Source organism: Altererythrobacter xiamenensis (assembly GCF_900177715.1).
GTDB lineage: Bacteria > Pseudomonadota > Alphaproteobacteria > Sphingomonadales > Sphingomonadaceae > Erythrobacter > Erythrobacter xiamenensis.
Map to the genome: position 1 here is coordinate 730,415 of NZ_FXWG01000001.1, position 56,423 is coordinate 786,837.

A 56,423-nucleotide genomic window follows, 5' to 3' on the forward strand; every position below is an offset into this window, starting at 1 on the left:
GGCTTCCGCAACACCGCCAACGGCTTCACCGGCGTACGCGCGGACTGGTCGCGCAAGGACAGGGGCCAGGCCGCCACTCTCTTCTACACACTGCCGCAGCAGCGCCTCCCCTCAGATCGCTCCGGCCTGCTCAACAACGCGGTCGAATGGGACCGCGAAAGCCATGATTTGCGCTTCTGGGGCGGCATTGTCTCGAGCAAGCTTGCGGGGTCTGCAGTGACCATGGAGGTCTACACCTATCGGCTCGATGAGGAAGACAGCGCGCAGCGCGCGACGAATAACCGTCATCTCGTGACGCCGGGTTTCAGGCTCTTCTCCGCCAGCAAGAAGGGCAAGCTCGACTTCGAGGTCGAGGCCGCTTGGCAAACAGGGACTACGCGAACCTCGAAGGCGGCAAGCGCGCCGGAGGTCGATGTTTCCGCCCATACGATCGCCGCCGAAGTCGGATATACGTTCGACCATCCCGCCAACCCTCGCATCCCGCTCGTCGGCGATATCGCCAGCGGTGACGATCCGGAACACGCGAGCTACAACCGTTTCGACACTCTGTTCGGCATAAGGCGCGGCGAATGGGGGCCCTCATCGTCTCTGTACGGGCCGCTCAGCCGCAACAATATCCGCGATCTGGGGGCAAAATTCGAAATCAAGCCATCGAAGCGCTTCGATGCATTCGTTTCTGCCCGGGCTGCGTGGCTGGACGAAAAGACAGACAGCTTTGCCAAGACCGGTATCAGGGATGCGACCGGCCAGAGTGGTCGCTACGCTGGGGAGCAGGTCGAAGCCCGCATTCGCTACTGGCTCATGCCCGATTTCATGCAGATCGACATCGGTGGCGCATTGCTGGCCAAGGGCCGGTTTCTCCGCTCGGCCCCCAATGTCACCGACATCGGGGATACCCGCTATTTCTATGCCGATCTGTATTTCAACTTCTAGCAGAGAGCCGGGCATAGGTCCTTTGCGCCGATCTTGTGAGGTCCCGAATCAAAAGCCCATGCCAACCTTGCAAGGCGCGCATGGGCTCTGAAATCCGCCGTTAAGCGGAATTGGATTGTCTCGTTACGCCGTAGCGGGCGCGGTCGAGTTTGCGCCAGCCGTAGACGTCGCAGGCGCCGTCGAAGTTACTGGCGGTTGCTTCTCGGTCTTCGCCTTTGCGACCTTGGTGTCGCCACTGGCATCCTTCTTGTCGCTGTACTTCTTGTAAGCATATCCGCCGGCGGCAATCGCCAGCATTGCGGGAATACTCAGACGACGAAGAATGAACGGCGCAGCCGCGCCGATCGCGGCACCCATGGGTCCGCCGATATTCTTCGTGTTCTGTGCTGCTTTCGCGCCAAGGCTGGCGCCGATAATCTTGCCAATCATGCTAATCTCCTTTGCACAATCAACGGCTTGGAGGGCAGCTTGTTCCCCTGACGGCGCAAGTCAGCGTACCTGGCGAGCGGCCCGCCTCTGCTGGGCAAGATGGCCGACATCTTCTTCGGGCGCGATGCCATAAGTCCGCACATAATCGGAGGTGCGCTCCGCCACCTCGCCACTTGTCAGACCGAACTCGGCGAGGCTGTAGCGATGCGGATGCCGCTTCAGCGCCTTGGCCCGCTCAAGATAGCCCTCCATCGCCGGAACGGCCGGTTCCATGTCGAGCTCGAGGAAGCGATAGATTCGCTCCATCGTGCTGCGCCAGTCGCGATCCATGTCATCGTAATGCACATCGATCATCCGGTCGCGCGGGATGGCGTCGCGCGCGCTGCGCATCCGGGCGATCATGGTCTCCGTCTTGCGCAGCCACTCGCTCCCGACCCGGGCCGGGTCGACATTGTCGGAATAAAGGATCGTCTGGTTCCAGGCGAGCGAGGCGGCGCTGCCGACGATTGCCTGCGGGTCGCGATGCGTGAAGATCAGCCGCGCATCGGGGAAGACCTTCAGCAGCGCGGGCAGGTCCATCATGTGTTGCGGCGTCTTCAATATCCACGGCCGGATCGAGGAGACCTGCTGCGACCAGCCAACCAGCCGCAGGAGGTTGGCGAGGTGTTCATAAGCAGGTGTCGCATCCACCCCCTCGCACCATTTGCCGTAGCTCGGCACCTGCCACTGCGCCTCGAACTTCATGCCCCACATGCTGGCGACCAGCAGGCCGAGCTCTTCTTCCGGTTCGTAAGGCCCGGTCGGATGGATGGAGAGCGTGCGCGGATTGGCCAGTCGCGCCACTTTCATGATCCGCCGCGCGAGTACCGGACGGAAGTCTTCCTTCTCCCCTGCAAGCACTTCCTCATATCCGGGGCGCGGAACCGGACTGATCGTTTCGAAACTGCGCATGTGCGAGAAGCGCCGGTCGCTGGCGAGCAGCCGGTGAAGTCGCGTCGTTCCCGACCGCATCGGCCCCACGATCACCACCGGGTGCGCGATCGGCCGCTCGAGGATTTCCGGATGCTTCTTGAACCACATTTGCGTGAGCAAGCGGTCGCGCAGCACGTGGTGGAACTGCTTCACTGCCGAGAAATCGCCTGCTGCGTTCAGCTGCGCCTCGCTCTTTATCGAGTCCAGCAAGGCTTCCATCGGCCGCTCGAACCAGCGATCGCCGAAGTCGTCGAGCCCGGTTTCTTCGACCGCCGACTCCATCAGATGCTGCTTGGTCAGAATTGCCGGATCGACCATGCCGATCTTGCGCCCTGCGCGGATCGCGGTGTCGACAACATCGATGAACGGAGTCCGTTTCGGAGGCTTGATCGCATTGTTCGCCACTATGCCATTCGCCTCCAAGCCTTTCAGGTAGCGGACGAATCCGCCCGTGAAGGTGCCGCTCCCTAAAGATTGGAGCGAATGATGCAACAATGAGCCGGATCGGCTTTCGATCCCCACTGGCAATTGCCGGGGCGAAAAGGCATAGGCGCATCCCATGCACGACATTCGCACCATCAGGGAAAACCCCGAAGCTTTCGACGCGGCCCTCGCCCGCCGCGGACTGGCACCGCTCGCCGCCGAAGTCCTCGCCATCGACGAGGAACGCCGCGCTGTCACCACGCGCATGCAGGAAGCGCAGAGTCGCCGCAACGAGGCCTCCAAGGCGATCGGTCAGGCGATGGGCCAAGGCGACACCGAGAAAGCCGAGGCGCTGAAAGCCGAAGTAAGCGAATTGAAGCAGACGCTGCCCGCGCTCGAGGAGGAGGAACGTGAGCTCGGCGCGAAGCTGGAAAATGCGCTGGCGGTGATCCCCAACCTTCCGGCCGAGGATGTGCCGCAGGGGGAGGACGAAGCGGGCAATGTCGAACTATCGAGCTGGGGGGCCAAGCGCGAGTTCGATTTCGAGCCGAAAGAACACGCCGATATTGCGCCCGCGCTCGGCATGGAGTTCGAAACCGGAGCGAGGATTTCGGGTTCGCGCTTCACCTTCCTGCGCGGCGACATGGCGCGGCTGCATCGCGCACTCGGCCAGTTCATGCTCGACCGTCAGACGCGCGAATATGGCTACACCGAGTGCAATCCGCCCGTGCTGGTCAAGGACGAGGCGATGTATGGCACCGACAAGCTGCCCAAGTTCGCGGAGGACAGCTTCCGCACGACCGACGATCGCTGGCTGATCCCCACGTCCGAAGTCAGCCTGACCAGTTCGGTCATGGGCGAGATCCTCGATGACACCGCCCTCCCCATGCGCCTGACTGCCCTTACCCTGTGTTTCCGCAGCGAAGCAGGTGCGGCGGGCAAGGACACGCGCGGCTTCATCCGCCAGCACCAGTTCGAGAAGTGCGAGCTTGTCAGCATTACTCGCCCCGAGGAGAGCGAGGCCGAGCACGAGCGCATGACCGGGGCGGCCGAGGCGATCCTCCAGGCGCTCGACCTGCCCTATCGCAAGATGCTGCTGTGCACCGGCGACATGGGCTTCGGCGCGCGCAAGACCTACGATCTCGAAGTGTGGTTGCCCGGCCAGGGTGCCTATCGCGAGATCAGTTCCTGCTCGAACACCGGCGATTTCCAGGCGCGGCGCATGAACACGCGTTATCGTCCCGAGGGCGAGAAGAAGACGGCCTTCGTTCACACGCTCAACGGCTCGGGCCTCGCGGTGGGACGCACGCTCGTCGCGGTGATCGAGAATTACCAGCAGGCGGACGGGAGCGTAGCCGTTCCCGAGGTTCTGCAACCCTATATGGGCGGAGTGACCGTCCTGGAGCCTGCCAGCTGATGCGTATTCTGGTCACCAATGACGACGGCATTCACGCTCCGGGGCTCGAAGTGCTCGAAGCGATCGCGCATGAGTTCTCGGACGACGTGTGGACCTGCGCCCCTTCCGACAATCAGACCGGCGCCGGGCACTCGCTGACGCTGGCCATGCCTGTCCGCCTGCGCAAGCATTCGGAGCGGCGCTTCTCCGTCACCGGCACACCCACGGACGCGGTTTCGATGGGATTGAAGCAGGTGCTCGACGGCCCGCCCGATCTCATCCTGTCGGGCGTCAACGCAGGCGCGAACCTCGGCGACGACATCACCTATTCGGGCACCGTCTCGGCGGCCATGGAAGGTGCGCTCGCCGGGATTCCCTCGATCGCGCTGAGCCAGGTCATGACGCAGGAGCGCCCGCCCTCGGGCGACCGCTTCCACGCCGCGCGCAACTGGGGCGCGAAGGTTATCGCCCCCCTGATCGACACACAATTCGCGACCCGCACGCTGGTAAGCGTGAACTTTCCCGCGCTCGATGCGGAGGAGGTCAGGGGTATACGCGCCGTGCGGCAGGGCTTTCACGACTATGCCCGCGCCTCGGTGGTCGAGGCCCGCGATCCGCGCGGCCAGCGCTACTACTGGTTCGGACTAGACGCGATCGAGCACACGCTCGACCACGGCACCGACCTCGAAGCGATTGCGGAGAAGTATATTTCTGTAACGCCGCTGCAGCTCGAATTGACGCACCACGCATCGCTCGCCACGCTGGGTGAGAAGTTCGGGGGCTGAACGATAGGCTACAGACAAGAGGGTTGGGTCGATGAGAAATGTGTTCGTGCTAGCCCTCGCCTTTGCGCTGATCGCAGCGAGCGATCCGGCAACAAAAACAGAGCATGAGGTCAAGGCGGGCGAAACGCTGTCGGGCATCGCCGAGAGTACAGGCGTGCAGGCGAGCATCATCGCCGCCGCCAATGGATTGCGGGCGCCTTATTCGGTCAGGACCGGCCAGGTGCTCCAGATCCCGCGCCAGCGCACCCATGTGGTCGAGGCGGGAGACACGCTGTTCGGCATAGCGATGCGGTATGGCGTTCCGTCACAGAATGTCGCCATCGCCAATGGGCTGAAGGAACCTTACGTCGTCAAGACGGGGCAGAAGCTCATCATCCCTGCCGTGCTCAAGCCGGTGGCGGTGCAGAGCTCCGAGCCGACCGAACCCTATTTCACCTGGCCGCACGATGGCGACATCCTGCTCGGCTACGGCAAACGCGCCGATGGCGGCGGGCATGACGGCATCGATATCGCGGTGAAGCCGGGCGACATGATCCGCGCCTCTGCCAATGGCAGGGTCGTGCGGGTCGACAACGACCACCCGCGTTTCGGGCGCTTCGTCGTGATCGAGCATGGTCGGGGATGGCTCAGCGCCTATGGCCATCTCGGCCGCGCCACCGTCACCAGGGGCGAGATCGTGAAGTCCGGAGAGCGCATCGGAATCGGCGGCGTTTCGGGCCAGGCGACGCGGCCCGAACTGCATTTCGAAATCCTGCTGGACGACGAAGAGGTTGATCCCGCGAAGAAACTGCCCGACAGACGCGATAGATGAGCAGGCAAGTCGATCGCATAGCGCCGGGCAAGGCGCCGCAACATTATCGCGGGCCGCGCTTCAAGCCCTTGCGGCGCGCGGTCAAGATCCCCGTCTGGGGCGACCTCGGCATTCGCCTGGGCCTCGCGCTGTTCCTCATCGCCATCGTGGTGATGATCCACTGGTGGGATCGCGAGGGGCTGGTCGACAATCTCGATGGCGAGGTCAGCTTCCTCGACGTCATCTACTTCACGATGATCTCGATCACGACCACGGGATTTGGTGACATCGCCCCGATCAGCGATCGGGCAAGACTGGTCGAAGCCGTCATCGTGACTCCGATCCGTTTCGCAGTGTTCTTCATTTTCGTCGGCACCGCGTATAATTTCATAATCAAGCGTAGCTGGGAGAAGTGGCGCATGGCCCGCATCCAGGAAAACCTTTCCGGACATATCGTCGTCCTCGGCTACGGTGTGTCGGGGTCGGAGAGTGTGACCGAGCTGATCGAACGCGGCACCGATGCGCGGGAGATCGTGGTGGTCGATCCGAGCGAGGAACGACTGCTCGAAGCCGAGAAACTCGGCTGCAATGTCATCGCTGCCGATGCGACGCGCGACACGACGCTAGAGGCGGTTCGCATCAGCGAGGCGAAGAACGTGCTGGTTTCGGCTGGCCGTGACGATACCTCGATCCTGATCGTGCTGACCGTCCGTCATCTGGCACCGAGCGTACCGATCAGCGTCGTCGTGCGCGCAAACGACAACGAATTGCTGGCGCGGCAGGCAGGCGCCAACAATGTCATCAATCCGGTGCGCTTTACCGGCCTTCTGCTCGCCGGAAGCGCGCGCGGCGCGCATATCGCCGACTATCTCGCCGACCTCGCTTCGATCACCGGGCGGGTTCAGCTGGTCGAGCGGCAGGTCACCGAAGAAGAATGCGGCCGCTCGATCTATGACCTGGAGACCGGCGGCCGGGGCTTGCGCGTCTATCGCCGCGGGCAGGTCTACGGTTTCTGGGAAAGCGAATGCGAAAGCCTGCTTCCCGGCGATATCGTGGTCGAGATCGTCCCGACAGAAAATGGCTCGAGCAAGGGCGACGGGCACGATCATATCGACGTCTAGGATCGCCCTTAGCGGTCGGATCACGTCGGGGCTGGCGCGAGAGCCGCGCGCGGTGTAGAGCGCCGCGCAAATCATGAGCACGACGAAAACTCTCCCCGACCAGAAGAAGGTCGGCATGGTCAGCCTCGGCTGCCCCAAGGCGCTGGTGGATTCCGAGCGCATTCTCACGCGTCTGCGTGCCGATGGCTATGCGATGAGCCCCGATTACGCCGGTGCCGACGTGGTTCTGGTCAATACCTGCGGCTTTCTCGATTCCGCCAAGGAAGAAAGCCTTGCGGCAATCGGCGAAGCGATTTCCGAAAACGGCCGGGTAATCGTGACCGGGTGCATGGGCGAGGAAGCGGACGCGATCCGCGCCGCCCATCCGCAAGTGCTGGCCGTCACAGGCGCGCATCAGTATGAACAAGTGGTCGAGGCGGTGCACACCCACGCGCCGCCTTCGCAGGGGCCGTTCGTCGACCTGATCCCGCAGCCGTCAGACGCCGATATCAAGCTCACCCCGCGCCACTACAGCTACCTCAAGATTTCGGAGGGCTGCAATCACTCCTGCGCCTTCTGCATCATCCCGCAATTGCGCGGGAAGCTCGCCAGCCGGCGGGTCGATGCCGTGCTGCGCGAGGCGGAGAAACTGGTCGCAGCGGGCACGAAGGAACTGCTCGTCATCAGCCAGGACACCTCGGCCTATGGCGTCGATATCCGCCATGAAGAGCGCATGTGGAAGGACCATCCGGTCCGCGCGCACATGACCGATCTCGCGCGCGAACTGGGCCAGCTGAAGACGCCCGAAGGCGAGCAGCCCTGGACCCGGCTGCACTATGTCTATCCCTACCCCCATGTCGATGCGGTTATCCCGCTGATGGCGGAAGGGCTGCTGACGCCCTATCTCGATATCCCATTCCAGCACGCGGCACCGTCCGTACTCAAACGGATGAAGCGCCCGGCGAACGAGGCCAAGGTGCTCGAGCGCCTGAAGAAATGGCGCGAAATCTGCCCGGAGATCGCGATCCGCTCCAGCTTCGTGGTCGGCTTCCCCGGCGAGACCGAGGACGATTTCAAATATCTGCTCGAATGGCTGGAAGAAGCCCAGCTCGACCGCGTCGGTGCGTTCCGCTTCGAACCGGTCGAAGGTGCGCAGGCCAATTCGCTGCCCGATCCGGTACCCGAAGAGATCAAGGAAGAGCGCTACGCCCGCGTCATGGAAGTGACCGAGCGGATCAGCGCGGCCAAGCTGGCGAAGAAGGTCGGCACATCGATCCCCGTCATCATCGACGAGGTTGGCGAGCCCGACGAGGATGGCGACATCGGAGCCACCGGGCGTTCGCAGGCCGATGCGCCGGAGATCGACGGCGCGGTGTATCTGCGCAACGTGCCGGAAACCCTCGCTCCGGGCGATTTCGTGACAGTTGAAGTCGAAGATGCCGATGCGCACGATTTGTTCGGCGCAATCACGAGTTAACTTCTTTATTTCAACGACTTAACTCGGACAGACGGTGCGATTCTGTCGCCGGCCCGCGCCGTGCGTGTCGCCTGGCAGCGGGGCACATGGTATAGTCAGCCATGGCTGGCTTGCTTCACCCAGCGAACTTCGCCCTTTGGGGTCTTGCGCCGCTCCTCGGCGCCTGTTCGCCTGCAGATGATCACGCGGAAGATGCGCATGCATCCGCTGGAGCAAGCCCCTCCCCAATACCCCTAGAATCCCGGCAGGGAGTCCCGACCATGACTGACAAGATCGCTCCGCCTCTGCGCGAGGCATTCGAAACCCACCAATCCGCCCCCGATCACGTCGAGCGCGTCATTATCACCTTCGCAAAGGGGGCAGACCCGGCTGCGCTGCAAGCGGATGGCGTGTCGATCGTATCGCGGATGGAGAACCTGCCGATCGTTATCGCCACGATCGATGCCAGGGGGCTCGAGGCTCTTTCGAAGGGTGAAGGTATCGAACGGGTCGAACCGGACGGGACCATGCGCATTCCGGAAGACGAATAGCGCGGATCACTCCGCAATGTGTTTCCTGGCGAGCCGTTTGTAGGCCGAGCGATCTTCGCCATGAATCGCGTGCCATTCGGCGTGCTCCTCGAGCGCATTGCGCACTTCGCGCCGATGGCGTTCGGGAAAGATCGCGTCTGCCTTTGCGGCTTTCATCGGTAGCGGCAGGACCTGCGCAATCGTTTCGCCTGCCCCGACATGGACCGGGCTGTCGATTTGGGGGAGTTCGAATACGAGGTTGACCGCGCCAGCGTACCAGCCGGTTTCGACAAGACCCGATAAAAGCATAAGCCCATCTGTCCTTGCCCGATTTATCGGGGGGAGGAACAGCAGCCCGGCCCCGCTCTGCGTTCGCAGTATGTAGGGGAGGTGCAGCTTCACCATGTGCTGCTGATCCGGACCCTCGAAGAAGCTGAGGCCGGGGATGACGAGGCTGCCGGCATGGCGCGCAACGCTTTCGGGTATGTCGAACTGGTTCTTGCGGAAGTGTCTCCCCGGCTCGTCGCGAACGTAGAATACCCGCCTTGCGCAGCCCCCGGGAATAGGGGAGCGAAAGGACCGTGTGCCCTGCGGCACCTGGTCCTGCAGGCAATAGCCCCATTCGAAGGGGGAAGGTATCGCAAGGCCCGCGCCCGCCGCCGCGACGAAGGGACGGCATTGTTCACGCCGGCCATAACCCGGCGGCACGGTTTCGCGGGTGCGCGGGGACGCAGGGACAGGCCGCTGGATGGCATCGCACAAGGCGATCACGCTGATGCGGAAGGCATCGTTCTCCATCGACCTGCCCCCTCGTGCGACCCTAGAGCGTATGCTCGGGCGGCGTGCCTATCCAGAAAGAGGACGCATTTGCGTCAACCCGCCCCTTTCCGTATTTTTCGGGATCCTGGTCGCCCACCTTGTCGACAAAGGTGTTCAGCAACCACCGCACCTGCTTGTTGGTGCAGCTGCGGTGAGAGCCCCAGGCAAGAGCGGCCACGCCCGAAACATGCGGACATGCCATGGAGGTACCGCTCATAGTGCCATAGCCGCCTCCGCGGGTGGTCGAGAGAACCGAAACGCCGGGCGCGCAGACTTCGACTTCTGGTCCGCGGCTTGAGAAGCCGGCAATGATGTCTGCAGAATCCACGGCAGAAATCGCCATGACATGCGGGTATTTGGCCGGGAAGCCGACCGTGTTGTTGCCCGGCCCCGAATTGCCTGCGGCCGCCACGAGCAGCACGCCGTCGTCATAGGCCGCTTCGCACATGTCGCCGAGCGCCTGCGGAGCGCCGCCTCCGCCGAGGCTCATGCTGGCAACGCGTGCGCCCTTCTTCGACATGATCCAGTCCAGCGCGGCGATCAGCCAGCTCCATTGTCCGCTGCCGGTGCTCGACAGCACCTTGACCGGGTAGAGATAGGCATAGGGTGCCACGCCGACGACACCGATATTGTTGTGGACCGCAGCCACGGTGCCAGCGCAGTGGGTGCCGTGGCCGTGGAAGTCCTCGGTCGAACTTTCGGTCGGCACGAAGCTTTTTCCGGTCCTGAGATTGGCGACGAGATCGGGATGATCGGAATCGATCCCGGTGTCGCAGATGAAGACCTTGATCCCTTCGCCCTGGCTGCTCGGCCAGGCCGCGGGAGCCTTGACCTGGGTGATTCCGACCGGGGTCGTCTGCGCGAGTGCATCCGGCCCGTCGAGCGCGTGCATTTCTCCGTCCTCCTCGACCCGGACGACGTTCTTGTCCTTCTTGAGCTTGTCGATCTCGGCCTGGGTCAGATTGGCCATGAGGATCGGCGCTTCATAGCGGTTCACATCATAGCCGACCTTCATCAGGTCCTCTCCCGAGGCGACCGGTCGCGCCTGGCGCGAGACGGTTTCGGCGGTGACGAAATTGATATCGCCATCGTCGATCGCAGAAGCGAGAATTTCCTGCTTGTCCTTGGAAGTCGACCGTTTGTCCTTCGGTTTGAAGGTAATGATCACCGGTTTACGATTGGTATTGGATGCTTTTGCCATGATAATCTCCATATAGATGGCTAAAATCATGCGCGTTTCTGGACATCTAAGACATCCGCACGGTGGGAGAAACCCCACACCCGCCGCAAGTCATTTGTTAGTTTTGTTTTATAACAAGGCGAATTAATTATTACCTCGACTCGCGATTACTAATATATATCTCTTATTTTCTATCACGTCATCAATATTCAGAAAAGTGTCGTCTATATACAATTTATCGAACGCGTTCGAACTGGAAACCTTTTCCAGCCCCGTAACGACCTAGTGGTGGGCCGCCTGACGCCACGGAATCTTTTCTTGAAACAAGCCGGCACTTCGCCCGTTAATCCGGCAATGGCCATTTCCATCCAGACCAGCTTCGCTTTCGAGCTAGAGCGTCCGACCGATGTCCTGCTTCAGTTCGAAGCGGCGGACATTCCCGAGCAGCGCATCCTTTCTGCCGAAACTTGCATGACCGAGGCCGAGCATTGCGCCCACGTGCCCGCGCAGGACGATATCGGCGAGCGCATCTGGTTGCGCGCGGAGGGGCACTTCGAGGTCGACTATAACGCCTTGGTCGAGCCGCAGCGACTGCTGCCGGATATCGAAACGCTCAGGATGCTCGATCCGCACGATATGCCCGGTGAAGCCGTCGAATACCTCTTTGACAGCCGTTATTGCCCGGCGGACAAGTTCCAGCCTTTCGTGGAGGCCGAGTTCGGCAAGACCCAGGGCGGTGCGCGGATCGCTGCGATCCGCGAATGGATCGAACGCAATTTCAGCTATCAACCCGGCACATCGGACGCGCGCACCGGAGCGCTCGACAGCTTCGTCGAACGACGCGGAATCTGCCGCGATTACGCACATGTCATGGTGACGATGGCGCGCGCTTCGACCATTCCCGCGCGCTATGTCGCTTGCTATGCGCCGGGTGTCGATCCACCCGATTTTCATGCGGTGGCAGAGGTCTTCCTCGACGATCCAACGACCGACGGCGGCGGAGCCTGGCACCTCGTCGATGCAACCGGAATGGCCAATCCTGCGGAAACCGCGAAGATCGGAATTGGCCGCGATGCCGCAGATGTCAGCTTCCTGACCAGCTTCGGTCCGAACAATTTCCTGCGCTCCAGCGTGAAAGTGTCCATCGACAACACATGAATAGCTATGCGCCGCAGCAGGACTATGGATGCGGCTGGCTTGCGCTGATAGGCAGGAAATGCGCCACTTGCGCGGGCTTTGGCCTGCTTTCCGGCGCGAGGCCTGAGGGGAAAGGGTTCGACACGTAATGGACTTCACCGCTGACCGCTTGTTGCTGTTCGGCGCCACCGGCGACCTCTCGCAGCGCATGTTGCTTCCCTCGCTCTGCGCACTGGATGCCGACGAGCTGCTGCATGACGACCTCAAGATCATCGGCACCGCCCGATCGGAATTGAGCGATGCCGAGTTTCGCAATTTCGCGCGCGAGGCACTTGAGAAATATCTTCCCGCGAGCCGCCGCGGCGGAATGGCCGATTTTCTCAATCGCCTGTCCTATCAGCAACTCGATGCGACGACACTCGACGGTTATACCGAGCTTGCCGCCAAGGTCGGCGAACCGAAACAAGGTCTCGCGATCTTTCTTTCGACCGCGCCCAGCCTGTTCGGCCCAACGATCAAGGGGCTGCAGCACGCCGGCCTCGATGGCGAGCATGTCCGCATGTGCCTCGAAAAGCCGCTCGGGACCGATCTCGAAACGAGCTGCGAGATCAATGACGCGGTGGCGGCAGCCTTCCCCGAAGAACGGATTTTCCGGATCGACCACTATCTCGGCAAGGAGACGGTCCAGAACCTGCTGGCGCTGCGCTTTGCCAATCTGATGTTCGAGCCGATCTGGAACTCGGCGCATATCGATCACGTGCAGATCACCGTGGCCGAGACGGTCGGACTGGAAGGACGCGTCGCCTTTTACGACGATGCCGGTGCGCTGCGCGACATGGTGCAGAACCACATGCTGCAGCTGCTCGCGCTGGTGGCGATGGAGCCGCCCGTCAGCTTCGATTCCACCGCCGTTCGCGACGAGAAGGTGAAGGTGCTGCGCGCCTTGCGCAAGGTGGAGAAAGGCGAAACCGTCACCGGCCAGTATCGCGCCGGGGCGATCGGCGGCCAGGCGGTTCCGGGCTATGACGAGGAGCTGGGCAAGGACAGCGACACCGAGACCTTCGTCGCGATCAAGGGGCATGTCGACAACTGGCGCTGGAAGGGTGTGCCGTTTTACCTGCGCACCGGCAAGCGACTGCCCGAGCGCGTGACCGAGATCGTCGTCCAATTCCGCTGCGTGCCGCACTCGATCTTCGCCGGGAAGGGTGCGAGCATGCAGCCCAACCGGCTGGTGATCGGCATCCAGCCCGAAGAAAACATCACGCTTTCGCTGATGGCCAAGGTGCCCGGGCTCGACCGCGAGGGCATCCGCCTGCGTCAGGTTCCGCTCGATATCTCCATGCCAGACGCCTTTTCAGGCGCGGTGCGGCGTATTGCCTACGAGCGGCTGCTGCTCGACCTGATCGAGGGCGACCAGACGCTGTTCGTCCGCCGCGACGAGGTCGAGGCGCAATGGCACTGGATCGATGCGATCCGGGCCGAATGGAGTGACGAGGAACTGAAGCCCAAGACCTACACTGCCGGCAGCTGGGGGCCGAGTGCGGCCATCGCGCTGGCCGAACGTGACGGAGTTAGCTGGCACGATGAGTAAACTCAACGATACCATCCACCGCGTGACCGAGCGCGTGATCGAACGTTCGAAGCCGGGCCGTACAGCCTATCTCGAAATGATGGACCGCGAAGCCGATCGCATGCCGGAGCGGTCGGAGGTGTCCTGTTCGGTGCTCGCCCATGCCTATGCCGGGGCGACCGAAGATCAGGAAGCGCTCAAGGAAGGGCGCGGCCCGAACATCGGTATCGTCAGCGCCTATAACGACATGCTCTCCGCCCATCAGCCCTATGGCCGCTATCCCGAGCGGATGAAGATTTACGCCCGTGAGGTCGGCGCAACGGCGCAGGTCGCAGGCGCAACGCCGGCGATGTGTGACGGCGTGACGCAGGGCGAAGACGGCATGGAATTGTCGCTCTTCAGCCGCGACGTGATCGCGCTCTCGACCGCCGTCGCATTGAGCCACCAGATGTATGACGGTGTCGCCGCGCTCGGCATTTGCGACAAGATCGTGCCCGGCCTCGTCATCGGCGCGCTTCGCTTCGGCCACCTGCCTTGCGTGTTCGTGCCATCGGGACCGATGCCCTCGGGCATTGCCAACAAGGAAAAGCAGCGCGTCCGCCAGCTCTATGCCGAAGGAAAGGTTGGCCGCGACGAGCTGCTCGCCAGCGAGATGGGGAGCTATCACTCGCCCGGCACCTGCACTTTCTACGGCACGGCCAACTCCAACCAGATGATGATGGAGATGATGGGGCTGCACATTCCGGGCAGCGCCTTCGTCCAGCCGGGCACCAGGCTGCGCCAGGCGCTCGACAAGCGGGCAGTGCACCGGATCGCCGAGCTTTCAGGCACGCGCGAGAAGAACATGGCGCGCTGCATCGATGAAAAGGCGATCGTCAATGCCGCGGTCGGGCTGCTCGCCACCGGCGGATCGACCAATCACGCGATCCATATTCCGGCGATGGCGCGCGCGGCCGGAATCATCTTCGACTGGAATGATCTTTCGGAGCTTTCGCGCGCAGTACCGCTCATCGCGCGGGTCTACCCCAATGGCTCGGGCGATGTGAACCATTTCCACGATGCTGGCGGCATGGGTTACGTCATCGGCACGCTGCTCGACGAGGGACTTTGCCACCGCGACATCGTGACCGTGAGCGAGGGCGATCTGTCGGATTATGCGAAAGAGCCGGGGCTTGGCGAGGACGACGCGCTCGTCTGGCGCGAGACCGGCGAAAGCGGCGATATCGAAATGCTCCGCCCCGCCTCCGATCCGTTCCAGCCCGACGGCGGAATGCGGCTCGTCGAGGGCAATCTCGGGCGCGGCTGCTTCAAGAGTTCTGCGGTCGAAAAGGAACGCTGGACGATCGAGGCGCCGTGCCGCGTGTTCGAGGAACAGGCGGACGTGATGGCCGCGTTCAAGGCCGGCGAACTCGACCGGGACGTAGTGGTGGTCGTCCGCCATCAGGGGCCGCGCGCCAACGGCATGCCCGAACTCCACAGCCTCACCCCGCCGCTGGGAGTGCTGCAGGACCGCGGCTACCGCGTCGCACTGGTCACCGACGGGCGCATGTCGGGCGCATCGGGCAAGGTGCCGGCCGCGATCCACGTCACGCCCGAAGCATTGGGCGGCGGGCCGCTTTCCAGGCTACGCGACGGCGACACGGTCAAGGTCTGCGCCGCCACCGGAGAGCTCTCGACAACGGCCGATCTCGACGCGCGCGAGCCAGCGGCCAAGCCCGAGCCGAAGCTTGGCGTCGGGCGTGAACTCTTCGCCATGTTCCGCCACGGCGCGGATGGCGCAGAACAGGGAGGCAGCGCCATGCTCGCTGCGGCAGGACTGTGAACTATACCGCGAACCAGCTGGTCAGCGTCGATATCGGCGGCACCCACGCCCGCTTCGTGATCGCAACGATCGAAGACGATGGTTCGATCACTCTCGATGAGCCGATAACGCTCCACACCGAAGATCACGCGAGCTTCCAGACCGCATGGCAGGATTACCGCGAACAGAAGGGCGGCGCGCTGCCCGACGCCGTCAGCATGGCGATCGCCGGACCGGTCGGCGGCGACGTCATCCGCTTCACCAACAATCCCTGGATCATTCGCCCGGCGCTCGTCCAGGAAAAGCTCGGCGTCGAGCGCTATACCATCGTCAACGACTTCGAAGCGGTTGCCCATGCCGTGGCGCGCGCCAGCGAAGACCAGTTCATCCACCTTACGGGTCCGGACAAGCCGCTCGCGCCTACCGGCCGCCTGAGCGTGCTCGGCCCCGGCACCGGACTGGGTGTGGCGCACCTCTATCGCGAGCCCGACGGCACCTACCGCGTATCCGCCACCGAGGGTGGCCATATCGATTTTGCCCCGCTCGACCAGATCGACGACGCAATCCTTGCACGGCTGCGCAAGCGCCACACGCGGGTCTCGGTCGAGCGCGTCGTCGCTGGCCCTGCCATCTCCGACATCTATCAGACGCTCGCTGCGATGGAGGGAAAGCCGACCTCCGACGAAGACGACATTGCTATCTGGACGCGCGGGCAGGACGGCAGCGACAGCCTCGCCGCAGCCGCGGTTGACCGGTTCTGCATGTCATTGGGCAGCGTAGCGGGCGACATCGCGCTCGCGCAGGGCGGCTTCGGCGGCGTCGTGATTGCAGGCGGTCTTGGTTACCGCATCCGCGAAACACTTCTGAGTTCAGGCTTTGCCGAAAGGTTCAAGGCCAAGGGGCGTTTTCAGGAATTGATGGCCTCCATCCCCGTCAAACTCATCATCCATCCGCAGCCCGGCCTGTTCGGCGCCGCGGCCGCCTTCGCCTCCGAACACGGGAGCTGACATTTGAGCCAGATCGAAACCATCATGCGGACCGCGCCGGTCATTCCGGTGATCGTGATCGACGAGTTGGAACACGCCGTTCCTCTGGCCGAGGCACTAGTCGCAGGCGGCCTGCGCGTGCTCGAGGTCACCTTGCGCACTCCCGCTGCGTTTGAAGCGATCGCGGCGATGAAACAGGTGCCGGGCGCAATCGTCGGCGCGGGTACCGTCACCAATCCCGATGAGCTTTCGAAGGCAATCGATGCAGGCAGCGAGTTCATCGTTTCGCCGGGCCTGACCGAGCGGTTGGGCAAAGCGGCGGTCGATGCGGGCATTCCCTTCCTTCCCGGCATCGCCAATGCCGGCGACATCATGCGCGGGCTCGACCTCGGCCTCACGCATTTCAAGTTCTTTCCCGCCGCGACATCGGGCGGCCTCCCTGCCTTGAAGGCGCTCGCTGGCCCGTTCGGTCAGTGCAAGTTCTGCCCCACCGGCGGAATCAGCCTTGATAACGCTTCTGAATGGCTCGCCTTCGATCCGGTGCTCTGCGTCGGTGGAAGCTGGGTGGCTCCGCGCGGTGCGCCCGACAAGCCCGCCATCGAGAAGCTCGCGCGCGAAGCTATGGAGCTGGCGACATGAGAACCGTCGACGACCTGATCGAGCGCCTGCAAACGCACCACCTCCGCACGAAGGAAACCCCGCTTTTCAACCCGGTCTTCCAGCTCGGCCTCGACCTTTCGCGCTCCCTGGAAGCGGGCGATATCGATCTCGATGCGGTCGAAGCGCTCGTGTCGGAGCTCGAATGCGACAGCATGCAGAGCCGCGCTTCGCGACTGCGCCGACTGGTCGCGCCGGTCGATCTCGACGAGAACACGGCTGCGCTGCGCAATTCGCTGACCTCGCAGGATTTCGCCGCCTTCCGCAGCGAATGGGAGCGGCCACAGCTCCACGCGGTGTTCACGGCGCACCCGACCTTCCTGCTGACGCCCGACCAATCCGAAGCGGTGGCGGATGCGGCAAGCAGCGATGCCGAAATCGGCACGCAGGCCTGCGTCACGGGTGCCGAACGCCCCGCCATCACGCTGGAATACGAGCATGGCCGGGCGATGCGCGCCATCGGTCATGCGCAGGACGCGCGCGACGGGATCGTGGGTGAACTGCTGTCCCACGCGGCGGAAAACTGGCCCGATCAGTGGCATGCGCTCAATCCGCTCCCGTTTCGCTTCGCCAGCTGGGTCGGCTACGACATGGATGGCCGCACCGACATCAAGTGGTATGATTCGATCGGTTTTCGCCTGTCGGAAAAGGTCCAGCGCCTGTCGCGCTATATCGCGTCGCTCGAAGCAATCGACGCCGCACATCCCCTGCTCGACGCGCTGCGCCCCGCCCTCGCCTATGCCGAGGCCCGCGCAGCCGATTTCGGCGAAGACCTGACCGAACCGGAAGCTCTGAGCGCAGCCGCCAATCGCCTGACCGCAGACGATCCGCACAAGCTCCTGAGCCTCACTCCGCTTATCGACGCGCTCGAAGCAGAGGCACGCGATTGCGACGTAGCGCGCGCGCTACGCCTCAAGACGCTCGCCGCGGCGATGCGCGCCGACGGGCTCGGCATGGGCTGGATTCACTTCCGCGTGAACTCGAGCCAGCTCCACAACGCCATTCGTCGCCGGATCGACCCGGACAATACGCTCGATCTCGCCAGCAAGGGGGCGATGGCGACCCTTCGCGAGATCCTCGCCAGGGTGAAGCCGCTCCGCTCCAATTTCGCCGCGCTTGCCATCGAGAGTTCGACCGCGATCCGACAGTTCCTCGCGATGGCGCAAATCCTCGGCCATGTGGATGCCGACGCGCCGATCCGCATGCTGATTGCCGAATGCGAGCAGCCCTCGACAATCCTCGCCGCGCTCTATTTCTCCAAGCTGTTCGGGATCGAGGACAAGGTCGACGTCTCGCCCCTGTTCGAGACCGAGAGTGCATTGGAGCATGGCGGGCGCTTCCTCGACGCCTTGCTCGCAGAGGACAGCTACCGTGAGTACGCGCAGAGGCGCGGACGCGTCGCGATCCAGACCGGATTTTCGGATGCGGGCCGCTTCGTCGGGCAATTGCCCGCAAGCCTCGCGATCGAGCGCCTGCAGGGCCGGCTGAGCCAGGCGATGGAGAAGAACGGCCTGACCGGTGTTTCCGCGCTGATCTTCAACACCCACGGCGAAAGCATGGGCCGCGGCGCCCATCCCGACAGTTTCGAGGATCGCCTGAACTGGCCGCTCAGCCCCTGGGCGAAGCGCCGCTTCATCCGCGCCGGGATCACGCTGGAGCCGGAGGTCAGCTTTCAGGGCGGCGATGGCTACATGTTCTTCGCAACGCCGAAACTGGCGCGCGCGACATTGACCCGCATCGCCACGATCCGGCCCGCCGATACCGAGGCCGACGCGCCGACAGATCCCTTCTACCGGCGCACTGAGCTCAGCCTCGACTTCTACCGCGCCATCCGTTCGCACCAGCGCGCGCACCTGCTGTCGAAGACCTATTCGCGCGCGGTGACCGCCTTCGGGCTGGGGCTGCTCAATTCGACCGGCAGCCGCGTCTCGCGCCGCCAGAGCGACCTGTCCGCCGATCGCGAGATGAGCCTGCGCCAGATCCGCGCCATCCCGCACAATTCGATCCTGCAGCAACTCGGCTATCCGGTGAACGTGATCGCCGGGGTCGGCAGCGCGGCTGACGGGAATTACGAGGATATCGCAGGGCTGCTCGAGGAGAGCGAGCGCGGGCGGCAAATGATCCGCCTGGTGCGCAGCTCCAACGCACTCGCCAGCATCAAGACCGTGGCCGCCTATGGCGAGCTGTTCAACTCGGCCTATTGGGCAAGCCGTCCCTATCGCGGGACCGAGAGCCATCTGTCCGATGCCTGCGAAGTGCTGGCCGAGTACCTGACCAAGGACGACCGTACCGGCGTTTTCCGCCGCCTCGCCTCGCGTCTGAGGGTCGATGCGCTCAAGCTGCACCGCCTGCTCTCGCTGCTGCCTGACGAGCATCCGCTCGAGGATCGCGAGAACATCCGCCGCACCATCGGCGCCGCGCAGGCACTGCGCCTCGCCCTGCTGCAGCACATGTTCATCAAGGTGGTCTCGATCCCCGCTTTCAGCCGCGCGAACGACATCAGCCGCGAAGACGTGCTGGAGATGGTGTTTACCCTGCGGATCGATGAAGCGCTCGCGCAATTGCGCCGCGCCTTCCCCACCGATTACCCGCAGATCAGCGATTTCGCGGTCGATGCGCCGACCGATTACCCGGACGGCGAAGGCGAAGGCTACATGGCGATCCGGCGCGATTACATCGACCCGCTCGAGCGCGCCTATGGCCTGTGCCTGCGGCTCTCGACCGCCATCGCCAACGAGTTCGGCGCGCACGGCTGAGTTAGATCCGGCAGGGATCGCTGCGTTAACTTTTCGCGTTTTTCGCGTCTCGGCAAGGGACGCGGGTGTTAGTCCGCTGGCGACTCACGGCGATTTACGGCATAATACTGAGATTATGATGGAAATCTCCAAGCTTACTCGTTCTGTTTTTATCGCCCTCGCGGCGATGATCGCTTCGGTACCCGCCGCTTGCGCGCAGCCTGCGTCCGGCGATTCAAGCGAGGGCGAGGAAAACGCCATTGCGGTCGATGCCGCCGCTCTCCAACCCGGCGCGGAGGAAGTGACCGCGGGCACCGGCGCAGCAGCCGAAAAGGCTACCGGCGCGATCGACACGGCAGTGAATACCGTGTCCGAACCTGTAGTGCAGCAAGCAGCGCCCAGCCCTTCGACCAAGAAATCGAGCGACGACGATCTCGTCATCAAGCGGATCCTGCCGATCGAAGGCCCGATCAAGTACGGCGACTGGTTCTGGGATGAAGAAGGCGTGCCTCCTGGCAAGCTCGTCATCACGGTCGATCTCGATGCGCGCGTTCTTTCTGTATTCCGCGATGGTTATGAAATCGGGACGAGCGCGGTGCTGCTCGGTACGGACGAGCACCCGACCCCGCTGGGGACCTTCCCGATCCTGACCAAGGAGCGGCACAATGTATCGGAGAAATACGACAATGCTCCGATGCCCTGGACACTGCGCCTGACCTGGGACGGAATCGCGATCCACGGCGGTTCGGAGATCGTCAATGGCTATGCCAGCCACGGCTGCATCGCCGTGCCCGATCCGCTGGCGGCAAAGCTCTTCGAAGCTGCCAAGCGCGGCGACAAGGTCGTCATCACACGGGGCAAGATGATCGGCGTGGGCGATCCCATCGCCTGAACCGAAGCGCGGCGGCGACTAACGCCTCGGCGGTTCGCGGCGCAGGACCCAGCCTGCGTTTGAAGGCACCACGATCACACCAGCCAGATTGCGGGTTTCGCCCTGTTCGAGAGCGTCGAGCATTTCGGCCACTTGCGAGCCGCGCGGTGCCGCGCCGAATTGCTCCATCGCGCGGGCGAGAAGCCGCAGCCTGACCTCGCGCGGCAAATCCGCAGGCAGCGCGAGTGTGAGATCGCCATTCGATGGCCGGCTTCCATCGCTCCAGACCCGCTCCACCCATTGATCGAGCGCAGCATCGGCATCGGCCAGCCACGAGGCGCTCCGGGCGACAGCCTCGACATCCAGCCAATCGGCATCCGCAAGCGCCGCACGCATACGTGCCCGATCAAAGCGCATATCTTCGTTCGAGGGATCCTCGGCAGCGACAATCCCTGCATCCCGGACCAGTTTTTCCAATTCGTCTTTGCGCCAGCCGAGTAACGGGCGGACTAGCGACAGATCGCTGCTTGGCAAAGTGCCGCGTCCGCGAACTCCCGCGAGGCCTGACAATCCGCTGCCGCGATTGAGCCGCATCATCAGCGTTTCAGCCTGATCGTCGGCGTGATGCGCGGTCGCGAGCGCGGCGATACCTTCATCGCGCATCCATCTCGCCAGAGCCGCATAGCGTGCCGTGCGCGCCTCGTGCTGAACGTTACCCCGGGGAACCTCAATTGGCAGCACCGCATGCGGAACCCCGAGTTTCCGGCACAGATCGGCGACCATCGCCGCTTCTTCGGCGCTTTCGGACCTCAAGCCATGATCGACCGTCGCCGCAACGATCTGTCCGGGCATCGCTGCATGGGCCAGCAGGAGCAGTGCGAGGCTGTCGGGCCCGCCCGAAACCGCGATGCCAAGCCGCCCCTCACCGCTCCAAAGCGATGCGAGGTCGGCGCGGAAGCGCGCGATCAGCCCGGGTGGTAGCGGGTTATCAATTGCAGGTAACCTTGGCCCTGTTGCGGTCATACTGATCCTGCAGGCGGCCCGTTGCGAGCGCCGGATAGGTCTCGCTGAACTCGGCCAGTGCGATGCAGGCGCGATTGGTGTCTTCCATCGCGATCATCGCCTCGGCGAGATAGAGCAGGCTGTCTCCGGCGCGAGCGCCCGACTTGTCGGTCTGGTAGTTGCGCAAGAACCAGGGTGCGGCCTCGCGCGGCTTGTTGTCGTCGAGATAGGCCCGGCCGAGCAAATTGCGACCATAGGTGGTGCGCCAGTGGCCGGGATACCGCTCCACGAAGAGCGTCAACTGCTGCTGCGCCTCCGGATAGAAACCTGCGTCCCACAGGCGGAAGCCGTAGGAATATTCGTCATCGGCAGGATCGTCGGTCTGCGGCTTGGCAATCGCCTGCACCGCCGCAAGCCGCTCGGCCGATGGCCCGGCAGCTGCGCCGGTCGAGGTGCCGGACGAAGCAGACTGACCGCCCGACATGGCGCTCAGATTGGTTTCGGAAGCGCTCGGCTCCTCGCTTCCCTGCCCGGTCGCGGGGGGCGTTACCGTCGTAGTCGTGGTTGTCGGAGAAGTTCCACGGCCTTCCAGCAGTTCTATGCGCGATTCCAGCCCGGCGATTGCGTTGGTGTTTTCTTCGTTCGCCGCCGTCAGCCGCTGAAGCTGTGCCTCCATAGCATCGAGCCGGGCGAGGATATCGGTCACCGCGGTGGTCGATGGTGCATTGCTGGTGCTGCTCGTCTGTTCGCCAGCGCTGATCTGTGGCTCGAAAAACCGGCCGTCGCCGCCGGGAAACACCTTGCGCTGGAGAGCACGGATCTCTGCCTCGATCTTGCGCACGCGCGCCTCCGAAACGTCGTCCTGGGCAGCAGCCGGTACCGGCGATGCCAACAGAACACTCACGGCAAGGACGGGGGCGAAAAACCGGGTCACGCTATTCGACATTGGGCCAGTGGCTCCTCAACTGCTTACTTCGGCCCGCCGATAGCGTCACGAGCCTGAACCTCAGGCGAATCTGTGCCCAAAGCACCGATCCAAGTCGAGCCGCAGGACCGCCAAAACGGGGGAAACTCAGTTGTTCTGTACCGCCGTATCGTCACCGGTCTGATCGGCGCGCGCAAGAAGCGCTTCGGCCGAAATGGCGACGTCGCGCATCACGAAATCGTCCTCGGCCAGCTTGGGCACCGACTTTCCGTCGATCGTGATGGCAAAGGCATCGGGCCTGCCCGTCCATATCTGCGGCCCTTCCGCATCGGAGGGGATCTCGAATCGCTCGCCGCTAGCCATCTGTTTCTGCAGCAATTCGACACCATTGGCATCGTAGAACTTGACCCAAACGCCCTCTTCCAGCGCAGTGAAGACAACCGTGTCATCGCTGCCCGCGGCAACCGGGGCTTCGCGGTCAGCGCTCGGCTGTTCATTCGTAGCCAGCGCCGGTTCGGGATCGGGCTCGATCGGGCCGGGCCCCTCGCCGATACCGTAATAGGTCGAGTAGAATACCGCCGAGCCGACGAGGAGGATGATGGCTGCGAAACCGCCCGCCCATGCAAGCCCACTCGAAGGCACCTTGGCCGGATCGCCCGGCTCGAAACTCATGCCCCGCTCGGCGCGCGTATCGTCATGTTCGGACAATTCGCTGCGAACCTGGTCTGCGATGGCCTTCTCGTCGAGGCCCAGCATCTTGGCGTAGGTGCGGCTGAAACCGATCGCATAGGTGCGCGCTGGCAATTCGTTGAAAGCCCCGCGTTCGATTACTTCAAGATGTCGTGTGGGAATGCGTGTTTCGGCAGCGACCTGATCGAGATCAAGCCCCCTGTCTTCGCGCGCACGCCGCAGCTGCGCGCCAGCCCCCTCGAGAGGAAGCTCTTCTACCGCTTCCGCTTCGTGTTCAGTCATTATTACGTCCAAGCGACCAGTTTTGTAGTCTTTGACGCATGAAAGTCCTGCAATGAAGGGTTAGTCAAGGGAGACCAGCATAACGCGGGAGCCGGATTCGGCAAAGCGGCCCTCAAATACGGCGAATCATTCACAGCGCTCGGCTAGTCGGCTTCTATACCTCGCTCTGCCGCCCATTCGCGCAGCTCGGTCCGCATGTCCGCAGGCGGCGACACCAACCAGCGATTCATCGCATCGCCGATCTCGGCGAGATCCACCTGGCGGATCAGTTCCTTGATCGGGCCGACCGCTGCCGGCGTGATCGAGAGACGGCGGAAACCGAGACCGAGCAGCGCGAGCGCTTCCAGCCGGCGTCCACCCATTTCACCGCAGATGCCCAGATCGACTTCCTGACCGACCAGCGCATTGGACAAGCGGTTGAGGAAGCGAAGAATCGAGGGGCTCAGCCAGTCATAGCGTTCTGCCAGCTTGGGATTGGCGCGATCTGCGGCGAACAGGAACTGCGTGAGGTCATTCGTGCCTACCGAGAGGAAGTCCAGGCGGGGCGCGAGAATATCGATCACTTCGGCCAGCGAGGGCACTTCGAGCATCGCGCCGAAGCGGATGCTTTCCGGCAGGATTTTCTTGCGGACCTTCAGAAAGTCGAGCTGCTCGTCGAACACGGCCTTGGCCGCGTCGAACTCCCAAGGCTCCGAAATCATCGGGAACATCACATAGAGCGACCGACCGGCTGACGCTTCGAGCAAGGCGCGCGCCTGTGCCTTGAGCAAGCCTTCGCGTTCGAGCGCCATGCGCAGGGCTCGCCAGCCCATCGCCGGGTTCTCGTCCATGTTCGCTGCTTCGTCGCGCAGATAGGGCACAGCCTTGTCGCCGCCGATATCGACGGTGCGGAAGATCACCGGCTTGTCGCCTGCTGCATCCAGCACGTCGCGATAAAGCCGCGTCTGCCGCTCGCGCTGGGGCAGCGTTGCCGAAACGAGAAACTGGAACTCGGTGCGGAACAGACCGACCCCGTCCGCGCCCGTCATGGCGAGCGCGCTCATATCGTCACGCAGGCCGGCATTGATCATGACCTGGATGCGCGTGCCGCAGCGCGTGAAGGGTTCCACATCGCGCAGTTCGGCATAGGCAGCCTGTTTTTCGCGCGTCTTGGCGAAGCGCGTATCGAACGCTTCGGCAATCTGCTGCGAGGGCCTGAGCGTTGCCGTGCCATGATCGGCATCGAGCAGGATCTCGTCACCTTCGCGCACCATGCCGCGCAATCCGCGGGTCCGCCCGAGCACCGGCACGCCCATCGCGCGCGCCACGATCACGACATGCGCGGTAAGCGAGCCTTCTTCGAGGATCACGCCCTTCAGTTTGCGCCTGTCGTATTCGAGCAGTTCGGCAGGGCCGAGGTTCTTAGCAATCAGGATCGTGTCGCGCCGCAAGCCCTGCGTCGCTGCCGTGCCGAGCTGCCCCGACACGATGCGCAGCAGGCGATTGGCGAGATCTTCCAGATCGTGCATGCGATCGGCGAGCAGCGGATCGTCGATTTCGCGCATGCGCATGCGGGTGCGCTGCTGCACACGCTCGATCGCGGCTTCCGCCGTCAGGCCTGAATCGATCGCTTCGTTGATGCGCCGCGACCAACCCTCGTCATAGGCAAACATCTTGTAGGTCTGCAGCACCTCCTCGTGTTCGCCGCCGACCCCGAACTCGGCCTGGCTCGCCATGTTGTCGATCTGCTCGCGCATCTTGTCGAAAGCGCGATAGACCCGCTGGCGTTCGGCTTCGATATCATCGGCCATGACCTGGTCGATCTCGATCCGCGGCTGGTGGAAGACCGCGTGACCGGCGGCCAGCCCCTTCACCAGCGTCAATCCATTGACCGTCTGCGTGCCGTCGAGAGCCCCGCCGGAACCGCTCGCGTCGACCTCGTCGACCAGCCCGGCATTGGCGATCAGCTCGCTCAGCACCATCGCGGTGGTCTGCAGCGCCTCGATCTCGATATCCTCGTAGCGACGCGGATCGACGTGCTGGACGTTGAGCGCGCCCACTGCGCGTTCGCGATAGACGATCGGCACGCCGGCAAAGGAGTGGAACTTTTCCTCGCCCGTTTCGGGGCGGTACTGAAAGTCCGGGTGCGCCTTCGCTTCGGCGAGATTGAGCGTTTCGTTATTCTCGACCAGCGTGCCGGTCAGACCCTCGCCCAGCGCCATGCGGGTGACGTGGACAGCGCTCTGGTTGAGGCCGCGCGTCGCATAGAGTTCGAGCATCCCCTCGCGCAGGAGGTAGATCGAACACACTTCGCTATCGAGGCTTTCGCCGATGATTTCGACGACGCGGTCGAGCTTGCCCTGCGCATGCATGCGCGAGGCCATCACCTCGTGAAGGCGGGTCAGGATCTGGCGGGCGGCTGCAGCGGCGGTCATGTAAAACCGCCTATAACACAGAGCCGCAAATGCGAAACGACAAGCTGCGCCGCTTCGGGCTTTTTATCGCCTGGGGCTATATCGCGGCGTGCCGGCTCCTCCCGCGAAACGGGAGAGAGACCGGCTGCCTGCGCTGCCATTCAGGCCTGCTGGATTTCTTCCTTCAGCCTGAGCTTGCGTCGTTTGAGTTCCTGAATTGTCGCCGTGTCGGGCGCGGGTCGGTTCATTTCTTCGCGAAGCTGGGCTTCGATACCGGCATGTTTCGACTGTAGCGCGTGGACGTGGGACGATTCCATATAGGCTCTCCTGTTAGAGGTTTGACCCCCGATGGAGCGACTCGTCCTGCGCGGACGAACCGCGAATTGTCATCAAACCACAACATGCCTATCTTGCAAAGGTCTACTCGGTGAGAATCCGTAGCTAGGGCATTCTACGCGACGATCTGCAGGCAGTTGCAGTTGGTAAGGGGCATTTGCGGTGAACGAAATCGAACTGCGAAAGCGGCTTGAACTGCTGCGCACCGAACATGGCGACCTCGACGCAGCAATCTCCGCGCTGACCGAAGCCGGTTCGACCGACCAGTTGCAGATCGCTCGTCTCAAGAAGCGCAAGCTGCGATTGAAGGACCAGATATCCCTGATCGAGGACACTTTGCTGCCCGACATCATCGCCTGAAAAATCGAAGCGAAGGATTGGCGCAGAAGCGTTCCAGTCTGGGACACTCCTTGTTTTCACACGGGAAAAGATGGTTTCCAAGCTGGTGCGATGGCCCCATTGCACGTAGCCAATTTTACAAATGGCACGCCCAAGTTCACTCTCCCGCCCGATCATTGAATCGCTTTACAGCGAGGCACTCGTCCTTGCCGATGAAGTCCGCGCCGTGTTCGCCATAGGCATGGGGGAAATGACGCGCGACGCCGATGACATGCTACGCCTCGCGCTCTCGAGCGAAGGGCTGAAGGCAACCACGCGGATGATGCATGTGCTCGCCTGGTTGCTTAACCAGCGCGCCTATTTCGAAGGTGAAATGAGCGAAGGCCAGCTGCGCAAGCACAGCAAGCTGCCGCATGACCGGCCCTCGACGCCCGAGGATCTGGAATTGCTGGAAGAGCCGACCTGCGATCTGATCGAGGACACTATCCGGCTCCACCGGCGGATCGCCCGGCTCGACCGTGCATGGCGCGATGGCTTCGAAACGGCCCCTGGCGTTCGCCAGATGCACGAACGGATCGGCCAGGCGCTGATGGCGCAGGAAGTGCAAAAAGGCCGCCAGAACAGCCTTTAGCGCTGAGATTTCGGGTCAGGCTGCGGCCAATGCCTCGCGCCAGGCCTCCAGACGTGCCGTTCGCACATCATCGTCCATATCCGGTTCGAAGCGGCTGAGTTCGCCCCGCATTGCGCTTGCGGCGGAGGCGAGGTCGGGATGCAGGCCAACGCCCGCAGCGGCAAGCATCGCCGCCCCGAGCGCAGTCGTTTCCACGAAACCGGGCCGCTCCACCGTAAGATCGAGCATGTTCGCCAGATCCTGCGCCATCCAGTCGTTCGCGCTCATCCCGCCGTCGATCCGCAAGGTTTCCCAGCGGGCGCCGTCGGCGGCAAAGGCTTCGGCAAGGTCGTGGGTCTGGTGCGCCATCGCCTCAAGCGCCGCGCGCGCCAGTTCGGCCTTGCCGCTGGCGAAGCTCAACCCCGTGACCACGCCGCGCGCTTCGGCCCGCCAGTGCGGTGCGCCGAGACCGGTCAGTGCGGGGACGATCACGACGCCGCCGCTGTCCTCGATAGAGCGCGCCAGTTCCTCGGTTTGCGAAGCGACCTCGAGGATGCCGAGCGAATCCCTGAGCCACTGGACGAGACTGCCTGCGACGAAGACAGACCCCTCGATCGCATAGGTCCGCTCGCCGCCCAACTGGTAGAGCACCGTGCCGAGCAGGCGGTGTTCGGAGCGTGGTATCTCACGCCCCTTGTTGGTCAGGATGAAAGCGCCGGTGCCGTAGGTCGCCTTGGTCTGGCCGGGTTCGAGACAGGCCTGGCCGATGGTCGCCGACTGCTGATCGCCCGCCATGCCGGTAACCGGGATTGCGCGGCCGAACCATTCTGCGCTCGCCTTGCCCAGTTCGCCCGCATTGTCGACGACTTCGGGCAGCGTACCGTGGGGCACGTCGAACAGGTCGCATAGCCCCTCGTCGAAACCGGGACGCCCCAATTCCATCAGCAGCGTGCGGCTGGCATTGCTCGCATCGGAAAGGTGTTCGCCCCCGGTCAGCTTGTATACCAGCCAGCTCTCGATGGTTCCGAAAGCCAGCCTTCCCGCCTCGGCGGCGGAGCGCACGGCAGGTTCGTGGTCGAGCATCCAGCGCATCTTGGTGCCGGAGAAATAGGGATCGAGCAGCAGGCCGGTGCGGCGCTGAACCTCTCGCTCATGCCCGCCCGCACGCATCCTTTCGCAGGCATCCGCGGTGCGCCTGTCCTGCCACACGATCGCGCGAGCAAGCGGCTCCCCGCTCGCCTTGTCCCAGGCGACCACGGTCTCGCGCTGGTTGGTGATGCCGATTGCCGCAATCCGGTCTGCGCCGCCTGCTTTCTCTACCGCTTCGCGCGCACAGGCGAGCGTACGCTCCCAGATCTCGGCCGCGTCGTGTTCGACCCAGCCGGAGCGGGGGTAGTGCTGGGTCAACTCTTGCTGGGCGCTGCCATGAAACGTCCCGTCCGGACCGAACAGCATGGCGCGGGTCGAAGTCGTTCCCTCATCGAGAACCAGGATCAATTCGGACATTCGGTTTCCTCTCGCTAGGCTTCTGTCCTAATCGGTCGCGCAGCGACCGCAAGGGCGACCGCCCGCCCGCAGCGCCGCGAGCGTGCTCGCAAAGGCGCGAGGAAAGCCAAACGAGCAGAAGCGAGTGCCGGCGCTTGAGGCCAAACGAATTCCTCCCCATATGCAAATGATGGCGATCCCACCCAAACCTTGGCCGACCGGCATAGCCGAACAGTGCGAACCTCTGGTCCGGCGCGTTCTCGCGCCCAACCCCTCGCCCTATACCTACACCGGCACGCAGACCTACATCGTGGGAGCAGGCCCTGATGTCGCAGTGATCGACCCCGGCCCTGCGGAAGAGGCGCATATATCTGCGATCCTCGACGCGGTTGGCGATGCCACGATCACAGCGATCATGTGTACGCACACGCACCGCGACCATTCGCCGGCTGCCGCGCCGCTCGCCGAAAAGACCGGCGCGCCGGTGGTCGGCTGCGCCCCGCTGGTAATCGAGACCGACCTTCCCCGTTCGGACGAAGCCTTCGACCAGACCTACGATCCTGACCGGGTGATGGAGGACGGCGAACAGATGACCGGCACCGGCTGGACGCTCACCGCGATACACACGCCCGGCCACACCTCGAACCACATCTGCTTCGCGCTCGAGGAAAGCGGCGCACTGTTCACCGGCGACCATGTGATGGGCTGGTCGACCAGCGTCGTAATCCCGCCCGATGGCGACATGGGCGATTACATGAAGAGCCTCGAGCGGCTTCAGGCGCGTGACGACAGCATCTATTACTCCGCCCATGGCGAACCGATCACCAAGCCGAAGCAATTGGTGCGCGGGATGATCGGCCACCGCCGCCAGCGCGAGAACCAGATCCTGCGCCTGCTGGGCGAGCAGGCGCGCCCGACCCCCGATTTCATTCCCGAGATGTACAAGGGTCTCGACCCCAAGCTTCACAAGGCTGCGGAGATGAGCGTGACCGCGCATCTGATCGATCTGGAACGCCGCGGGCTGGTCGGCCGTTCGGACGATATATGGCAGACGATCTGAACTCGACACGAACTGAGAGCCAACCCGCGGTTTTGCGGGAAAAATCGCTCGCACGGGTTCAGGCGGTGCCGTGGCTGATCGTCATCCTTCTGCTGGCCGCAACGGCATGGCTCGGTTGGAAAGCTTTCTTCGAACAGGAACAGGGCGATCCGGTAGCAAGCGCGATGCTCGCCTTCGAAAAGCAGAACTCGCTCACCGTCTTCTCCTCCCGCTTCGAAGTCGTGGCCGAGAGCGAGGACACCCGCGGCATTCTCAACATCGATCTTTTGAAATCGCGCCAGGCGGCAATCATTCCGGCCATGGTCGAATACCGGCTCGACCTTTCGCAGATGGACCGTGACCGGTTCGACTGGGACGAAGAGAACGAAACCATGCGCGTCGTCCTGCCGCCGCTGAAAATCTCTCGTCCCAACCTCGACGAGGCGCGAGCGCGCGTGTTCACGGAAGGCAACTGGGTGACGCGCGATGCCTCCGCCGATCTGGCCCGCAACAATTCGCAGCAGGCCGAGCGGCGCGCGGCAGCCTTCGCGCGAAACCCGCAAGTCATGAGCCTCGCGCGGAATGCCGCGATCGAGGCTGTGCGCCAGAACCTCGCCACACCGCTCGCCGTCGCCGGATATGAGGACGCGACTGTCGAAGTGATGTTCGCAGGCGATTGACCTGCCGCCCGCTTCGGGCATAGTCCTGACAACACACACAAAATACACGCGGTCGCTCGCTCTTGGGGAGGAATACGAGTATGGCCACCATTGCCGATCCGCCGCGTGGCGCACAGGCGCACCGGGACACGCGCTTCTTCACGATCATGGCCGTTGTCATGTCCGCGATTATCGTCGCGGGCTTTTCGCTCAATCTGGCGATGGGCAGGTCGAGCTTCGACGTGCCGATATCCTACCACGTCCATGCCTTCATATTCATGGGCTGGATCGGGCTGTTCCTCGCCCAGCACATCACCGCTTCGGCGCAGAACTGGGCACTGCACCGGTCCCTTGGCAAGCTCGCCTATTTCTGGGTTCCGGCCATGGTCCTTGTCGGCACGCTCATCATGTTCGTGGTGGCGCGGCGAACCGGCGGTCCGTTCTTCTTCAACAAGAGCGAGTTTCTTTTCAGCAACCTCGCGGTCCTGTGGTGCTTCGGCGGGATCGCATGGTGGGCGCTCAAGCGGCAACGCTATACCGGCTGGCATCGCCGGTTGATGCTCTGTTCCATGGCGGTGCTGCTCGGCCCGGGCATCGGCCGCCTCTTACCAATGCCCTTGCTGATACCCTATGCCTGGACGATCACTCAATTCGTGACCTTCCTGTTCCCGGTTATCGGCATGATCGCCGACAAGCGGCGGCTGGGATATGTCCATCCTGCCTACAAATGGGGCCTTGGCATTTACGTGGCGGTCTTCGCGCTCTCGATGGCGCTGGCCTATTCGCCAATCGGTTACGCCATGACGGAGGCGTTGCTGGAAGGAAGTCCGGGAGCCGAAAGGCCGATGGAAGCTTTCCTTCCGCCCGGCTTCACCCTCTAGCTGCGCGACTTCCACGGAACGCTCTCGCTTCTCCGTCCGTTGGTCTATAGAAGGCGCCAAATCCACCGATTTGACCGCCAGAAGACGGGAATGAAGACATGAGTGTTGAGAGCAAGATCCCCCGCGGCGAAGACCTGCTCGCCGAGATCGACCGGCTGCGTAAGGAACGCAATGCGGTGATCCTGGCGCATTATTACCAGACGCCCGATATCCAGGACATCGCCGACTTCGTCGGGGATTCCCTCCAGCTGTCGCAGCAGGCCGCCGAAACCGATGCCGACGTCATCGCCTTTTGCGGCGTGAAGTTCATGGCCGACACGGCCAAGATCCTCAGCCCCGAAAAGATCGTCGTCCTGCCCGACATGGACGCGGGTTGTTCACTGGAGGACAGCTGTCCGCCCGAAAAGTTCAAGGCGTTTCGCGAGAAGCACCCCGATCACATCGCGCTTACCTACATCAACTGCTCGACCGAAGTGAAGGCGCTGTCCGACGTAATCGTGACGAGTTCCAGCGCGGAAACGATCCTGCAGCAGATCCCGAAGGATCAGAAGATCATCTTCGGTCCCGACCGTCACCTGGGCGGATATCTCAGCCGCAAGTTCAACCGCGAGATGCTCCTGTGGCCGGGCGTGTGCATCGTGCACGAGGCCTTCAGCGAAACCGAGCTGATGAAGCTCAAGCAGCAGCATCCCGATGCACCCGTCGCAGCGCACCCCGAATGCCCGCCAACGATCATCGACCACGCTGACTATGTCGGCTCGACCAGCGGCATCCTGCAATTTGCCGAAACCTTCGAAGGCGACACGCTGATCGTCGCGACAGAGCCGCACATCATCCACCAGATGGAAAAGGCGCTGCCGGAGAAAAACTTCATCGGTGCACCGGGCGCTGACGGCAACTGCAGCTGCAACATCTGCCCCTACATGGCGCTCAATACGATGGAGAAGCTCTACACCGCGCTGCGCGATCTGGAACCGCGTATCGAGATCGAGGAAGGACTGCGTCTCAAGGCCAAGCAGAGCCTCGACCGCATGCTCGAAATGGCGAGCGGCACCATCGGCAAGGGCGATCTCGGCAAGGTCTAGGGCACCGCGCGCCTCCATGGGCGTTAGTCCTGCATGACCGCGGAAATCCGTTTCTTCTGGGCGCGCCTCAACGCCAATTACTGGTTCTATCCGGCGCTGTTCTCTATCCTTGCTGCCCTGCTCGCGCTGGGGACGGTCTACCTCGACCGCCACGGCTTTGCGGAATCGCTGAACGATATCGAGTGGCTGGTGCCCGTGCGTCCGGGCGGCGCATCCGACATACTGACCGTCATGGCGGGCGCCATGATCGGCGTCGCTTCGACCGTGTTCTCGATCACGCTCGTCGCGGTGACCTACGCTAGCGGAAATTACGGCCCTCGCCTCCTGACCAATTTCCTCGAGGACAAGGGCAATCAGGTCAGTCTCGGGACCTTCATCGGCACCTTCGTCTACGCACTCATCGTATTGCGAGCCGTACGGGCCGAGGATGAAGCCCCCGCCACCATCGGCCAGGCGGGCGCCGATGCGCTGCCCGGCTTCGCGCCGCAACTCTCGCTGCTGGTCGCCTATTTCCTCATGGCTGCGTGCGTCGGGGTGCTGGTCTTCTTCCTCAATCACGTCCCCTCGTCGATCCGCATCAACAAGGTGCTCGAGAGGATCGGAAGGCGGCTGCTCGCCAGTATCCGCAAGACCTACCCGCTCGAAGACGAGTTTTCCGATGCACTCGATCAGCCCGGAGGGGAGCCGATCACTTCGCAGAAAACCGGCTACGTCCAGATGATCGATTTTCGGGATCTGGAAAATATTGCACGCGAGTGCGGTTGCACTTTCTCGCTCAAGGTTCGTACGGGCGACTTTGTCCACCGCGACCTGCCGCTGATGGAAATCGACGGCTGCAAGCCGGATGACATCGAGGAGCGGGTGCGCGAATGCTTCACGCTCGGCGCGACGCGCACGCCCGAGCAGGATCCGCAGTTCCTGATCGACGAACTGGTGGAGATCGGCCTGCGTGCACTCTCGCCCGGAATCAATGATCCTTTCACGGCGATCACCGCGCTCCATTGGCTCGGCGCGGCAACGTCAGAGATCGGCCGCCGCGACCTGCGCAAGGACATCTGTAGCAAGGACGCGGAGGACTGCCCGCTCATCCCGCTGCCCGATGATTTCGAACATTACGTGAAGCGGGGATTCGGCGCCATGCGCAGTGCAGTCTCGACCAGTCCGATCGCTTCTGAAGTCATGCTCGATACGCTGGCGAACGCTGCCAATCCGATCCGCGACGAGAGACGGCAAGCTCTCCTGAGAGAGGAGGGGCGACTGCTGGCGTTGCAAGGAGAGACCAATTTGCGCGGCCCGGATCTCGACCGGATGCAGAGCCACTACGCCGGGTTCGAGCGCAACTTCTGGAAGTAGGCGCCGATCGCTAGCTTGCTGCAGTCTGCCCGGCAGGAACACCCTTCGGACGAGTGGTCCGCGCGAAGACCAGCGCCCCGCCCAGCATCATCATGCCGACTACATCGAGCGGCAGCAGCACTTCCCCGAACACGGAATAGCCGATCATGGCCGCGAGTGCGGGCTGCGTCAGCAGCGCAAGACCAATGACCAGCGGCGGAAAGTGCTTCAACGAGAACACCATCAGTCCCTGCCCGATCAGCTGGCTGGAAATGAACAGGATCACCACCGGGGTCCAGTCGGTCGGCCAGACCTGCTCGCCCAGAAGCAGCGCGATCGCCAGGATAACCGGGCAGGCGAAGATGCTGACCCACACCAGCAGGCTCCACGCGCCGATCCCCTTGCGCGCGTCCTGCAAGGTGAGCAGATAGACCGCGTAGAACAGTCCGGCGGCGAGGCAGAACAAATCGCCCACCAGCGTCGTGACGGAAATCTCGAGGCTGCGCCCCAACAGAATGCTCGCGCCGCCCAGAGCCAGCGCGATTGCCAGCCATTCGAAGCCCCTGGGCAGGCTGCGCGTAATGATGAAGGTCCAGAACAGCAGCACGATCGAGCCTGCATTGCCGAACAGCGTCGCATTGCCCAGCCGCGTCTGCTCTATCCCGATATGCCAGCTCGACAGGTCGAGCGCGAAAGCCACGGCTCCCGTTGCTACGAGCGCCAGCGTCCGGCGCGGTATCCCGCCAATCGCCTGCCCCGAAACCCTTGCAAAGATCAGCAGGAAGGGCAGCGCGAGGAACAGCCGCCAGAAGGCCGCGCTCACCGGACCGGTGTCGGCCAGCCGCACGAACAAGGGACCGACCGCCAGCGCCATATTGCCCGCAAGCAGGGCGAGCAGCAGCAACCAGCGCCGCGGCTGGCCAAGAACAGCTTGTCTGCCCCCCTTATTTTCCATGCTTGCGCACTAGCCCTCGAAGCGCCAAGTGCGAAGCCGAAAAGAAACCAGAGGAAAGGATCAGACCCTTGCACGACACGCTCTTCCAGCCGCTGACGCTCGGCGCCATCGAGGCGAAGAACCGCATCTTCATGGCGCCGCTCACCCGTGGTCGCTCGACGCTTCCCGGTTCGATCCCCAACGAGATGATGGCGACCTATTACCGCCAGCGCGCAGGCGCCGGCCTCATCATCAGCGAAGCGACCGGGATCAGCGTCGAAGGGCTGGGCTGGCCCGCCGCGCCGGGTGCGTGGAGCGAGAAACATGCAGAGGGCTGGAAGCTCACGACCGAAGCCGTCCACGCAGAGGGCGGCAAGATCGTCATGCAGCTGTGGCACATGGGCCGGTTGGTGCACCCCGATTTTCTCGACGGAAAACCGGGCGTTTCGGCTTCGGCGACGACCGCGCCCGACCATGCCCACACGCCGACCGGCCGCAAGCCGCACGAACAGGCCCGCGCGCTCGAAAAGGACGAGATTGCACGTGTAGTCGAAGATTACGCCAATGCGGCACGCCACGCGAAGGCTGCGGGCTTCGACGGCGTTCAGCTTCACGGCGCGAATGGCTATCTGGTCGACCAGTTCCTGCGCGACAGCACCAATCTGCGCGAAGACGAGTACGGCGGCAGCCCGGAAAACCGCACCCGCTTCATGCGCGAAGTGCTCGAAGGTTTGATCGACGTCTGGGGCGCGGACCGGGTCGGCATTCGCCTGTCACCCAATGGCGAAACGCAGGGTTGCGATGACAGCGATCCGGCAGCGACCTTCGGTGCGGCAGCGCGCGTATGCGAAGAGCTCGGCATCGCCTTCGTCGAATTGCGCGAGCCGGGCCCTGAAGGCACTTTCGGCTCGACCGACGTGCCCAAGCAGAGCCCGCTGATCCGCACGCTCTATACCGGCCCGCTGGTCCTCAACAGCGACTACACCGCCGAAGAAGCCGTGGCAGATGTCGATGCCGGCAAGTGCGATGCAGTGAGCTTCGGGCGGCCCTATATCTCGAACCCCGACCTTGCCGAGCGCATTCGCCAGGGCGCGCACTGGAACCCGAACAAGGACGTGCCGAAAAGCTGGTACCTGCCGGGTCCGGAAGGCTACATCGACTATCCGACGCTCGAGGAAGAGCGCGAAAGCGAGAACGCGGCCTAGTCTTCGGCCGCTGCGGGCTCGCTCTCACCTTCTGCCTCGCTGGCATTCTCTGAAACCGCTTCGCTTGCTTCGGCAGGCGGAGCGGTTTCGCTTTCGGCACTCTCGCTCGATGATGCGCCATCGGCGCTGCCTGTTTCCTCGCGCAGGGGCGGCGATTGCGACTGCAGCCGATCAAGCGGCAGCATTTCGTCGCTGATCGTGCCGCCCAGCACTTCGCCTTCCGCCGCGGTGCCATCGTCGACCTCGCCAGTAGGCGCCGCATCGTCGCCGCATGCCGCGAGCAGCAGGATCGGTAGAAGTACAAGCACGCTGTTACGTTTCATCGGGTGTTTCCGCTATATTTGGCGAGGCTTTCGAGAAAGGCTTGCGATTGCGCGATCAGCGCCTCGTCCCACTGTTGCGCCGAAATGTCGAGGCCCAGCCGCGCGAGGCTGGTGACACCGAATTCCTCGATGCCGCAGGGGACAATCCCCGTAAAATGCGTGAGGTCCGGGTCGAGATTGACCGCAAATCCGTGCATCGTCACCCAGCGCCGCACGCGTACGCCAATCGCGCCGATCTTGGCCTCGCGCCCGTCGACGTCCTTCGTCCAGATGCCGACGCGGCCATCGACCGCCCAGCTTTCGACCCCGAAACTGCCGAGGGTGTCGATCACCCACTGCTCCAGCCCATGAACGAAGCGGCGCACATCGCGCCCGCGCTTCGTCAGGTCGAGCATGACGTAGCCCACCCGCTGACCGGGGCCGTGGTAGGTATAGCGCCCCCCGCGCCCGGTCTTGACCACTTCGAAGCGCGGATCGAGCAGCTCTTCGACAACGGCACTGGTCCCGGCGGTATAGACCGGCGGATGTTCGAGCATCCAGAAAAGCTCACTCGCCTGCCCCACGGCAATGGCGGCATTGCGCCGCTCCATTGCATCCAGCGCCGCACGATAAGGCACACGCTCGTAATCGCGCTGCCATTCGACCGCGCCGGAATCGGCGGAAGGCTGGGTATCAAGCATCATGGGCAATTGCGTGGAGCCTTGAATAGCGCTTATCAAGAGGAAAGCCGCACTGACGCGGGCTAAATAGGGAGGAATGGCATGAAGTTCGACATGGGACGCGCGTGGTCCGATGCGGTTGCGATGCTGACGGCCAACAAGGACCTCGTGCTCATCATGGGCGCCGTATTCCTGTTTCTTCCCTCGCTGATGCTGGCCGTGATCGCGCCGGGAACCGAGCTCGAACAGGCGGCGCAAAATCCCGATGCGATGCAGGCTGCATTTGCCGCCTACATGGCAGAGAACTGGCCGGTCATGCTGGTTTATGGCCTTGCGAGCACTATCGGTACGCTGGCGATTCTCGCCCTGCTTGGCCGCTCGCAGCGCCCGACAGTGGGCGAGGCGATCGGGATTGGCGCAAAGGCCGTGCTGCCCTATCTCGCGGCGTCCCTGATCCTGGGCTTCCTTATCGGTATTGCGGCCGTGCTGGTGGGAGTGGCCGCCGCAACCGCAGGAGTAGCGGTCGGCGTGATCCTCGGTTTCGTGGTGGTCATCCTTGCGATCCTGCTGATGATTCGCATGGTCCTCATCGCGCCGGTCATGGCGATCGAGGACAAGCTCAATCCGATTGCCGCGATCAAGCGGTCGTGGTCGCTGGTGAAGGGCAACACGCGCTACGTCTTCGCTTTCATGGTGCTGCTGATCATCGCGCTGATCGTCGTCTCGATGGTGCTGGGCATCATCTTCAGCCTCATCAGTGCGATGGCCGGAAGCGGCGAGGTTGCGCTGTGGATCGACGGCATTCTTTCCAGCCTGATGGGCGCGGTGTTCTCGCTGCTCTTCCTGGCGATCTACGCAGCGATCCATCGCCAGCTGGCCGGCCCTTCGACCGAGACGATCAGCGAGACCTTCGACTGAAGCTCAGTCGGAGGGTGCCGACACCTTTTCGGCATCCTTCCAGCCCCAGAACAGCTTGCAGGGCAGGATGTTGAGCCATTCGAAACCGGCGTCGATCCGCTTGAAATGCGGCTCCATATAGTCGCGGCACGCGGCGGTGAACTGATACACCAGGAATGCTCCGCCGGGGCGCAGGACCTTGTGGGTCGCAGCCGCGATCGCTGGCGCTACACCTGCAGGCAGCGTCGAGAACGGCAATCCCGAAAGCACGTAGTCGGCATGCTCGAAGCCATGATCGGCGATGATCTTTTCGACGTCCGCTGCCGAGCCGTGCACTGCATGAAACCGCTTGTCGCGGATCGCGCCCTGCAGGTACTCGATGTAGAGCGGGTTGGTGTCGATCACGATCAGCGTCGCGTCGCCGCGCATCTTGTCGAGCACCGGCTGACAGAAGGTGCCGATGCCCGGGCCATATTCGACGAACAGCTGGCAATTGCCCCAGTCGACGGGCTCCAGCATCTTGCTGACCGTAAAGCGTGAGGACGGAATGATCGAGCCGACCATACGGGGATGCTCGGCAAATCCACGGAAGAAGACCGACCATTGCGCGAGATACTGGCCGACACGATCGCGAAGGCCTCCTCTTTTTTGTCCCGCCACCAGGCTTTCAGAATCCATTAAATCTTCCAATTGCCGCGCAGAGCCACTCCAGCCCGCGCAAGAAGGCTCGGCACCTCGCAGAAGCTCCAGGCGATTGCAAGCGGCGCCGCACTGGCCTAGCGGCTAAACGGTCATGGCAGAAGCCGATCCGCCCGAACTGGCCGCACACGCCGCACCGCCTCCGCGCGCGATTTCCCGCGGGCGCATGATACTGCTGTTTTCGGTCATGCTGGTGACCGCAGCGGGCAATACCGCAATGCAGTCGGTCATGCCGTCCATCGGTACGGCTCTGGGCGTCGCCGACGTCTGGATCAGCCTCGCCTATACCTGGTCGGCGCTGCTCTGGGTGGTCTGTGCCCCGTTCTGGGCGCGGCGCAGCGACCGTCGCGGGCGCAAGGCAATGATGGCGCTGGGCCTTGTCGGCTTCATCGTATCGATGGGATTGTGCGGACTTATCCTCTGGCTCGGGCTCGCTGCCCTGCTTCCGGCCGTTTGGACGCTCATCCTCTTTGCCATCGCGCGCAGCCTCTACGGCGGCTTCGGATCTGCCGCGCCGCCTGCGGTGCAGGCTTATGTCGCGGCCCGTACCCCGCGGTCCGAGCGGACCCAGGCTCTGTCGATGATCGCGTCGAGCTTCGGGCTAGGCACCGTGCTCGGCCCGGCGCTCGCCCCGCTGCTGATCTTCCCGGGACTGGGGCTCACCGGCCCATTCGCCGCCTTCGCGCTGGTGGGAGTGGTAGCGCTGGTGGCCTTGCGGCTACGGCTCCCCAACGACACGCCGCAATTCTCAGCCAAGGGGCGGACCTTCGATGCGCCTTTCAGCGCGGGCTCCAATAACAGCCATGACGAGAGTGGCGATGACGACGACAACGAGGGCGACGGCCCCGCACAGCGGCTTAGCTGGTGGGAGCCGCGCGTGCGGCCCTGGGTGATCGCCGGGCTGCTCGGTGGCCATGCGCAGGCAATGGTGCTCGGCATCGTCGGCTTCCTCGTGCTCGACCGGCTTGGCTTGCGCGGCGATCCGGCAATGGGAGCCGGACCTGTCGGCATCGTGCTGATGTGCGGCGCGATCGCCACCCTGCTTGCGCAATGGGGCGTTATTCCGCGGCTCGACCTCGGCCCGCGCGCGGCGACGCTCTCGGGCGTCACGCTGGCGGGTCTTGGCACCGTGGGCTTTGCGCTGGCGCAGGATCTGCACGCCATTGCGCTGGGCTATTCGGTCGCCAGCCTTGGCTTCGGGCTGTTCCGCCCCGGCTTCACCGCTGGCACCTCGCTCGCGGTATCACGCGCCGAGCAGGGAGAAGCCTCCGGCATTGTCGCGTCGATTTCAGGCGCAGCCTTCGTCGTGGCACCAGCCGTCGGCGTGCTGCTCTACAACCTCTCCGAGCCGGTCGCTTTCGGCATTATCATCGCGTTTTGCGCAATGGTCCTGGTGGTTGGCTGGAAGCAGCTAACCAGTGACGAAGTGCTGACGCACGACCGCGATCGCGCCTGACCCTCCGGCCACCGGTCAGAGGATTTCCTGCACCTTTTCCTGCGGGCGGCAAAGCCGCACACCCTTGTCGGTTTCCACGAGCGGCCGCTCGATCAGGATCGGCTCGGCGGCCATTGCGGAGAGTACGGTCGCATCGTCAGCCTCGGGCAATCCGCGTTCCGCCGCGTCGGTGCCGCGCATGCGCAGGCCCTCTTGCGGGGTGATGCCGGCGTCGCGGTAAAGCTGTTCGAGCTTGTCCGCCGTGGGCGGTTCTTTCAGGTATTCCACGACCGTCACATCCGCCCCGGCCTCTTCGAGCAGGGCCAGCGTTTTGCGCGAAGTGCCGCATTTGGGATTGTGCCAGATAGTCGCTTTCAACGGATGTCTCCTGATTTCGGATTGATCGAGTGAGTTGGCTGCGCGCCTAGCATTGAACAATTTTTCCGCCAACAGTGATCGAATGCTTGCAATTGCGAATTATTCTCAATAGCAGGTCGATTATCGAGAATCATTCGCAAGAAAGTGTTTTATGTCCCTTAGCTTCCGTCGCGCGGCCATTCTGTCTTCCGCCGCTGCACTTGTTGCCCCCCTCCCAGCCCTTGCTGCAGATGACGCCGCCGAGGACCGCGACTATCTGCCGCGCTCCATCATCGTCACCGGCGAACGCCAGGGCTATGGCGAAGAAGACGGTTCGACCGGGACCAAGACCCCCACCCCGCTGATCGACGTGCCGCAAACGATCACCTTCGTGACCGACGACCAGCTCGAAGACCAGTCGATCCGTCAGCTGGGCGAAGCGCTGCGATATGTACCGGGCATCAGCCTCGAGACGGGCGAAGGCCATCGCGACGAGATTTTCATTCGCGGGCAGGAAACCACAGCCGACTTCTACCTCGACGGCTTGCGTGATGACGCGCAGTATTATCGCTCGCTCTATAATGTCGAACGGATCGAGGTGCTCAAGGGTGCCAATGCGCTGATCTTCGGTCGTGGCGGCGGCGGCGGCGTGGTCAACCGCGTCTCCAAGCAGGCACGCCTCAACGGTTTCTCTGCCGAGTTTGACGCGTCGGTCGACAGCTTCGGCGCCTTCTCGGTTGCAGGTGACGTCAATGCGCGTGTCTCCGAGCCCGCAGCGCTGCGCATCAACGCGATCTACGAAGAGTTCAATAACAACCGCGACTTCTATGACGGTCGCTTCATCGGCTTCACGCCGACCGCCACGGTAGAACTGGGAGATGCGACGCGTCTCATCGCGTCTTATTCCTACAACGATGACGAGCGACTGGTCGATCGCGGCAACCCCGCCGATGGTTCTGGCCCCTTGCGCGGTTATCGCGATACGCTGTTTGGCGACCGCGATTTCAACGAGATGAGCGCCGAAGTACACATCGTCCGCGCGCGTCTCGAACATGATTTTTCCGACGCGCTGAGCGCCAATGCGACTGTTCAGTTCGCGGACTACGACAAGGCTTACGCCAACATCCTGCCGCGCGGTTTCGATGGCACTGACGTCGAATTCTCCGGCTACCGCGACACGCAGGATCGGAGCAACTGGATTGCCCAGGCCAATCTCGTCTGGCAGCTTGAAACAGGGGCCATCGACCACACGATTCTCGCCGGCTTCGAAGCGAGTTGGCAGGACACCCAGAACAGCCGTGCAGATGCCCGGTTCGATGACGGCGCGGGCGGATTCACCAGCCGCTTTACCGCGCCGCTTTCCGACATCTTCGCCTTTCCTTCGATTTCGCTCACCGCACCGATACGTGACCGCGACAGCTCGCTGGAGGTCCTTTCGGGCTACATTCAGGACCAGATCGCCTTGGGTGAGAGCGTCGAGATCATTGCGGGTCTGCGCTGGGACCGGTTCGACCTCGAGACTGTCGACCTGCTGACCGGCACACCGGGCGACCGTGTGGACGAGAAAGTGAGCCCTCGCCTCGGCCTCATTCTCAAGCCGACGAGCGAGCTCTCGCTTTACACGAGCTATGCCACCAGCTTCCTGCCTCAGGCGGGCGACCAGTTCCTGATCCTGTCACCCTCGACCGCCGACTTTGCACCCGAAAAGTTCACCAATTACGAAGTCGGTCTGAAATGGGCACCGACTGCGGACGTATTCCTGACCGCCGCACTCTTCCGACTCGACCGGACGAACACACGCGCCAGCGATCCGAACAACAGCGGGCTCACCGTCCTCACGGGCGAAAGCCGTACCGAAGGCTTCGAGTTCAACGTGGCCGGCGAAATCACTCCGCAATGGCGCGCCAATATTGGCTACACCTACCTCGACGGCGAGATCCGCACGGACAGCACTTTCGCATCCGCCGGTACCCGCCTCCAGCAATTGCCCGAGCACCAGATCACGGCCTGGACGCGCTACGACTTTACCGAGAGGTTCGGGCTAGGCCTCGGAGTGATCTATCAGGACGAGCAGTTCACCAGCTTCAGCAATGCAGTGACTCTCCCGGATTACGTCCGCGTCGATGCCGCCGCCTATTTCGACGTCAGCGACCGCCTGTCGCTGCAGGTCAACGTCGAGAACATGTTCGACGAAGCCTACTTCCCGAGCGCGCATGGCGACAACAACATCCAGCCGGGTGAGCCGTTCAGCGCCCGCGTCGGTGTGCGCCTGTCTTTCTAGCAACGCGCAGACAATGCGCGGCGCCTAGTCCGCTCCATCCGTTTCCGGCGCTTCTCGCCGGAGCGGACGGAGTGCCGGCACAGTGCGCGATGCATCCTCGGCGCTGATGCCCGGTGGAGGCGCTGCGCTTATCGTCTCCGCCCCGCGGGACACGCGGGCCGCACGCTGGATCGCGCGGACCAGCCGCGGATAGACCCCGCAGCGACACAAATTGGGGATCGCCGCCTTGATCTCGGCCTCGCTCGGCGCCGAGTTTGCCTGCAACAGAGCGCTCGCCGCCATGACCAGGCCGGGCGTGCAGAAGCCGCACTGGATCGCCTGCTCCGCCACCAGCGCCTGCTGAACGGGATGCGAGCGATCGCGTGACAGCCCTTCGATGGTCGTGATGAACCGCCCTTCGGATTCGGCGAGGGTTATGAGGCAGGAGCGGAGCGCCGCGCCGTCGACCATGACCATACACGCCCCGCAATCGCCATTGCCGCAGCCATATTTCGTGCCGGTGAGGTTGGCCGCGTCGCGGAGCGCCCAGAGCAAGGGCGTATCATCGTCCATGTCGAACTCGACCGGCTTCTCGTTGACCGTCATGCGCGGCATGCTGTTGAGTTGTCCTTCTGACCCTTGACCAGTTCTCGCTATCGCATGGGGCGATGAACCTGCACAAGCGCGCCAGCGCGCTATTTCGCATCCTTTTTCTTTGCCCCGCCCGCACCGCGGAGCTAAGCGCCAGATCCGATGAGCGAGAATGCCAAACTGACGCGCGGGTCCATCCCGGGGCATCTCGTCTCGCAGACGCTACCGATGATCCTCGGCGTAGCCGCGATCATGTCGATCGGACTGGTCGATGCCTACTTCATCGGGCAACTCGGCAGCGAGCAGCTCGCCGCGATCTCCTTCATCTTTCCCGTCACCATTGCCATGGGCAGCGTCGGCGTCGGCGTGATGGTCGGGATCAATTCGGTCGTGGCGCGCGCCTTGGGCGAAGAGGACGTGGAAAAGGCGCAGCGACGCGGGATGCTGGGCCTGCTGTTCGCTATTGCGAGCGGCATCATCGTGGGGCTCGCGCTTTTCTTCGCGCTCGATCCACTGTTTTCCCTGCTGCAGGCACCAGACCACCTGCTCCCCTTCATCCGGACCTACATGCAGCCCTTCGCGCTGGGCTTCCCGCTCCAGATGACGATCATGGGGATCAATGGCGTGCTGCGCGGACAGGGCGAGGCGAAGCGCACGTCGCTCGTCTCGATCACCTATGCCGCAGCGAACTGGGTGCTCGATCCGATCCTGATTACAGGAGCCTTCGGCATCGGGGGGCTGGGCATCGTCGGCGCAGCCTATGCGACGCTCGCCGGTTGGGCCTGCGGTATCGTTCTGGGCTTCTTCCTGATGCGCCGCGCACCGCTGAGGATAGAACCGTCCTCGCTGCGCAATTGCTCGATTGGCGAACCGCTCGTCGCCATGCTCAAGGTCGCCGGACCCGCCGCCTTTTCCAATTCGATCAATCCGATCGGCCTGTCCGTCCTCACCGCGCTGATAGCCAGCCAGGGAGAAGCAGCGGTCGCAGGTTTCGGTGCAGCAGGCCGGGTCCAGAGCTTTGCCGTGGTTCCGCTGCTCGGCCTGTCGGGATCTATCGGCGCGATCATCGGGCAGAACTGGGGGGCGAAGCAGTATGATCGCGCGCGCCACGCTATTCTGCTGGCGGGTGCCTTCTGCATCGGCTGGGGCCTGTTCATTGCCGCCCTCCTCGCCTTCAACGGTGACTGGTTCGCCGATTTCTTCACCGAGGATCCGCAGGTCATCGAAGAGTTCAGCAGCTATCTCTCGATCGCGGCCTGGGGTTACGCCGGCTTCGGCCTCCTGATCGTGTCGAACGGCGCGCTCAATGCTGTCGACAAGGCGAACCTTGCCCTCCTGCAATCATTCGCGCGGGTCTTCCTCATCATGCTGCCCGTGGCGTGGGTCTTGCGCGGAAGGATCGGGTCTGCAGGCATCTACACCGGCGAACTTGCAGCAAATGTGATTGGCGGAGCGATCGCGGCGCTGATCGTCTGGCGCGTGCTCAAGCGAGGCTCACCCCGGACCTGAAGTATCGCTGACCATTCGTTAACCATCATGCGTCATAGGTGACCTTCGAAAATCTTCGGGGGCAAAGCATCCATGGACGACCTGCTGACGGAATTCGTCGCAGAAACGCGCGAAATGCTCGAGGCGAGCGAAGGCGAGATCATCGCCTGGGAGACCGATCCATCGGACCGGGCGCGGCTCGATGCAATCTTTCGGTTCGTACATACGGTGAAGGGAAACTGCGGTTTCTTCGACTTCCCGCACCTCGAAAAACTCAGCCACGCGGCAGAAGACGTGCTCGCCGAAGTCCGTGCCGGACGGCGCAAGCCTGACGCTGCGCTGGTCACGGCCGTCCTCGCCGTCATCGACCGCATCTCGGAAATGGTCGACGCCATCGAAAAGGGTGAGGAAATCGCCGAAGAGTCGCGTGACGTCTCACTCATTGCAGCGCTCGAGGCCGATGCCGGCTCCGACGACGGATTCGAGGAGGTGGCAGCCTCGCATTCCGAGGAAGCTGGACCTGCCCGCAAGACCGAGAACGGCAGTTCCACTCCGCGTACGATCCGCCTCCCTGTAGATCTTCTCGACCGGGTGATGAGCGGCGTGTCGGACATGGTTCTGGCGCGCAACGACCTCGGACATCGCCTGCGCGAAGCCGGCAACCAGCCGACGATCGACGGACCTTTCGAACGGCTCAACGCGATCCTCAACGATGTCCGCGACGCCGTCACACGCATGCGCATGCAGCGGATCGAGCACCTTTTCGGCGCGTTCCCGCGGCTCGTCCGAGATCTTTCGAACGAACTTGGCAAGCAGGTCATGATCGACCTGGAGGGCGGCGATGTGGAGCTCGATCGCGAGATGATCGAAATGATCCGCGACCCGCTCACGCACATTATCCGCAATGCGATCGATCATGGGATCGAACCGCCGAGCGAACGGCTCAAGGCGGGCAAGCGCGAGATCGGCATTCTCGGCATTTCGGCGCGTCAGGCCGGCAACAAGATTTCGATCTTCGTCACCGATGACGGTGGCGGGCTCAACGTCCAGAAGATCGGTGACAAGGCGGTCGCCAACGGCCTGATTACCGCCAGCCAGCGCGACAAGATGAGCCGCGAAGAGATCGTCCAGTTCGTCTTCGAACCCGGTCTTTCGACGGCTGACAAGGTCAGCGCGGTTTCCGGTCGGGGCGTCGGTCTCGACGTGGTGCGCGACAATCTCGAGAAGATCGGCGGGTCGATCAAGGTTGCCAGCACCGAGGGCGAAGGGACCCGCTTCTTCCTCCAGATCCCGCTGACGCTGAGCATCATTTCGGGCCTCACGGTCGAAGTCGAAGGCCAGCGTTTCGCGATCCCGCAGTCCTATGTCGAGGAAATCGTCCATCTCGGCACCGACGGTATCGAGTTCGCGAATGTCGGCGGCACCAAACTGGTCGATTTCCGCAACCAGCGCACGCCGTGTCTCTCGCTAGCCGATGCAATCGGCCTCGAACACGCGCTCGCGCCCAATCAGCGCACATGCGTCATGCTCAAGCTTGCGAGCGGCGATCTTTTCGCTCTCGAAGTCGATCGCATACTCGCCATCACCGACCTGGTCGTGAAGCCGCTCCCGCCGGCGATCATGGCGTCCGAGCTCTATGCCGGTTCGACGCTGCTCGATGATGGCAAGCCGATCCTGTTGCTCGACGTACCGCAGATCGCCTTGAACAGCGGCCTCGTCGGCGAGACCCGCTCGTCCTTCAGCCGGGTAATCGAGGACGTGGTCGAAGTACACGCCGAGAACGGCGTTCGCGCGATGCTGTTCACCGACCTCGAAGGTCGCCGCCGCGCGGTCCGCCTCGAACTGGTCCAGCGCATCGAAACCGTGACCCAAGACGCGGTCACGACCGAGAAGGGCACCGCCCGCGTGGTCGTGGACGACGAGATCCTGCCGCTGGCGGGGCTCGAAGGCGAACCCGAAACGGGCTCCAAACTGCGGATGCTGCGGCTTTCCGACGGCAGCAGCGATGTCCTGCTCGCCGTGACCAAGGTCGAAGATGCCATCACCCTCGATCAGGAACTGGTCGAAGTCGATGACGACGAAACGCTGGAAGCCATGACGCTCGTCAATGGACAGTCCATCGGCCTGATCGACGGGCATCGCCTCTTTGCCAGATACGGCAAGGTGCCAAGGCGCGTGGCCGCGCTGACCTGCCGCCTGCCGCAGGACGAATGGGCGCAGCGTATCCTCGCCCCGCTGCTCGACAGCGCCGGATACAAGGTCGCCGATGCGCAAGACACGACCGTCGATATCGCCATCGTTCTCGACGACGAGGGTAACGCCTCGAACGAAGATGACACCGCATCGCCCGTCATTCGCCTGCGAAGCCAGCCGGATGACGAGGTGGCCGAGCAGGAGCGCGAGGCCTCGATCTATCGTTATGACCGCGCAGGGCTGCTTGCCGCGCTCCGCCAGATCAAGAAGGGAGTCGCCGCATGAGCGAGCTTCTCGTCGCCGTCCAGATTGCCGGACGCCGCTGCGTCCTGCGCGCGCATGACGTGCAATCGGTCATCGAACTGGGCGAAACCACGCCCGTACCCGGCGCGCCGGACTACGTGGTGGGGCTGACCGCACTGCGGAGCCAGGCGCTCACTGTCATCGACTGCCGCCGTGCAATCGGCTTCGACCCCGAAAAATGCGATACCGATATTCGGGCGCCCGTGGTCGCGGTCAACGGCTTCTCCTACGCACTGATCGTCGACCTCGTCGAAGATGTGACGCAACCGGAAGGCGAACCTGACGGTGTGCTGGGCGGTTTCGGAGCCGAATGGGCCCGCGTAGCCCGCGGAATGGTGGAGACCTCCAGCGGACCTGCGCTGATGATCGATGCCGAAAAGTTAATCGAAGAGCCGATCCGTCAGCGCAACGCGGCTTAACCCAATACTTACGCCTTAACCTTAGGCTGATGCCAAACGCACAGAGGTCCAGATGTCGAAGTCATGTCTTATAGTCGATGATTCGCGGGTTATCCGCAAGGTGTCGAGGCATATCCTCGAAACCCTCGGATTTACCGTCGAAGAAGCCGAGAACGGCAAGGAAGGCCTCGAGAAGTGCGAGGGCTCGATGCCTGACGTGGTCCTGCTCGACTGGAACATGCCCGTCATGACAGGGATCGAGTTTATCACCCAGCTGCGCAAGGCACCCGGCGGTGACAAGCCAAAGGTGGTGTTCTGCACCACCGAGAACGACGTCGCGCACATCCGCGAAGCGATCAGCGCCGGTGCCGACGAGTATGTGATGAAACCCTTCGATCACGAGACCCTGCAGATAAAGCTGCAACTTGTCGGCTTTGCCTGAGGGCAAGACCGATGGACGCTCGCCCGAGCCAGCTACGCAAGACCTCGAGGATCAAGGACAGTAATTCTCCCATCCGCGTGATGATCGTGGATGATTCGCTCACTGTCCGGACAATTTTCTCGCGCATGGTCGAAGATGAAGGCGGCATGGAAATTGTCGGCACCTTCAGCAATGCCGAACGCGCATTGGTAAAACTGCGCGACCTGGACGTCGACGTCATCCTTCTCGACCTCGAAATGCCCGGCATGGGCGGTCTCGAAGCGCTTCCCAAAATACTCACGACCGCCGAAAACGCCCAGGTTCTGGTCGTTTCCTCGCTGACGCAAGATGGTGCGGAACACACGCTTTCGGCCTTGTCGATGGGCGCTGCGGACACCATGCTGAAGCCGCGACCGGGCGGTTTCGACAACATCTACCGCGCCAGTCTTCTCGAGAAGATCCGCGCGCTCGGCACACAGGACTGCGAGACGCAACCAGCCGCTTCGGACACCGCCCGCACCTCCGCAAGAACCCGCGCCAGGTCTCCCAAGGACCCCGAACTGGTTGCCGTGGGCGCTTCTACCGGCGGGATCCACGCGCTCAATGCGATGCTGCGCTGCCTGCCCCCCAGTTTCGATCTGCCGATCGTGGTGACACAGCACCTTCCCGGCAGCTTCATGCCGGTCTTCGCACGTCAGCTCGAGGTTGCCTCGGCGCGCCGCTCCGTGGTCGCCAGCCAGGGCAGTGAGCTGCGCCGCGGCGAAATCCTGATCGCGCCGGGTGACGGGCACCTGTCCGTCGTGCGCAAGGGCGAAAGGCTGGTGGTCGAGCTATCCAGCAATCCCGCCAGCAGCGGCTGCATGCCTTCGGTCGATCCGATGCTGTCCAGCATCGCCGAAACGCTCGGGGGACACGCAATCGCCGTCATCCTGTCGGGCATGGGTCGCGACGGTGTCGAAGGTGCGGGGCGCCTTGCCGAGGCCGGCGGCTCCATTCTGGTTCAGGATGCCGAGACATCGGCCGTCTGGGGAATGCCGGGCAGTGTTGCGAAGGCTGGCCTGGCCAGCGCAATCGAGCCGCCCGAAAAAATTGCCGAAATGATCGTATCGCTCGCCCGGGTGCCGGCATGGAAGTGAGCCAGGCCTCCTATGTCGTGATCGCCGATCTCCTCGCCAAGCATACCGGGCAGAACCTTTCGGAAAGTCGCAGGTGGCGGATTGGCACATCGCTTGCCGGCATCTTCAGAGAACGCGGTATCACCAATGTCGACCAGCTCGCCTGCCTGCTCGATGCCGACAAGGGCAGCCAGCTGGAACGTGACGTCGTCGAAGCGCTGCTCAACAACGAAACCTATTTCTTCCGCGACAAGCCGACATTCGATCAGCTGACCGAGAAGGTCTTCCCGCGACTTGCCGAACTGCGTCGCAATGAAAAGCGCCTGCAGATCTGGTGCGCGGGCTGTTCGACCGGACAGGAAGTGCATTCGATCGCGATCCAGTTCGCCGAGCAAGGCAGTTTCTGGGACGACTGGGCCATCGACATCCTCGGCACCGATGTCTCGCACAAGGTGATCTCCGCCGCACGCTCCGGCCGGTACAGCCAGTTCGAAGTCCAGCGCGGCTTGTCGGTCTCGCAAATGCTCGATCATTTCGACGAGACCATTTCGGGATGGCAAATCCGTACGGGAACGCGAAAAAACGTGCGTTTCCAGCAGCATAATATCCTAGACGAGGCTCCGGCACACCGCCGGTTCGACCTCGTTCTGTGCCGCAACGTGCTACTCTATTTCGACGCCAGGACGCGAGAAAAGGCGTTCGAGAGGCTTCACAGCGCGGTTTCGCCCGACGGCTTCGTCATGCTCGGCGCGGGCGAGACGGTCGTCGGCCAGACCGACCTTTTCACACCTGTCAGAGGTCTCGCGAGTGTTTACGAACCCTTACCGAGATCCTCCGGATTGAAGGCCGTACGGGCCGGCTAGGCCCACTGCAAGAGTGCCTCTCGCCGCCGGTCAGGAAGGTAAACATAGGGTTTACCGTTCATTAGCGAATCCGAATTAACAACGCGAAATGGGTTGCGCGAGCTTGCGCAGAGCAGGGGCATTATGATGACAGCCTGGATGAAATCCGGCAAAATATCGGCTGCGGCGATGGTGCTATTGCCCCTCGTCGTACTTTCCGCGCTCTTCGGAATTATCGCTCTCATCGTCTCGCAGAGCGAGCGGCTCACCTTCGTATCGCCCAGCTCGCTCCTGATCGCCGGATTTCTCATCTACGGCGCGACGATCTTCCTTCTCAGCCGCTTCGGCTTCGCCCAGGTTCGCGAACTCGAATCCGCCAGCATGATCGACACGCTGACCGGACTACCCAACCGTCGCGCGCTCCACGCCGATATAGAGCGCGATGGGACCGACGGTGCCGAAGTCGCCGTTGCTCTCGTCGATCTCGATCGATTCAAGCAGGTCAATGACCATTACGGCCATCACGTCGGCGATCAGCTGATCCAGCAGGCGGCCGAAATCCTGACCGAACTGTGCGGCGAGGAAGCCCAGCCTTACCGCCTCGGCGGGGACGAGTTCGCCATCTGCATGATCGGTCCGCTGGCCGGCACGATCCTCGAAGGGATCAGCCGCAATGTGGTTGACCGCCTGTCGCGGCCAGTGGCCCTGGGCGATCGCCGCGTCGTGGTGGGCGCCAGCATCGGGCTGTCGCGCAGCACCGGTTCCGACGGTCTTGAATCGTCCGAACTGCTGCGCCGCTCGGACGTCGCCATGGATGCCTCCAAGCGCGGCGGCAAGATGCGGTGCACCTGGTTCAGCGAAGACTTCGATCGCAATCGCGAAGCACAGCGTGAGCTCGATGGCGAATTGCGCAAGGCGCTCGTCAAGGAAGAGTTCGTGCTCCATTACCAGCCGCTCGTGCATGCCGATACGCAGAAGATCGTGGCAGTCGAATCCCTGATCCGCTGGAATCGATCGCAAGGCGATCCGATCGGGCCGCACATCTTCATACCGATCGCCGAAGAGTCGGGTCTTATCAACGAGATCGGTCTCTGGGTCCTGCGGACTGCCTGTCGTGATGCGCTGCGTTGGAGCGACATCAAACTGTCGGTCAACATTTCCGCTGCCCAGTTGCGCAACCCCGAGTTTCCGATCCAACTCGGCCAGATACTCGAAGAATCCGGGTTCCCGGCGGAACGGCTCGAACTCGAGATCACCGAAACCTGCCTCGTCCTCGACCCGGTGGTGGCGGAACGCAGCCTCGATGTGATCCGCGGGTTCGGCGTGAACATCTCGCTCGACGATTTCGGCACCGGCTACGCATCGATCGGTTTCCTTCGCCAGTTCCGCTTCGAGAAGCTCAAGCTCGATCGCTCGCTTGTCGTGCAGGCAGAGGACGACGATGGATCGCGCGCCATGATGCTCTCCAGCATCACGGTCGCGCGCGCACTCGACATGGGGGTGACCGCCGAGGGTGTCGAAACCGAAGCGCAGGCGGCGATGGTCCGCACCGCCGGTTGCGATCAGATCCAGGGCTGGCTCTACTACAAGGCCATGCCCGCGCATGAAGTTGATGAATTGCTCGAAAGTTCGGCGCAGCCGCAAATCGAGAATGAGCCATTGAACAGGAAGGGCGTGGCATGAGCGCGTTGCAAGACTTGGTGGCAGATTTCGAGCCGGAGACCCACGTCTCACCGCAAGCTGAAAATGGGCAGGCTCGTCGCAATCCGATAGCCCGCGCCCGCGCGTGGTTCGGCAGCCTGAAGCTCGCCAACAAGGTCCGCCTGATCCTCGGAACGTACTCGGCCCTCGTCGTGGTATTCTGCCTGATCATGGTCGTGGGCCTGGCCAATCTCTATACGCGCATCGAGACCAGTGCGGCGCTCAAGGATGCTGTCAGTGACAGCAAGGAACTGAGCATCAGCTTTTCCGACATGCGCTACAATTCGGTGCGATTCATCTTCGCGGGCGAAAGCGTAGCGCTGGAGGGCGAGGCAGAGGCGTTCGAGATCGCCAATGCAGAGCTTGCCTCGATGAAGGCGCTGACCGAGGAATTCGGGCCGCAGTACACTCCAATGGTGGAGGAGCTGCGCCAATCGCTCTCCGATTACAAACAGACCTTTGCGGAACTTCGTGCAAGCCTCGAGCGCAATGGCCGGAACGAGACGAGTATCGCGCTGGCCTACCAGCTTTCGCGTCAGGGCGAAGAATTCCTGCTCGAGACCGAGCGCTTCGGCGACACCGTTAACGTCGAAATCGACCGCATGGATGTCGAAGATTCGGCCTATTTCTTCAACATGGTCGGACTGCTGCTTGCGATCGGCCTGATCGCCGCCTTCATTCTCGTGTTTGGCTTCCGTTACCTCAGCCAGGACTTCTCGCGAAAGATCGGGGAGATCACCGGAGGTATGACACGCCTGGCCAATGGTGACCGTCACTTCGAGATCGACGGAATCGAGCGAGCGGACGAAATAGGCGAAATGCTCCGCGCCATGGCCATGTTCAAGAAGGCGAATATCCGGCTCGAAGAATGGGCCGAGGAGCGCGCGGAACGCGCTGCCGATGAACTGCGTATCCAGCAGGAACGCGAGAAGGAACGCGAAGAGCTTGAGAAGCGCCGCGCCGGCATGATGGCGGAAATGGCCGATCAGTTCGAACGCTCCGTCGGCGATGTCGTAAGCGGCGTGGCCGCGGCGGCTTCGCAACTCCAGTCGACGGCGTCCAACATGGCCATCTCGGCCGAGGAATCGACCCGTCAGACCGCCGAAGTGGCCAAGTCCATGGAAGAGGCCAACGCTGGCGCGACCGCTGCTGCGGCTGCCAGTGACGAGTTCGCCATGTCGATCGGTGAAATCAGCCGCCAGGCCGCATCTTCGGCAGAACTGGCGCGCGATGCGACTGGCGCTGCCAACCGCGCGGACGAGACGATCTCCGCCCTCTCCCAATCCGCTGAACAAATCGGCCAGATCGTCGAGATGATCCAGACGATCGCCCAGCGCACCAATCTTCTCGCGCTCAACGCCTCGATCGAGGCGGCGCGCGGCGGGGAAGCCGGTCGCGGCTTCGCAGTGGTCGCTTCGGAGGTGAAGGAACTCGCCATGCAGACCAGCCGCGCGACAGAGAAAGTCGCCGAGCAAATCCAGGCGATGCAGGAAACCACGGGCGCAAGCGTGGAGGCGCTTCGTTCCATCGCGAGCCAGGTGCAGGAACTTGAGACCACCTCTGTCTCGATTGCCTCGGCAGTCGACCAGCAATCCGTCGCAGGTCAGGATCTGGCGCGCAGCATCGATCTTGCGGCGCGGAGCACCGATGCGGTGTCGAGCCACATCGACGATGTCCGCGAACTGTCGCTTTCGACCGGCGCCGCAGCGAGCCAGGTGCTCTCCTCGGCAACGGATCTCGAGGAACAGGCATCGACGCTCCGCAATCAGCTCAACTCGTTCCTGGTCAAGGTTCGCACGGGCTGATCAAGCGCCAGGCGGCAGGCTGAACTATCGCGCGGATTTGCTACGCACCCGGGACTCGAAACACACAAGGCCCGCCCCTGAGATGGGAGCGGGCCTTTTCTTTGGCGTGTTTTTAAAAACCTGGCCTTGAGCGCGGCAATTTAGGGGTAGCTGATAGTCGAATAGGGTCGGCAAAAGTCTAGTTCGCCAGTTTGTCTTTGCCGACCCCACCTGCGGTCTGCATATTGTCTGTCGCTATGATCGCCGGGTATCTCAGTGATGTCAGCGAGCCGGCCCTTCGAGCGCCGGACACGGTAGTCGGAGCGGAAAGCGGCCCCGACGGCAGTACGCACACGCTTGGCTCTCGCGCTGCGCTTTCAGGAACGAGCAGCCTGACGTTTCCCGGCTTCGTATTGAACAGGGCGCTACCAGGTGCAGTCGTAGCGGCGATCGTTTTTGCAGTTCCGGGATTGTCGCTCGAGCACCTCCAGAGCAGCGGCAAGACCGTCACCGGTCCGGTAACTATCGACCTGCAAAGCTTGCGGAGGGCGTCATCCGAACCCTCCACAGCGACTGCTTCAAGAGCACGACAGGACGGCCAGCCAGCAGATGAAATTGCCTACGCACGACCCACTGCCCCGCTCGTGCCGATTCAATCTGACGCTCGATCATCCGCTTCCGAAGCGTCTCGAGACCAAGCCTTGATCGTATCGCCCGCGTCGGTCGGCCCGGTCACTTCATTACCTGGTCCGAACCCGCAATCCGACACAGACAGGACCCTCGCGCAGCCAGGCAATCTTACTCCGAACGGCAGCGCAGAGAACGGCAGGCTCCAACCGGCCTCGGTCCGCGTTCTCGAGCCTGCACGATCCCTGAATCTTCCCGATATTGCGCCGGGCGTTCCGTCAATTGACAGTGATAGTGCCTCCGCCGCCGTGAGGATGCTGGGGTCCGGAGCCGTGCTTCCGATCATGGCCGAACTTCCCTTCTCGCCGGGCGCAACGGCCGCACTGGATGCGCAAGACGGGACAATGGCTCTGGCACGGCAGGACAGCTCAGAGCTCGCGATTGGGTCTCAGGCTGCCGTCATCGACGCGCCGCGCAATGCGTCAACCGCTCCGGCCGCAGTCGCCCCGAACATGGGGCCGACAGATCTGCGCGGGCGGAAGCCGTCCCGATTGGCCGAGCTGGCTTCCGTGGAGTCGCAGCCTGCGCAGCGCAGGTCAGAGGCGATCTCCGATCAGATCGAAGGACCACCGCGAGCGGCTGTCACGCCACCTTCCGCTCCCGAGATGTCGGGCGAGCCCGGCCAAGCTCCGAGCCGGCTTGCCGCGCTCTCCACTTCAGCGCAACCGGTTCGCGAAGCGTCGCAGAAGGCCAAGCCTCATGACAGCGACTTCGTACCGCGCCTGAAGGGCAGGACGTTCGCGACCGGTCAGGGCAACTCGATGCCGTCGGCGGTCGCAATAGCGTCTCAGCTAACCACGCGGATCGATGGCCGCGTGGCGGGTGAAATCGATTTCCAGCAGGACATGCGTTCGATAACCGTTCGGATCGGTTCGATCGTCGAGTTGCTGGGCGATCGGTATGATACCGCCGAGCTTAAACGTCTCACCCAGTCGGCTGCCGGCAACGCCTATCTCTCGCTCGCGCAGCTGCAGCAGGTGGGCATCCCGATTTCTTATGACCCGGTGTATGACGAGTTCAATATCGGGTCGAAGGACTACCTTCCCACGGCGGCGCACAAGGTCCAGATGGACCAGATCTCCCGACCGCAGCGCGAAGTGGGGCCAATCGTGATGGAGCAGCTGAGGCGCTGATCTGGCATCTGGAGCCCTAGGGCTCAGCAGGAACCGCGCGTCAGCTCATAGGGCTCGCGGCCCTGTTCCTCGACCACCAGCCGCGCACACCAGTCTCCGTCGCTTGCCGTCCGGATGGTGGTCAGGACAGCCGGCGTGTTCGCCCGAAGCGAGGTTTTGCCCCTGTGCGTGGACGAAGATCGGCCAGTGACTTCGAGGGTGTATTGGACCGTCTGAGCGTGGGGGGAATTAGCGCGCAAAAGCACCTCCACCATGTCCGATTCTTCAGAGACATCGAGACCGAGTGCGTGGGTTTCCTGTGCCATGAGTTGCTCCATCGAAAAGGTAAGAAGGACGAGAGCGACGGCCGCTTTGATCATGATCCGCCTCCATTGGCGCCGAGTTGCTGGATCAGTGCGTTGATCAATTGCTGGGTCTCGGGCGACAGATCGCTTCCCGGCTCGCCAGCGGTACCGGTCGCCAGCGCATCAGCGGAGGCCGTCTCGCCAAGCGCTACGGAAGCGACGGCCTGATCTTCGAATGTTTCTGCCTTCCCGACGTTACGCGCGAGCCGTTCGATCACCCGCTCTATTGCAGGGGACGTGACATCCTCCAGCCCCTCTCCGAGCAGCCGCTCTTCTGCCGACAAGGCGTTGACGGTGCGCGCCGCGAAATCGCCCGAGCGCGTTTCAAGGCGGTTCCGGCACAACGCGCGGATAGCCTCGACATCCGGCGGATTGTCGCAGATATCCGTGCCCTCGATCGCCTCAAGGAGAACGCGGCGCTCGCTCTCGCTCAATTGCGCCAGTTCGGGCAGGTCGAGGCCATCGCCCAATTGTGCGATGGGATCATCGTCGGCCCCTTCGGGAGATACTTGCTTCAGCTTCGAGCCTGCGTCTTCGTCGGCCTTGCGTGCTGCGATTTGCTGCTCGGCCGCCCGCAATCGCGCAGCCGCGACGCTTTCAGGCGTGATTACGTCGGGGAAGTAAACCTTGGACTGGGCAGGGACTTGCTGGAACGTCTCATCCGATTGACCGGCCTGAACGACCCGGGTGGCGTTTTGCTCACCTTCCTGTGCAGCCGCAGGGAGCGACCAGAGCAGCGCTGCCGACAGAACGAGCGCCATCGGCGGGACATGGCTGCCCGCGCTGGTTGCTAATCCAGGAGACCGTTTCTCGATCAGTTACCGCCTCCGCTATTGGTCTGCGTAACCTGCATCGCGGCTCCGCCGGTTTGCGTAATCTGCAGATCGGACAATCCGCTACCGTCCTGCGTCCATTCGAGCCGATTGCCCGCGTCGAGCTGGACGGCGGTCATTGCATTGTTGTCGCCGTTCTGGGTCAGGCGGGCCTGGTTATCGTCTCCGTCCTGAACCAGCGTCAGGCTGTTGC

At 63.0% G+C, this 56,423-nt stretch carries 53 protein-coding genes (2 of these 53 running past the window's edge); 34 read left to right on the top strand and 19 right to left on the bottom strand.

The window, feature by feature from the left end:
• Positions 1 to 933 carry the 3' portion of an alginate export family protein gene (locus CCE89_RS03660; protein ID WP_086436636.1) on the top strand. Its footprint begins 459 nt before the window's first position, so the window shows 933 of its 1,392 coding nt (coding positions 460–1,392); its start codon lies off the left edge, out of view; the stop codon is at positions 931 to 933.
• 123 nt (positions 934 to 1,056) lie between these two features.
• On the opposite strand, the gene CCE89_RS03665 is transcribed toward CCE89_RS03660, so the two are convergent.
• Both CCE89_RS03665 and CCE89_RS03670 read right to left on the bottom strand, forming a co-directional pair.
• Positions 1,057 to 1,362: a hypothetical protein gene (locus tag CCE89_RS03665; protein WP_086436637.1), complete on the bottom strand. Its 306-nt coding sequence runs from the start codon at positions 1,360 to 1,362 to the stop codon at positions 1,057 to 1,059.
• 60 nt (positions 1,363 to 1,422) lie between these two features.
• Positions 1,423 to 2,739 (bottom strand): sulfotransferase family protein, encoded by a 1,317-nt coding sequence (locus CCE89_RS03670; protein ID WP_234989921.1) that lies wholly within the window; start codon positions 2,737 to 2,739, stop codon positions 1,423 to 1,425.
• A gap of 154 nt (positions 2,740 to 2,893) precedes the next feature.
• Between CCE89_RS03670 and serS the strand changes: the two genes are divergently transcribed.
• From serS to CCE89_RS03700, 6 genes are all read left to right on the top strand, one after another.
• Positions 2,894 to 4,174 (top strand): serine--tRNA ligase, encoded by a 1,281-nt coding sequence (gene serS, locus CCE89_RS03675; protein WP_086436638.1) that lies wholly within the window; start codon positions 2,894 to 2,896, stop codon positions 4,172 to 4,174.
• Complete coding sequence (gene surE / locus CCE89_RS03680) at positions 4,174 to 4,938, top strand: 5'/3'-nucleotidase SurE (RefSeq protein ID WP_086436639.1); 765 nt, start codon at positions 4,174 to 4,176, stop codon at positions 4,936 to 4,938. Before serS ends, surE begins: the two co-directional genes overlap by 1 nt.
• Before the next feature lie 31 nt (positions 4,939 to 4,969).
• Entirely contained in the window at positions 4,970 to 5,749 is a 780-nt protein-coding gene (locus CCE89_RS03685; protein ID WP_086436640.1) for a M23 family metallopeptidase, read from the top strand.
• Positions 5,746 to 6,849, top strand: coding sequence for a potassium channel family protein (locus CCE89_RS03690; protein ID WP_086436641.1), 1,104 nt, complete (start codon positions 5,746 to 5,748; stop codon positions 6,847 to 6,849). The genes CCE89_RS03685 and CCE89_RS03690 overlap by 4 nt, the downstream gene beginning before the upstream one ends.
• A 73-nt stretch (positions 6,850 to 6,922) precedes the next feature.
• Positions 6,923 to 8,305 carry a 30S ribosomal protein S12 methylthiotransferase RimO gene (gene rimO / locus CCE89_RS03695; RefSeq protein WP_086436642.1) on the top strand — a complete coding sequence of 461 codons (1,383 nt, stop codon included), beginning with the start codon at positions 6,923 to 6,925 and terminating at the stop codon, positions 8,303 to 8,305.
• Positions 8,306 to 8,565: 260 nt separating this feature from the next.
• Entirely contained in the window at positions 8,566 to 8,835 is a 270-nt protein-coding gene (locus CCE89_RS03700) for a hypothetical protein (protein ID WP_086436643.1), read from the top strand.
• 6 nt (positions 8,836 to 8,841) lie between these two features.
• Here the strand turns inward: CCE89_RS03700 and CCE89_RS03705 are convergent, their stop codons facing one another.
• Together CCE89_RS03705 and CCE89_RS03710 are read right to left on the bottom strand one after the other, a co-directional pair.
• Positions 8,842 to 9,612, bottom strand: a complete 771-nt coding sequence (locus CCE89_RS03705) for a DUF6065 family protein (RefSeq protein WP_086436644.1) — start codon at positions 9,610 to 9,612, stop codon at positions 8,842 to 8,844.
• A gap of 22 nt (positions 9,613 to 9,634) precedes the next feature.
• On the bottom strand, positions 9,635 to 10,834 hold the full coding sequence (locus CCE89_RS03710; protein ID WP_159456574.1) for a S8 family peptidase: 1,200 nt from the start codon (positions 10,832 to 10,834) through the stop codon (positions 9,635 to 9,637).
• A 333-nt stretch (positions 10,835 to 11,167) separates the two neighbouring features.
• Between CCE89_RS03710 and CCE89_RS03715 the strand changes: the two genes are divergently transcribed.
• The 7 genes from CCE89_RS03715 to CCE89_RS03745 all read left to right on the top strand — a co-directional run bounded on the left by CCE89_RS03715 (position 11,168) and on the right by CCE89_RS03745 (position 20,591).
• Positions 11,168 to 11,971 (top strand): transglutaminase-like domain-containing protein, encoded by an 804-nt coding sequence (locus tag CCE89_RS03715; protein WP_086436646.1) that lies wholly within the window; start codon positions 11,168 to 11,170, stop codon positions 11,969 to 11,971.
• Positions 11,972 to 12,098: 127 nt separating this feature from the next.
• Positions 12,099 to 13,541: a glucose-6-phosphate dehydrogenase gene (gene zwf / locus CCE89_RS03720; RefSeq protein ID WP_086436647.1), complete on the top strand. Its 1,443-nt coding sequence runs from the start codon at positions 12,099 to 12,101 to the stop codon at positions 13,539 to 13,541.
• Positions 13,534 to 15,342, top strand: coding sequence for a phosphogluconate dehydratase (gene edd, locus CCE89_RS03725; RefSeq protein ID WP_086436648.1), 1,809 nt, complete (start codon positions 13,534 to 13,536; stop codon positions 15,340 to 15,342). Before zwf ends, edd begins: the two co-directional genes overlap by 8 nt.
• Positions 15,339 to 16,328, top strand: coding sequence for a glucokinase (gene glk / locus CCE89_RS03730; protein WP_086436649.1), 990 nt, complete (start codon positions 15,339 to 15,341; stop codon positions 16,326 to 16,328). The genes edd and glk overlap by 4 nt, the downstream gene beginning before the upstream one ends.
• Positions 16,329 to 16,331: 3 nt before the next feature.
• Complete coding sequence (locus tag CCE89_RS03735; protein WP_086436650.1) at positions 16,332 to 16,946, top strand: bifunctional 4-hydroxy-2-oxoglutarate aldolase/2-dehydro-3-deoxy-phosphogluconate aldolase; 615 nt, start codon at positions 16,332 to 16,334, stop codon at positions 16,944 to 16,946.
• Positions 16,943 to 19,720: a phosphoenolpyruvate carboxylase gene (locus tag CCE89_RS03740; RefSeq protein WP_086436651.1), complete on the top strand. Its 2,778-nt coding sequence runs from the start codon at positions 16,943 to 16,945 to the stop codon at positions 19,718 to 19,720. The genes CCE89_RS03735 and CCE89_RS03740 overlap by 4 nt, the downstream gene beginning before the upstream one ends.
• 115 nt (positions 19,721 to 19,835) lie before the next feature.
• The gene (locus tag CCE89_RS03745) at positions 19,836 to 20,591 is read left to right on the top strand and encodes a L,D-transpeptidase family protein (RefSeq protein ID WP_086436652.1); all 756 of its coding nucleotides are present in this window, start codon (positions 19,836 to 19,838) and stop codon (positions 20,589 to 20,591) included.
• Between the two features lie 18 nt (positions 20,592 to 20,609).
• Here the strand turns inward: CCE89_RS03745 and tilS are convergent, their stop codons facing one another.
• From tilS to CCE89_RS03770, 5 genes are all read right to left on the bottom strand, one after another.
• A complete protein-coding gene (tilS, locus tag CCE89_RS03750; protein WP_086436653.1) occupies positions 20,610 to 21,593 on the bottom strand; it encodes a tRNA lysidine(34) synthetase TilS in 984 nt (327 codons plus the stop codon).
• Positions 21,559 to 22,518: a tetratricopeptide repeat protein gene (locus CCE89_RS03755; RefSeq protein ID WP_086436654.1), complete on the bottom strand. Its 960-nt coding sequence runs from the start codon at positions 22,516 to 22,518 to the stop codon at positions 21,559 to 21,561. The genes tilS and CCE89_RS03755 overlap by 35 nt, the downstream gene beginning before the upstream one ends.
• 126 nt (positions 22,519 to 22,644) lie before the next feature.
• On the bottom strand, positions 22,645 to 23,469 hold the full coding sequence (locus CCE89_RS03760) for a helix-turn-helix domain-containing protein (RefSeq protein ID WP_086436655.1): 825 nt from the start codon (positions 23,467 to 23,469) through the stop codon (positions 22,645 to 22,647).
• A 143-nt stretch (positions 23,470 to 23,612) separates the two neighbouring features.
• On the bottom strand, positions 23,613 to 25,883 hold the full coding sequence (ptsP, locus tag CCE89_RS03765) for a phosphoenolpyruvate--protein phosphotransferase (protein WP_086436656.1): 2,271 nt from the start codon (positions 25,881 to 25,883) through the stop codon (positions 23,613 to 23,615).
• A 140-nt stretch (positions 25,884 to 26,023) separates the two neighbouring features.
• Positions 26,024 to 26,179 (bottom strand): YdcH family protein, encoded by a 156-nt coding sequence (locus tag CCE89_RS03770; protein WP_086436657.1) that lies wholly within the window; start codon positions 26,177 to 26,179, stop codon positions 26,024 to 26,026.
• 181 nt (positions 26,180 to 26,360) lie between these two features.
• On the opposite strand from CCE89_RS03770, the gene CCE89_RS03775 reads away from it, so the two are divergent.
• On the top strand, positions 26,361 to 26,558 hold the full coding sequence (locus CCE89_RS03775; protein WP_086436658.1) for a YdcH family protein: 198 nt from the start codon (positions 26,361 to 26,363) through the stop codon (positions 26,556 to 26,558).
• Positions 26,559 to 26,679: 121 nt separating this feature from the next.
• Positions 26,680 to 27,168 (top strand): DUF1465 family protein, encoded by a 489-nt coding sequence (locus tag CCE89_RS03780; protein WP_086436659.1) that lies wholly within the window; start codon positions 26,680 to 26,682, stop codon positions 27,166 to 27,168.
• Between the two features lie 15 nt (positions 27,169 to 27,183).
• On the opposite strand, the gene glpK is transcribed toward CCE89_RS03780, so the two are convergent.
• Positions 27,184 to 28,653 (bottom strand): glycerol kinase GlpK, encoded by a 1,470-nt coding sequence (gene glpK / locus CCE89_RS03785; protein WP_086436660.1) that lies wholly within the window; start codon positions 28,651 to 28,653, stop codon positions 27,184 to 27,186.
• 166 nt (positions 28,654 to 28,819) lie between these two features.
• On the opposite strand from glpK, the gene CCE89_RS03790 reads away from it, so the two are divergent.
• The 5 genes from CCE89_RS03790 (at position 28,820) to CCE89_RS03810 (ending at position 33,649) form a co-directional block, all read left to right on the top strand.
• Positions 28,820 to 29,692 (top strand): MBL fold metallo-hydrolase, encoded by an 873-nt coding sequence (locus CCE89_RS03790; RefSeq protein ID WP_086436994.1) that lies wholly within the window; start codon positions 28,820 to 28,822, stop codon positions 29,690 to 29,692.
• Complete coding sequence (locus CCE89_RS03795) at positions 29,677 to 30,351, top strand: DUF4230 domain-containing protein (RefSeq protein WP_086436661.1); 675 nt, start codon at positions 29,677 to 29,679, stop codon at positions 30,349 to 30,351. The genes CCE89_RS03790 and CCE89_RS03795 overlap by 16 nt, the downstream gene beginning before the upstream one ends.
• 80 nt (positions 30,352 to 30,431) lie before the next feature.
• On the top strand, positions 30,432 to 31,211 hold the full coding sequence (locus CCE89_RS03800) for a hypothetical protein (RefSeq protein WP_086436662.1): 780 nt from the start codon (positions 30,432 to 30,434) through the stop codon (positions 31,209 to 31,211).
• A gap of 98 nt (positions 31,212 to 31,309) precedes the next feature.
• The gene (nadA, locus tag CCE89_RS03805) at positions 31,310 to 32,296 is read left to right on the top strand and encodes a quinolinate synthase NadA (RefSeq protein ID WP_086436663.1); all 987 of its coding nucleotides are present in this window, start codon (positions 31,310 to 31,312) and stop codon (positions 32,294 to 32,296) included.
• A gap of 33 nt (positions 32,297 to 32,329) precedes the next feature.
• On the top strand, positions 32,330 to 33,649 hold the full coding sequence (locus CCE89_RS03810; RefSeq protein WP_086436664.1) for a DUF2254 domain-containing protein: 1,320 nt from the start codon (positions 32,330 to 32,332) through the stop codon (positions 33,647 to 33,649).
• A gap of 10 nt (positions 33,650 to 33,659) precedes the next feature.
• On the opposite strand, the gene CCE89_RS03815 is transcribed toward CCE89_RS03810, so the two are convergent.
• On the bottom strand, positions 33,660 to 34,583 hold the full coding sequence (locus tag CCE89_RS03815) for a DMT family transporter (protein WP_086436665.1): 924 nt from the start codon (positions 34,581 to 34,583) through the stop codon (positions 33,660 to 33,662).
• Between the two features lie 68 nt (positions 34,584 to 34,651).
• Between CCE89_RS03815 and CCE89_RS03820 the strand changes: the two genes are divergently transcribed.
• On the top strand, positions 34,652 to 35,767 hold the full coding sequence (locus CCE89_RS03820; protein ID WP_086436666.1) for an alkene reductase: 1,116 nt from the start codon (positions 34,652 to 34,654) through the stop codon (positions 35,765 to 35,767).
• On the opposite strand, the gene CCE89_RS03825 is transcribed toward CCE89_RS03820, so the two are convergent.
• Both CCE89_RS03825 and lipB read right to left on the bottom strand, forming a co-directional pair.
• A complete protein-coding gene (locus CCE89_RS03825) occupies positions 35,764 to 36,090 on the bottom strand; it encodes a hypothetical protein (protein WP_086436667.1) in 327 nt (108 codons plus the stop codon). The two genes, CCE89_RS03820 and CCE89_RS03825, sit on opposite strands and share 4 nt — an antisense overlap.
• Positions 36,087 to 36,770 carry a lipoyl(octanoyl) transferase LipB gene (gene lipB / locus CCE89_RS03830; RefSeq protein WP_086436995.1) on the bottom strand — a complete coding sequence of 228 codons (684 nt, stop codon included), beginning with the start codon at positions 36,768 to 36,770 and terminating at the stop codon, positions 36,087 to 36,089. Before lipB ends, CCE89_RS03825 begins: the two co-directional genes overlap by 4 nt.
• Positions 36,771 to 36,851: 81 nt before the next feature.
• Between lipB and CCE89_RS03835 the strand changes: the two genes are divergently transcribed.
• Positions 36,852 to 37,667: a glycerophosphoryl diester phosphodiesterase membrane domain-containing protein gene (locus CCE89_RS03835; protein WP_086436668.1), complete on the top strand. Its 816-nt coding sequence runs from the start codon at positions 36,852 to 36,854 to the stop codon at positions 37,665 to 37,667.
• A gap of 3 nt (positions 37,668 to 37,670) precedes the next feature.
• Here CCE89_RS03835 and CCE89_RS03840 read toward each other — a convergent pair whose 3' ends face one another.
• Complete coding sequence (locus CCE89_RS03840; RefSeq protein WP_143255950.1) at positions 37,671 to 38,324, bottom strand: class I SAM-dependent methyltransferase; 654 nt, start codon at positions 38,322 to 38,324, stop codon at positions 37,671 to 37,673.
• 115 nt (positions 38,325 to 38,439) lie between these two features.
• On the opposite strand from CCE89_RS03840, the gene CCE89_RS03845 reads away from it, so the two are divergent.
• A complete protein-coding gene (locus CCE89_RS03845) occupies positions 38,440 to 39,801 on the top strand; it encodes an MFS transporter (RefSeq protein WP_086436669.1) in 1,362 nt (453 codons plus the stop codon).
• Positions 39,802 to 39,816: 15 nt separating this feature from the next.
• On the opposite strand, the gene arsC is transcribed toward CCE89_RS03845, so the two are convergent.
• The gene (gene arsC / locus CCE89_RS03850) at positions 39,817 to 40,158 is read right to left on the bottom strand and encodes an arsenate reductase (glutaredoxin) (RefSeq protein ID WP_086436670.1); all 342 of its coding nucleotides are present in this window, start codon (positions 40,156 to 40,158) and stop codon (positions 39,817 to 39,819) included.
• 151 nt (positions 40,159 to 40,309) lie between these two features.
• Here arsC and CCE89_RS03855 point away from each other — a divergent pair, with 151 nt between their 5' ends.
• Entirely contained in the window at positions 40,310 to 42,418 is a 2,109-nt protein-coding gene (locus CCE89_RS03855) for a TonB-dependent receptor (RefSeq protein ID WP_086436671.1), read from the top strand.
• Between the two features lie 24 nt (positions 42,419 to 42,442).
• On the opposite strand, the gene CCE89_RS03860 is transcribed toward CCE89_RS03855, so the two are convergent.
• Positions 42,443 to 43,012: a (2Fe-2S)-binding protein gene (locus CCE89_RS03860; protein ID WP_086436672.1), complete on the bottom strand. Its 570-nt coding sequence runs from the start codon at positions 43,010 to 43,012 to the stop codon at positions 42,443 to 42,445.
• Positions 43,013 to 43,150: 138 nt separating this feature from the next.
• Between CCE89_RS03860 and CCE89_RS03865 the strand changes: the two genes are divergently transcribed.
• From CCE89_RS03865 to CCE89_RS03905, 9 genes are all read left to right on the top strand, one after another.
• Entirely contained in the window at positions 43,151 to 44,497 is a 1,347-nt protein-coding gene (locus CCE89_RS03865) for an MATE family efflux transporter (protein ID WP_086436673.1), read from the top strand.
• Positions 44,498 to 44,569: 72 nt separating this feature from the next.
• A complete protein-coding gene (locus CCE89_RS03870) occupies positions 44,570 to 46,954 on the top strand; it encodes a chemotaxis protein CheA (protein WP_086436674.1) in 2,385 nt (794 codons plus the stop codon).
• Positions 46,951 to 47,391 (top strand): chemotaxis protein CheW, encoded by a 441-nt coding sequence (locus tag CCE89_RS03875; RefSeq protein ID WP_086436675.1) that lies wholly within the window; start codon positions 46,951 to 46,953, stop codon positions 47,389 to 47,391. The genes CCE89_RS03870 and CCE89_RS03875 overlap by 4 nt, the downstream gene beginning before the upstream one ends.
• A gap of 52 nt (positions 47,392 to 47,443) precedes the next feature.
• On the top strand, positions 47,444 to 47,812 hold the full coding sequence (locus tag CCE89_RS03880; protein ID WP_086436676.1) for a response regulator: 369 nt from the start codon (positions 47,444 to 47,446) through the stop codon (positions 47,810 to 47,812).
• Positions 47,813 to 47,823: 11 nt separating this feature from the next.
• Entirely contained in the window at positions 47,824 to 48,927 is a 1,104-nt protein-coding gene (gene cheB, locus CCE89_RS03885; RefSeq protein ID WP_234989922.1) for a chemotaxis-specific protein-glutamate methyltransferase CheB, read from the top strand.
• A complete protein-coding gene (locus tag CCE89_RS03890) occupies positions 48,918 to 49,769 on the top strand; it encodes a CheR family methyltransferase (protein ID WP_086436677.1) in 852 nt (283 codons plus the stop codon). Before cheB ends, CCE89_RS03890 begins: the two co-directional genes overlap by 10 nt.
• 138 nt (positions 49,770 to 49,907) lie before the next feature.
• A complete protein-coding gene (locus tag CCE89_RS03895; protein WP_234989923.1) occupies positions 49,908 to 51,431 on the top strand; it encodes a putative bifunctional diguanylate cyclase/phosphodiesterase in 1,524 nt (507 codons plus the stop codon).
• Entirely contained in the window at positions 51,428 to 53,254 is a 1,827-nt protein-coding gene (locus tag CCE89_RS03900; protein WP_234989924.1) for a methyl-accepting chemotaxis protein, read from the top strand. Before CCE89_RS03895 ends, CCE89_RS03900 begins: the two co-directional genes overlap by 4 nt.
• A gap of 950 nt (positions 53,255 to 54,204) precedes the next feature.
• Entirely contained in the window at positions 54,205 to 55,053 is an 849-nt protein-coding gene (locus CCE89_RS03905) for a hypothetical protein (RefSeq protein ID WP_143255951.1), read from the top strand.
• Between the two features lie 23 nt (positions 55,054 to 55,076).
• Here CCE89_RS03905 and csgH read toward each other — a convergent pair whose 3' ends face one another.
• The 3 genes in view from csgH to CCE89_RS03920 are tightly spaced (at most 53 nt apart) and all read right to left on the bottom strand, a layout consistent with a single transcriptional unit that may run on beyond the window.
• Positions 55,077 to 55,412 (bottom strand): curli-like amyloid fiber formation chaperone CsgH, encoded by a 336-nt coding sequence (csgH, locus tag CCE89_RS03910; RefSeq protein ID WP_086436679.1) that lies wholly within the window; start codon positions 55,410 to 55,412, stop codon positions 55,077 to 55,079.
• Positions 55,409 to 56,158: a hypothetical protein gene (locus tag CCE89_RS03915; protein WP_086436680.1), complete on the bottom strand. Its 750-nt coding sequence runs from the start codon at positions 56,156 to 56,158 to the stop codon at positions 55,409 to 55,411. Before CCE89_RS03915 ends, csgH begins: the two co-directional genes overlap by 4 nt.
• Before the next feature lie 53 nt (positions 56,159 to 56,211).
• On the bottom strand, positions 56,212 to 56,423 hold the final stretch of the coding sequence (locus CCE89_RS03920) for a hypothetical protein (protein ID WP_086436681.1). The gene runs 430 nt beyond the window's last position; the window shows 212 of its 642 coding nt (coding positions 431–642); its start codon lies beyond the right edge, outside the window; its stop codon occupies positions 56,212 to 56,214.

What these genes read in the sequence shown, in the direction of transcription:
- zwf (WP_086436647.1), top strand. Translation starts at nt 12,099, where the DNA reads ATGGACTTCACCGCTGACCGCTTGTTGCTGTTCGGCGCCACCGGCGAC.
- CCE89_RS03690 (WP_086436641.1), top strand. Translation starts at nt 5,746, where the DNA reads ATGAGCAGGCAAGTCGATCGCATAGCGCCGGGCAAGGCGCCGCAACAT.
- CCE89_RS03865 (WP_086436673.1), top strand. Translation starts at nt 43,151, where the DNA reads ATGAGCGAGAATGCCAAACTGACGCGCGGGTCCATCCCGGGGCATCTC.
- CCE89_RS03770 (WP_086436657.1), bottom strand. Translation starts at nt 26,179, where the DNA reads ATGGAATCGTCCCACGTCCACGCGCTACAGTCGAAACATGCCGGTATC.
- CCE89_RS03685 (WP_086436640.1), top strand. Translation starts at nt 4,970, where the DNA reads ATGAGAAATGTGTTCGTGCTAGCCCTCGCCTTTGCGCTGATCGCAGCG.
- CCE89_RS03895 (WP_234989923.1), top strand. Translation starts at nt 49,908, where the DNA reads ATGAAATCCGGCAAAATATCGGCTGCGGCGATGGTGCTATTGCCCCTC.
- tilS (WP_086436653.1), bottom strand. Translation starts at nt 21,593, where the DNA reads ATGACCGCAACAGGGCCAAGGTTACCTGCAATTGATAACCCGCTACCA.
- CCE89_RS03880 (WP_086436676.1), top strand. Translation starts at nt 47,444, where the DNA reads ATGTCGAAGTCATGTCTTATAGTCGATGATTCGCGGGTTATCCGCAAG.
- CCE89_RS03755 (WP_086436654.1), bottom strand. Translation starts at nt 22,518, where the DNA reads ATGTCGAATAGCGTGACCCGGTTTTTCGCCCCCGTCCTTGCCGTGAGT.
- CCE89_RS03745 (WP_086436652.1), top strand. Translation starts at nt 19,836, where the DNA reads ATGATGGAAATCTCCAAGCTTACTCGTTCTGTTTTTATCGCCCTCGCG.
- CCE89_RS03875 (WP_086436675.1), top strand. Translation starts at nt 46,951, where the DNA reads ATGAGCGAGCTTCTCGTCGCCGTCCAGATTGCCGGACGCCGCTGCGTC.
- CCE89_RS03815 (WP_086436665.1), bottom strand. Translation starts at nt 34,583, where the DNA reads ATGGAAAATAAGGGGGGCAGACAAGCTGTTCTTGGCCAGCCGCGGCGC.
- cheB (WP_234989922.1), top strand. Translation starts at nt 47,824, where the DNA reads ATGGACGCTCGCCCGAGCCAGCTACGCAAGACCTCGAGGATCAAGGAC.
- CCE89_RS03800 (WP_086436662.1), top strand. Translation starts at nt 30,432, where the DNA reads ATGGCCACCATTGCCGATCCGCCGCGTGGCGCACAGGCGCACCGGGAC.
- CCE89_RS03890 (WP_086436677.1), top strand. Translation starts at nt 48,918, where the DNA reads ATGGAAGTGAGCCAGGCCTCCTATGTCGTGATCGCCGATCTCCTCGCC.
- CCE89_RS03835 (WP_086436668.1), top strand. Translation starts at nt 36,852, where the DNA reads ATGAAGTTCGACATGGGACGCGCGTGGTCCGATGCGGTTGCGATGCTG.
- CCE89_RS03855 (WP_086436671.1), top strand. Translation starts at nt 40,310, where the DNA reads ATGTCCCTTAGCTTCCGTCGCGCGGCCATTCTGTCTTCCGCCGCTGCA.
- glpK (WP_086436660.1), bottom strand. Translation starts at nt 28,653, where the DNA reads ATGTCCGAATTGATCCTGGTTCTCGATGAGGGAACGACTTCGACCCGC.
- CCE89_RS03860 (WP_086436672.1), bottom strand. Translation starts at nt 43,012, where the DNA reads ATGCCGCGCATGACGGTCAACGAGAAGCCGGTCGAGTTCGACATGGAC.
- serS (WP_086436638.1), top strand. Translation starts at nt 2,894, where the DNA reads ATGCACGACATTCGCACCATCAGGGAAAACCCCGAAGCTTTCGACGCG.
- CCE89_RS03840 (WP_143255950.1), bottom strand. Translation starts at nt 38,324, where the DNA reads ATGGATTCTGAAAGCCTGGTGGCGGGACAAAAAAGAGGAGGCCTTCGC.
- surE (WP_086436639.1), top strand. Translation starts at nt 4,174, where the DNA reads ATGCGTATTCTGGTCACCAATGACGACGGCATTCACGCTCCGGGGCTC.
- CCE89_RS03915 (WP_086436680.1), bottom strand. Translation starts at nt 56,158, where the DNA reads ATGGCGCTCGTTCTGTCGGCAGCGCTGCTCTGGTCGCTCCCTGCGGCT.
- CCE89_RS03845 (WP_086436669.1), top strand. Translation starts at nt 38,440, where the DNA reads ATGGCAGAAGCCGATCCGCCCGAACTGGCCGCACACGCCGCACCGCCT.
- CCE89_RS03790 (WP_086436994.1), top strand. Translation starts at nt 28,820, where the DNA reads ATGATGGCGATCCCACCCAAACCTTGGCCGACCGGCATAGCCGAACAG.
- CCE89_RS03715 (WP_086436646.1), top strand. Translation starts at nt 11,168, where the DNA reads ATGGCCATTTCCATCCAGACCAGCTTCGCTTTCGAGCTAGAGCGTCCG.
- CCE89_RS03905 (WP_143255951.1), top strand. Translation starts at nt 54,205, where the DNA reads ATGGCCGAACTTCCCTTCTCGCCGGGCGCAACGGCCGCACTGGATGCG.
- CCE89_RS03825 (WP_086436667.1), bottom strand. Translation starts at nt 36,090, where the DNA reads ATGAAACGTAACAGCGTGCTTGTACTTCTACCGATCCTGCTGCTCGCG.
- CCE89_RS03705 (WP_086436644.1), bottom strand. Translation starts at nt 9,612, where the DNA reads ATGGAGAACGATGCCTTCCGCATCAGCGTGATCGCCTTGTGCGATGCC.
- CCE89_RS03795 (WP_086436661.1), top strand. Translation starts at nt 29,677, where the DNA reads ATGGCAGACGATCTGAACTCGACACGAACTGAGAGCCAACCCGCGGTT.
- nadA (WP_086436663.1), top strand. Translation starts at nt 31,310, where the DNA reads ATGAGTGTTGAGAGCAAGATCCCCCGCGGCGAAGACCTGCTCGCCGAG.
- CCE89_RS03780 (WP_086436659.1), top strand. Translation starts at nt 26,680, where the DNA reads ATGGCACGCCCAAGTTCACTCTCCCGCCCGATCATTGAATCGCTTTAC.
- csgH (WP_086436679.1), bottom strand. Translation starts at nt 55,412, where the DNA reads ATGATCAAAGCGGCCGTCGCTCTCGTCCTTCTTACCTTTTCGATGGAG.
- CCE89_RS03740 (WP_086436651.1), top strand. Translation starts at nt 16,943, where the DNA reads ATGAGAACCGTCGACGACCTGATCGAGCGCCTGCAAACGCACCACCTC.
- CCE89_RS03710 (WP_159456574.1), bottom strand. Translation starts at nt 10,834, where the DNA reads ATGGCAAAAGCATCCAATACCAATCGTAAACCGGTGATCATTACCTTC.
- CCE89_RS03870 (WP_086436674.1), top strand. Translation starts at nt 44,570, where the DNA reads ATGGACGACCTGCTGACGGAATTCGTCGCAGAAACGCGCGAAATGCTC.
- rimO (WP_086436642.1), top strand. Translation starts at nt 6,923, where the DNA reads ATGAGCACGACGAAAACTCTCCCCGACCAGAAGAAGGTCGGCATGGTC.
- edd (WP_086436648.1), top strand. Translation starts at nt 13,534, where the DNA reads ATGAGTAAACTCAACGATACCATCCACCGCGTGACCGAGCGCGTGATC.
- lipB (WP_086436995.1), bottom strand. Translation starts at nt 36,770, where the DNA reads ATGCTTGATACCCAGCCTTCCGCCGATTCCGGCGCGGTCGAATGGCAG.
- CCE89_RS03760 (WP_086436655.1), bottom strand. Translation starts at nt 23,469, where the DNA reads ATGACTGAACACGAAGCGGAAGCGGTAGAAGAGCTTCCTCTCGAGGGG.
- CCE89_RS03900 (WP_234989924.1), top strand. Translation starts at nt 51,428, where the DNA reads ATGAGCGCGTTGCAAGACTTGGTGGCAGATTTCGAGCCGGAGACCCAC.
- CCE89_RS03700 (WP_086436643.1), top strand. Translation starts at nt 8,566, where the DNA reads ATGACTGACAAGATCGCTCCGCCTCTGCGCGAGGCATTCGAAACCCAC.
- ptsP (WP_086436656.1), bottom strand. Translation starts at nt 25,883, where the DNA reads ATGACCGCCGCTGCAGCCGCCCGCCAGATCCTGACCCGCCTTCACGAG.
- CCE89_RS03665 (WP_086436637.1), bottom strand. Translation starts at nt 1,362, where the DNA reads ATGATTGGCAAGATTATCGGCGCCAGCCTTGGCGCGAAAGCAGCACAG.
- CCE89_RS03810 (WP_086436664.1), top strand. Translation starts at nt 32,330, where the DNA reads ATGACCGCGGAAATCCGTTTCTTCTGGGCGCGCCTCAACGCCAATTAC.